A 57,671-nucleotide genomic window follows, 5' to 3' on the forward strand; every position below is an offset into this window, starting at 1 on the left:
GTGATTGCCACGGTGCTCTACGCCTTGCTCGGCGCGTTGCCGGCCATGCTCGAGAGCCTGCCTTCGATTGTGGGCGCGCGGCTGTTGTTCGGCTGCACGGAGGCGGCGGTGATGACCTGCTGCGCGACGCTGATCGCCGACTATTGGCAGGGTGAGGAGCGGCTGCGCTACGTCAATCGCCAGGTGGTGACCATCGGCCTGGTGGGCGCGCTGTTTTTCGTGGTGGGCGGTGTGCTCGGCGAGCATTCGTGGCGCGCGCCGTTCCTGCTGTATCTGCTGCCGTTGCTGCTGGTGCCGGCGATGCTGAAAGTGCTCTGGGAACCGCCGGTGGCGAAGCCGCAACTGACCGAGCCGCGCGTCGACGCGTCGGGGCCGGCCAAGGTTGCCGTGCTGCCACTGCTGGCCGGCTACCTGATGATCCTGGGCGGCATGGTCCTGACGTTCGTCATGCCGATCCAGGCGCCGACGCTGTTGGTCAGCCTGGGCATCACCTCCAGCACCATGATCGGCCTGGCCGCGGGACTGAGCCTGCTGGCGACCTTGGGCGGTTCACTGATGTGGCCGTTGCTGCGCCGGCGTTTCGGCATTGCCGGTTGCAACGCGCTGCTGCTCGGCCTGATGGGGTTGGGGCTGTGGCTGCTGATGCGCGGGCAAAGCTACAACGACGTGCTGGTGGCGGTGTTCGTCCAGGGCCTGGGGGCGGGGTTGCTGGTGCCCAACGTGATGGCGCCGGTGATGAATGCCTTGACCGCCAGCACCCGCGGCCGGGGCATGGGCGGGTTTACCTCGTGCCTGTACATCGGCCAATTCGTCAGTCCGCTGGTGGTGGCCTTGGTAATTGTCTTCGCCGGCGACCTGCGTCATGCCATCCAGTGGCTGGCCCTGAGCAGTTTTGCCTTGGCGCTGCTCTGGGTCGTTGTCGGCCTGCGGAGAAGGGCTCAGGGACAAGCAAGCACCGTCGGCTCACATCAATCGTCGTGACATAAGGAACCTGAAACATGGGTATGCAAGACATTCACCAAATGATGGACAGTGAAGATGCCACGGCGCTGGCCGAGTGGGTCAGGCGTGGCGAAGTCCAGCCCGGCGAACTGCTGGAAACCGCCATCGAGCGCCTGGAACGGGTCGAGCCACAGCTTAATGCGGTGGCCGAGCGCTTGTACGATTCGGCCCGGCAGGCGGCGCGCACGCCACAGGTTGGCCAAGGCCTGCTGGCCGGTGTGCCGACCTTGATCAAGGATCTGTTCTCGCCGGTGCTTGGCGCGGCGATGACCAACGGTTCGCGCGCGCTGGGCGACTGTCGGGCGGATTTCGAATCGGAAGTCGTGACGCGTCTGCGCCGTGCCGGATGCCAGGTGATGGGCACCAGCACCTCGCCTGAGTTCGGCACGTCGTATTCCACCGAGTCCGCGCGCTTCGGTGCCACCCGCAACCCCTGGAGCCACGCACACAGTGCCGGTGGCTCCAGCGGCGGCGCTGCCGCGTTGGTGGCGGCCCGCGTGGTGCCGTTCGCCCATGGCAACGACGGCGGCGGTTCATTGCGCGTGCCGGCGTCCTGTTGTGGTGTGTTCGGGTTCAAGCCCAGCCGTGGCCTGATGCCGTCGGGGCCGGTAATGGGCGAGGGCTGGGCGGGGATGGGCACGCCGCATGCGATCACGCTGTCAGTACGCGACAGTGCGGCACTGCTGGATGCCACCGCCGGGATGGACCTGGGCGCGCCCTATGCCGCGCCGGTCCAGGCGTTGCCCTATGTGATGGCGGTGCAGGCGGATCCCAAGCCGCTGCGCATCGCCCTGGTCGAGCAGCTCGGGCCTTGGCCTACGTCACCACAGAGCCTTCAGGCAGTGGGCGAGGCGGCCCGGTTGTGCGAGGTGCTGGGGCATCGTGTCGAACCGGTGAGCCTGCCGGTGGGGTTGCTGGAGTTTTTCGACCATGTGTTCACCATCATTGGCGCGAGCTCTCGTCACTATGTCGATCTGCTGGGCCAGATGCGCGGGTTTGCCGTGCAGGCGGAAGAGCTGGAGGTGCGTACCCGGATCATCTTGCGGGACAAGGGCAACGTCAGCGGCGCCCAATATGCCGCGGCGGTGGGATGGATTCATGCCCTCGGCCGGCAGTTGGCGGTATTCATGCAGGATTACGACGTGATCCTGAGCCCGGTGCTGACCCGCGAGCCGGTGCGGATTGGCGAGCTGGACCTGCAGGATGTGTGCATGAGCCTGGACCAACTGATCGAGCGCTACCACAGTTATTCGCCATTCACTGCACTGTTCAATGCCAGCGGCCAACCGGCGATGTCGGTGCCCTTGTCCTGGAACGCCAATGGCTTGCCGATGGGCGCGCATTTTGCCGGGCGCTTTGGTGAAGAAAACACCTTGCTGGCCCTGGCCGCCCAACTGGAACGCGCCCAACCCTGGCGCGGCCGAGTGCCGCCGGTCAACGCCTGCCGGCGGTGAAACGGTGGGAGTGGGCTTGCTTGCTATGGCGTTGGGGCAGTGGGCTCATCATTGACTGACCCTCCGCTATCGCGAGCAAGCTCAGCTCCCACAGTGGTTCCGAGGCGTTCAAGAAATCGGAATCCACCGCCGACCCTTGTGGGAGCGAGCCTGCTCGCGATAGCGTTGGGTCAGTTGGTGGAGAAGTTGGATGTAACGCCATCTTCGCGAGCAAGCTCCCACAGTGGTTCCGAGGCGTTCAAGAAATCGGAATTCACCGCCGACCCTTGTGGGAGCGAGCCTGCTCGCGATAGCGTTGGGTCAGTTTGCACTGGGATGGATTATGCCGCTTCTGCCGCCATCGCCGCCCGGACGCTGGGACGTGCCGCGATTCGGGCCATGAACGACGCCAGTACCGGCCAGTCGCCGATCGCGATGTTGAACAACGGCAACCAAGTCAAAACGGTGAATAGATACGCGTCGGCCAGGCCGAAGCGGCCCATCAGGTAATCCTGTTGCTCAAGGGCCTGGCTGAGGTAGTCCAGGCGCTTGAACAGTCTTGCCTTGAAGATTGCCTTGGTTGACTCGGCGATATCGGCATTGAACAGCGGGGCACAGCCGCTGTGGATCTCGGTGCTGATGAAGTTCAACCATTCCTGCAGACGAACTCTCTCCCAAGTGCCATTGGCCGGCGCAAGTGTATTTCCGGGGACCCGATCGGCCAGATACTGGACGATGGCGGGCCCCTCGGTCAGGACCTCACCGTTATCCAGCACCAAGGCGGCCACGTAACCCTTGGGGTTGATGCCAAGGAAGTCGCGGCCGTCGGCGGTGCGCTTGGTCTTGTTGTCGACCCGGATCAATTCAAAGGGCAAGCCCAATTCCCGCAACACGATGTGCGGGGACAACGAGCAGGTCAGGGGCGCGAAGTACAGTTCCATGGTTTCCTCAAGAATGGGGGATATGCCGGCAGAATCCGTGAAGACCGGAACATTTTCAAAGGACATCTTCAGTGCTAGCGTATGACAAAATCTCATGAGTACGTCCCCTCGCCATGGCCGACAGAATCCCATCCTTGAACGGCCTGAAAGCCTTCGAATCGGCAGCTCGACACATGAGCTTTACCAAGGCTGCCGAAGAGCTGAACGTCACCCAGACAGCGATCAGTCATCAAATTCGTCGGCTCGAAGAGGAGCTGGGTGTGCGCTTGTTCTTGCGGCTCAAGGACGGTTTGGCCCTGACAAACGAAGGCCAGGCCTATTTCCCCGGCGTTCGTTCGGCCTTCCATGAGTTGCGCTATTGCACGGAGATGTTGCTGGAGAGCCGCAACAACAGTGTCTTGACGATCAGTACGCTGGTTTCATTTGCCTCCAAATGGCTGCTGCCGCGGCTGGCGTCGTTCCAGCAGGCGTGTCCCACTATCGATGTGCGCGTCACGGCGTCCACTGAACGGGTGGATTTGCGCAAGGGCGGCATCGATGCGGCCATCCGTTACGGTGTCGGCGACTGGAAGGGCGTGCGTGCCGACTGGCTGATGGCCGATGACATCTTCCCGGTGTGCAGCCCCAGGTTGCTGCACGGTCCGACCGCGTTGCGGACCCCGGACGACCTGGCCCAGCACACGTTGTTGCAAATCAGCGGGGTGACCAGCGGCGATTGGAGCGCGTGGCTGAGCGCCGCCGGCCAACCCACAAAACTGGCCGAAGGCAGCCGGCTGACATTCGACCTGGCCATGATGGCCGTACAGGCAGCGGTGGACGGCCTGGGTGTGTGCATCGGTCGCTCAACCTATGTCGAGGATGACCTGAGGGCTGGACGACTGGTAGCCCCCTTTGATCTGCGATTGAGGTCCGACCTGGGCTTCTATTTCGTCACCCCTCATGAACTGGCCGATTCGCCAAAAGTGCAGGCCTTTAGAAGCTGGTTGATGGATTCGGTGGGTTTTGGCGCCGAAACATAATTACGCCGTACCGTTCAGCCCCCAGCCAACCCGCCGATATGAATAGAAGGTCCGGTCACTTTCAGGGTTCACCGAGGGTACGTCATGTTTAATAAAACACTAAAAAACGAACTGACGGCTAGGACGGCCGAATTGACAACCTACAAAGGACTGGTCGGCGCCCTTGAACGGTCGATGGCGGTTATCGAATTCAGTCCAGACGGCAAGGTGCTGCGGGCGAACGAGAACTTTCTGAAAACCATGGGCTACCGTGCGGAGCAAGTGACCAGCCTGTCCCATCGGGATTTCTGCACCCCGGCGCTGGCGGGCAGCGCCGAATACCGTGAATTCTGGAACCAGTTGCGCGCCGGTCAATTCGTGTCCGGCACGTTTCAGCGCCGCAGTGCTTCAGGCCAGAACGTGTGGCTGGAAGCCAGCTATAACCCGGTACTCGATGAACAAGGCCGCGTCGCGAAAGTGGTCAAGTACGCACTCGATGTGACTGTCAAAGTGGCCACTGAGGCCGAAACCCGTGGCCGGCTGGCGGCCCTCGACCGGGCCATGGCGGTGATCGAATTCGACCTGGGCGGCAACATCCTGACCGCCAACGACAACTTCATGAATGTGATGAATTACTCACTGGCTGAGCTCAAGGGCAAGCACCACCGGATGTTTTGTGAACCGAGCCTGGTGGGCAGCTCGGAGTACAGCGATTTCTGGCGTCGTCTTAACGCCGGTGAGTTTTTCAGCGGTCAATTCAAGCGCCTCGGCAAGAACGGCAGAGTCGTCTGGCTGGAAGCCAGCTACAACCCGGTCTACGACGCCGAAGGCAAGCTGTGCAAGATCGTGAAGTTCGCCAGTGACATCACCGAGCGGGTGGAGAAATTCGAAGAGGATTCGCGCGGCGCGTCCCGGGCTTACCACATCTCCGCCGAGACCGAGCGCGTGGCTGAACAGGGCGCTCTGGTGATCCATCAAACCGCCAAGGAAATGCGCGAAATCGCCGACAACATCGGCGCCTCCGCGCGCCTGGTTGGGCAACTGGGGGCGCGTTCGGAAGAGATCACCGCCATCGTCAACACCATTCGCGGCATTGCCGACCAGACCAACCTGCTGGCCCTCAACGCGGCCATCGAGGCGGCCCGAGCCGGCGACCAGGGGAGGGGCTTCGCGGTGGTGGCCGACGAGGTCCGGCAACTGGCCGGGCGCACCAGTCGCTCCACGTCGGAGATTGCCGAAATGATCGGCATGATCCTCTCCGAAACCCGCGATGCCGTCGCGAGCATGAACGTCACCCATGAGGGCGCCTTGCGTGGCGTCACCCTGGCGGACCAGGCCGGATCGGTCATCGTGCAGATCCGGAACGGGACCACCGATGCCCTCGATGCGGTGAGTATGTTTGCGTCCAAGCTCGACGAGTCCGAGGTGATTCCCAAGACGGCTATCGGCTGGGTGGGTTGAGGTGAGCTGAGTCCACGCCCTTGCGATCCATGCGCTTGACGAGCTCGAGCAATACCGCTCGCAGCTCCGGCGGCCGCACGGGCTTGGCCAGCACCGAGATGTTCAGGCTGTGCAGCGATTGACGTATCCGCTCGATCTCATGCCCGGTGATGACCAACGCCGGGACTTGCCAGCCGCGCTGCTCGCGTATCGCGGCAATGCACTCGGCGCCCGAGACTTTCGTGCCCAGGTCGAAATCGGCGATGACAATGTCGCCATCGCTGGTCAGTCCCTCGCCGTCGCTGTGGGTTTCAACCTCGCAACCCCATTTTTCCAGAAGTGCCGACGTCGCCATCAGAACGTTGGCGTCGTCCTCTACCAAGCACACCCGTAATCCGTCCAGACGATGCTGGACGGGCGTCACCTTGGGCTCCATGGCCCTTGGCGCCGCCAGCTCCAGGCCGCTGATCGCCACTTGGGTGCCTTGGCCGACCTTGGAGCGGATGTGTATATCGACGTCGAGTATCTGGCTGATGCGCTTGACGATGGACAGGCCCAGGCCAAGGCCCTCGACATCCTTGTCTCGGACATGGCGCACGCGGTAGAACTCCTTGAACACTTCGGGCAAATGTTCGGCGGCGATGCCACGGCCCTTGTCGTAGATCACCACGGCCAGGCGCTTGCCCCGGCGCCGTACGCCAATCAACACCGGCTGGCCAGGCGCGTATTTGAGGGCGTTGGACAGCAGGTTCCGGACCATTGTGGTCAGCATGCCTGGATTGACGTTGACCCAATGAGGGCAGGTGCGCAGGCGCAGTTCGACCCCGGCCCAGCGAGCCGCCTCGGTGTTCTGCTTGACCACTTCTTGCAATAGAGTCCCTAAGTGAATGGTGTCGGCCTGCGGTACGAGCTTGCCGTGGTCCAGGGTGTAGATATCGAGGATCGAACGGAACAACTGCGAGACGGTGTGCAGCGAGCGGTCGATATTGTCCACTAGCCGCAGTTCTTCCATGCCCAGCCTGGCGTCACGCAGGCAGGCGGTGAACAGGCCGATGGAGTGGATCGGTTGGCGCAGGTCGTGGCTGGCCTGGGCGAGGAAGCGCGACTTCTCCTGGTTCGCGGCAATCGCCTCTTCCGAAGCGATACGGGTACGGGTCAGTAGGATATGCGCATAGGCTGGCACCACGATGGTGGTGACGATCAGCATGAGGAACATGTAGGGCTGGGTACGCCAGAAGGGCTGAAGGCAGAAAATCACCACCAGGGTCGCCAGCGCGATAGCGGTTGCCAGCGCCAGGTAGCGCGAGCCGAAACGCATGCCATTACCCAAGGTTACCCAGAGCAGTGCTGCGTAGATCGGCAGTGCAGTTTCACCTCCCAGCACCATGGCGAACGCGATGCCCGTGTAGTCATGCAGCATCGTGAACAGGCGTCGCCAGAAGAAGTGTCCTGCCCAGCGCTTGATGATCATGCGCAGGAACACCGAGACGAAAATGAACGTGCCGATGTAAATAATGATGGGCACGTAGCTGGCGGCGTCTTCTGGATACAGGCCGGCCAGGATGCCGATATACACGAGCGCACAGGCGCTGACGGTCAGGCGTAACGTGGCCTGGTCGAGTTCACTGTTCTTTTCCACCGGCTTTGGCATCTCATGACTTTTGATGCCTCCAAGCGTAGCTGCTAGCCTCGGTGAAAGTTGGGGGCAGGCTGGCGCTGTCCCCAACGGATGGCGCCATTGCGTCAGTAGACCCTGTAGTACTTCACGACATCGTCGATGAAATAGATGGTCAATACCGAACCCTGGGTCTGGCTTTGGCCTGTTTTCGTGCCGGTCACGCTGCTGACGTCGTTGGCCACGGTTTGTGCCTTGGCCAGTTGTGCCGAGGTTTCATACATCTTCAGGCTCGTTTCGGTCGACACGTACTTATGGGCCAGCTTCATGTACTTATCGAGGCCCTCATCATTCTTTTCATAGGTCCAGTTCGACTCGTTGCTGGTGCTGGTCGAATTGAGTTCCTCGTTGGTCGGCGCACCGAACATCTGCGTGATCTGGCCTTTTGTCGTCTTGCCCGGAATGATCGTTTGCTTGAGGTAGGTGACGTCGTACTTCTGGGTTCCCTGGTTCAGGGTGTTCATCAACTTACCCAAGTCCCCGGTGTTTGCACAGCCGTTGAGTACGCCCGCCAGCACGCACAGTGCCAATCCATTTCCAAGTGTTTTTCCATAGTTGAAGGACATAATGACTTTCCTTGAGTTGATGTCAGGACCCTTCCACTTCAACCGGGCAGACGGTGAAGTTGATCCAGCATTGCGCCGCCGAGCGATTTATTTAATCCACGGGCTTGGCACGCCGTAACTTTTCAATAGGCACAGTGATACGGCACGGCGTCTGTATGGCGCGTTGGTTTTGTTTTATGTTTGGCTGTTCGAGCCGCTTTTTTCAGAGCGTCTTCAGCTTAGGGGAGAGTACGGAGCGAAGCTATAGTACAAGTGTGCTATGGCCTTGGCGGCGGGCAGGGGGGATAACGCTCAATGATTATTCACGACGTCATACCTTCACGTCTGCGGTTTGCCCAACCATCGGCCATCGCCTGGAACGTTGGGAAATTGCGCCGCAGCCGCTGAACGTGTGGGAACACCCAGGGATTTGAGCAGGCTTGAGACATGGATGCGTACCGTGAAGGGGGAAATGCCCAGCGCCCGGGCTATTTCCTTGTTGGTCTTGCCGGCGGCGATCAAACCAAGCACTTGTCGCTGACGAGCGGTCAGTTGCGAAAGTGCATCATCGAGGATGGCGTTTTCCGCCTGATACTTGACCACTACTTCGCCTTCGCGAATCGCCATGATGGCGTCGGCGATATCGGCGGGGTCGATATTCTTACCGATGAAACCGTCGGCACCCAGCGCCATGACCTGGGAAATAACATCCCTGTCATCCACCATCGAAACCACAATGATCGAGGTGCGTTTGAATTCATGACGCAACTGGCTTATGACCTGCAGCGATTTAATACCGGGGAAGCGCAAATCCAGCACCAGGGAGTCCACTTCGATGCCGGACCGCGCCAGAGCCAGCACTTCGTCCAGGTTGCCAGCTTGTTCTATGGTGGCCGTCGGCAGAAGCCGTTCGATGGTTCTCAACATACCTTCACGAAACAAAGGATGGTCATCGGCCACAATAACTCGGCAGGTCATGCTTCAGATCCTTCTGAGTTCAAGTTCGCGCATCGTAACCTAAACTGCTCCCTCGGGTTTCAAGTTTGAAACAACCTTTCGTGTGGAATAATCCTGTGGTTATGACGGAAAAGAATAGCGAGCTTGATCAGGCGACGTTGAGGTTGACGGTCGGTGCCTGCACCGCGCTCTACATCATTGTGGTGGCCTGTCTGGCCAGTGATTTCGAAACTTATGTACCGATCCTGTGGTACATGGCCTTTTTCTTTGGTGCCGCGGTCCCGCTGCGGATGGCGATCAAGCGTTGGCCCGGGCACTTTTTCCTGCGTCGTCTTTTTGCGATGACCCTGGATTATGCAAGCCTCGCCTTCGCCTTGATCGTGGGTGGGGAGGGACTGCTACCGGTGTACGCTGCATTGCTCTGGGTCACGTTGGGCAATGGCATGCGTTTCGGCTCGCGCTACCTGGCGCTGGCAACCGCTATCGCCCTGGCGACCCTGGTGGTGATTTTCCTGCTCACGCCGTTCTGGCGTGGCCAGCCCTACCTGTTCCTGATGCTGATCGTCACCACCATTGTGGTGCCTGCCTACGCGCATATCCTGCTGACCCGTACCCGCATCGCTTCGGAAGAGGCGATTGCCGCGAACCAGGAAAAATCCCGCTTCCTGGCCCAGGCCAGCCATGACTTGCGCCAGCCGATTCACTCGATCGGTTTGTTTACCGCTTGCCTGCGCGATGCCCGGCTGGGGCAGGAAGAGTTGCGACTGGTAGACAATATCGACCGCTCGTTGCACATCGTGTCGCAGCTGTTTCGTTCGATCCTGGATACCTACACCCTCGATAACGGCCAACTTGAACCGCAGGCCGAACCCGTGCACCTGGGCACGTTGCTCCAGGACGTGGTCAAGCAGAACACCGAAGCCGCCCGCTGGGCCGGTGTCGAGTTGCGCCTGCGGCCTTGTCGACACTGGGTCAATGTCAACGCCGGGCTGTTGGCGACCATGGTGCAGAACCTGATCTCCAATACCCTCAAATACGCCCCCGGCCAACCGGTGTTGATCGGCGTGCGTCCCAGAGGCCGTGGCGTCGCCATTGTCATTTACGACAAGGGCCGGGGCATTGCCGCCGAGCATCTGCCCGAGGTATTCAAGGAGTTCTATCGGGTACGCCACGTCCGGGACAAGGACGTCGAAGGGCTGGGCCTGGGGTTGTCCATCGTCAAGCGCATCAGCCAGTTGATCAACCTGGACATCCGGCTGGACTCCCGGCTGGGCAAGGGTACACGCGCGATGATCCAGGGGCTGGAAACGGTCGCGCCAAGGGTCGCGGCACACAGGCCGGTGCCCACGCAAGGCCGTTTGCAAGGTTTGCGGGTGTGCCTGGTGGAGGACGACGCCAACGTGCTGATGGCAACGTCAGCGCTACTGGAAAAATGGGGCTGTGAAGTGGAAACCCACAGCGACGGGGTCGGGGTGACCAGTGACTGCGACATCATCATTGCCGACTTCGACCTGGGTACGAAGGTCTCCGGTTCCGAATGCATCGCCGCGATTCGGGAACAACGGGGCTGGGGAGTCCCCGCCATGATCATGACCGGCCATGAAATCGAAAGAATTCGTCATTCGTTGCACCATATGAACATTTCAATCCTGGCCAAGCCCGTGCGACCTCCGGAGTTGCGGGTGACCCTGCTCGAATTGACCAAGCATTTCGCCCGTGTCAGGACCTGAGCCCACCGTTCCATTTTATGAAACGGTGGATTGCAGTTTGTGCGTATTCCTGCGCAGCCGCTTTGGGCAGAAGATGACGCCAGCCACTTGCACGCCCGTGCAGAAGCTGGCGGAGAGTCCTTAACCATAGCGCACTGGCGCAGGCATTCATGCTGCGGGTGCGAGGAGTCGCTGATGGACGAAGTCGTGAAAGCCCAAACCTCGCCCTGGCACGAAGGCGAGCTGACCCTGCAGCGCGCCGTCGGGGCCGTCGACATGATGGCCAGTGTCGGCCAACGGCAACTGGCCCGCACGTGGATGCCGGACCAGCACCGGGCGTTCTACGCCCAGTTGCCTTTCGTGGTGCTGGGTGCGGTGGATCGCCAAGGCGATGTCTGGGCGACCCTGCGCGCAGGACAACCGGGCTTCATGAACTCGCCCGATCCGCAGACCCTGCACATCAACCTCGAGCCCGAGCCGAACGACCCGGCCCAGGAAGGCATGGGCGAGGGCGATGCCATCGGCATGCTGGGGATCGAATTGCACACCCGGCGACGTAATCGCATGAACGGCGTCGTGTGCCGTCAGCTTGCCCCAGGGCTGGAGATTGCCGTGAGCCAGGCCTACGGCAACTGCCCTCGCTACATCAATCTGCGTCAGTACCAATTTGTCGATGCGCAGGCTGTTGCGCCGCGTCAATTGACCGTCTCGGACCCGTTGGTGCGGCGCCTGGTGACGGCGGCCGATTCGTTTTATATCGCCACCTATGTGGTGCGTGACGGCGAGCGGCAGGTCGATGCCTCTCATCGCGGCGGCAAGCCGGGCTTCGTACGCATGGACGAAGACGGATCGCTGACCATCCCGGACTTTTCCGGCAATCTGTTCTTCAACACCCTGGGCAATATCCTGCTCAACCCACGGGCTGGGCTGGTGTTCGTCGATTTCCAGAGCGGCGATTTGCTGCAAATGAGCGGTTCGGCGCAAGTGCTGCTGGACGATCCCGAGATCAGTGCCTTCCAGGGCGCCGAGCGGCTGCTGCGCTTCACGCCGCAGCGCATCGTCCATCGCCCGGCCGCCATCGCGCTGCGTTGGAAGGACCAGGACGAGGGCGACTCGCCCAATTCATTGATGACCGGCAGTTGGGAGCAGGCCGCCGAGCGCTTGCAGGCCGAGGCGCTGCGCAGCCGTTGGCGTTCGTTGCAAGTTGAGCGGGTGGTGGACGAGAGCCCCGACATTCGCTCGTTCTATCTACAGGCGAGCGATGGCTTGGGTTTGCCCCGGTTTGAAGCCGGGCAACATGTGCCCGTGCGGATTTTGTTGGAGGGGCACAAAACCCCGTCGATCCGGACCTATAGCGTCTCCAGCGCACCGTCGGATGATTTCTTGCGCATCAGCGTCAAGCGCGATGGATCGGTGTCGTCCCATCTGCATGAACAGGTGCGGGCGCTGCATGAGATCGAAGCGCGGGCGCCCCAGGGCCACTTCACGGTCCAGCCCACCGAGCGCCGTCCGTTGGTGTTGCTGGCTGCGGGGGTGGGCATCACGCCGCTGTTGTCGATGTTGCGCGAGGTGGTTTACCAGGGGCAGCGCATCAGCCGCATGCGCCCGGTCTGGCTGGTGCAAAGCGCCCGCTCGGTGGCCGACCTGGCGTTCCGTGAAGAGATCGACGAGCTGGCCGCCCGTGCCGGCGACAAGCTGCAGGTGCTGCGCATGGTCAGCCAACCGCCCACCGAGGCGGGGGCAGGTGAAGGCTACGATCTGGCAGGCCGGATCGATGTGGAACTGCTCAAGCGGCTGCTGCCGCTCAACGACTACGATTTCTATCTGTGCGGGCCGGGCAGCTTTACCCAGGCGCTGTATGACGGGCTGCGTAAATTGCGCATTCCTGACGACCGCATCCATGCGGAAACCTTCGGGCCCTCCACCCTTGTGCGGGATATCGAAGTCAGTGTCCCGGCGCCCCAGCAAGTACCGGCCGCGAGCGAGGCGGTGAAGGTCTTGTTCGCCAGTTCCGGCAAGGAAGCTCGTTGGGAGCCTGGCAGTGGAACGCTGTTGGAGCTGGCCGAAGCGCGCGGCCTGACCCCGGAATTCAGTTGCCGCGGCGGTTCCTGCGGCACCTGCAAAACCCGCTTGAGCCGTGGCCAGGTGCATTACCTGAGCCAGCCGGCCGAACCGGTGGGCGAAGGTGAAGTGCTGATCTGCTGCGCCGTGCCGGCCCAAGGGAGCGAGCCGTTGGTGCTTGAGGTTTAGATCCCTCGGCGCAACGAAGGCGGCGTGTCAGTTTGCGGTGATGTTGGATGGGCCGGCCTCATCGCGAGCAAGCTCGCTCCCACATTGGATACTCAGTGAACACAAATCTTGTGCCCGATCCCAAATCCCTGTGGGAGCGAGCCTGCTCGCGAAGGCGGTGGTTCAGTCACCTGGATTTCACGCAGCAAGCTCCCCTCCTAAGCGGCTGGCCGACGCATTGCCAGGATGGCCGCGCCGAAGCCGATGAAGGTCGAGCCGACGGGCCGGCTGATCCACACGGAAAATTCGGGCCGTCTCAACACGCCTTTGGCCTGGGCGGCAATGGCTGCATACAGGCTCAAGGACACCAGCGACAAGCCGGCGAATATCGATGTCAGAATCAGGAACTGCGGCAGCAGCGCGGCGCTCTGGTCGATGAATTGCGGGAACAGGGCGGTGAAGAACATCGTCGCCTTTGGGTTGGTGATGGCCGTCAGGAACGCCGACTTGTACAGTTTTGAACGCGATGGCTTGCGGGTCGTGCCATCCACTTGCACATCCGGGGTGAGTATCGGGCTTCTTGAACAACTGCTTGGCACCCAGGTAGAACAGATAACCGGCCCCCAGGACTTTCACCGCATTGAACAGCCATTCGGAGCTGGCGAGCAACGCGCCGAGGCCCAGCATGGCGGCGGCCGACAGGCAGAACAGCCCGCTGGCGTTGCCCACCGATGACCACACCGCGTAGCGCGGGCCGTAGGCCAGGCTGTTATTGATCGCCATCAAGGTGGCAGGTCCAGGGCTGGCGATGGCGATGGCCGCGACCAGGGTAAAGGCGAGAATCGAGTGCAGTTCCATTGTTCACATTCGCGACTGATTGACAGGGTGAGCATCCTACAGGAGAACCTGGCGTCGCCGCTCCAGTCTTCCAACATGCCCTATAGGTCGTCCGCCATCGGTGCTACAGTCCAGCCTTTCAGGGAGAGCGAGCGTCATGCGGATCGTAATAATGACTTTGATCATGGCGCTGCTGGCAGGCTGTGCGACGGCCAACGAAACCTTTGGCATGGGGCAACTCTGCGGCCGCCAGCCATACTGCGGTGCGGCCACCGATATCGAGATCATCAAGGGCGCGACGAACGACAACGACGTTTACTCACGCGCGCTGGCGCCGTTTGCAATCATTGACCTGCCTTTCAGTATCATCGCCGATACGTTGATCCTGCCTTATACGATTTTTCATATGAGGCCTGCCGAGGAGTAGGTCTCTCCAAATGATTCGGACCCACTCCCTCGCGCCAGGGGATCAAACCCCGGCGACGGCCTCGCGAACGAAGTCTTCGTAGGTCCGCAACGGGCGTCCGAGGATCGCCTGCAATCGTTCCACGGTTCCTTCGGCCGCCTGCATGCCAAACGTCTGGATGCCAGCCATCATCAGGCGCATGTCATAAGCCAGCCACGCGGGACCGTACGCGGCCAATTGCGCTTCGAAGGCGGCCACATCGTCACCGCCATAGGCGACTTCGCTACCCAGGGCGGCACTCCAGATCTTCGCCACGGCGGCACCGGTCAGTACTTGCGGGCCGACCAGGTCCAGGGTGATCCGATCCAGGGCCGAAGGCGCCCTGTCGCGGCGCAGCAGCTCGGCGACGGCGATGTCGGCGATGTCGCGGGCATCGATCATCGACACGCCCACCGAGCCGATCGGCATCGGGTACACCGAATAGTCCCGGATCGTCTGCTGGACCATCGATTCGTTCTGCATGAAGTAAGCCGGCCGCAGGATGGTCGCCGGGATGTCGAGGCTTTCGATCATGCGCTCGACCGTGTGCTTGCCGGTGAAGTGCGGCACATAGGTGAACTTGTCGGCATGGATCACCGACAGGTAGACGATGCGCTCGATGCCGGCTTCGCGAGCGAGGTTCAAGGTGATGAGGGCTTGCGTCACCTCGTCGGGGGTCACGGCGTTGAGCAGGAACAGCGTCCGTGCCGACGCCAGTGCATTGCGCAACGAAGGGACGTCGGTGAGGTCGGCAACGACTTCAGCGACGCCCGCCGGGAACGTGCCTTTGCCGGGCTGGCGCACGAGGGCGTTGACCTCGGCGCCTGCGCCGGCGAGGCGTTGAACGATGAGTGATCCGAGGGTGCCCGTGGCGCCGGTAACGAGAATGCTCATTTTGAATCTCCTGCAAAAGGGTAGGTGAGTCAGAGTCCGCTACGGCCTTGTCGGTCCGTGGCGATGGACAAACGATATTGTGTTGCAGGAGTAAAACGAAGACGCCAGGATGTAGACACTCCGTTGCATAAGTGGAACAGCATGAACCTGAACGCGTTGACCGATTTCACCCTCGTGGCCACCAACGAAGGGTTGGGCAAGGCCAGCCGTGCCAGCGGCATATCCAAGGCCACCTTGTCGCGTCGTATCGCCGACCTTGAGGAGCAATTGGGTGTCCGGCTGATCGAGCGCAGCGCCCGCGGCTTGAAGCTCACCGAGGCCGGCGCGCTGCTGCTGGCCCGGGCCGAGGGGCCATTGGCCGAAGTGGCGGAAGCCATGGCGGCGGCGAAGGAGGGCGTATCGACGCCGCGCGGACGCTTGCGTGTCGCTGCCCCGGTCCTGTTCTCGCAGCTCGCGATGGGACGCATCGGCGCCGAGTTTTGCGCGGCCTATCCTGACGTCACGATCGAGGCCATTGCCGAGGACCGTGTGGTTGATCTCGTCGAGGAACAATTTGACGTGGCGATCCGGATCAACCCGAGCCCGGACAGCGATCTGGTCGGCCGCTGCTTCGCCAAGGACCGGCTGGTCGTCGTGGCTGCGCCTGAAGTACCCAAGCCTGCGCCCGGCGCTCTCCGTTCGGTTCCCGGCATTGTGGTGTCGAGTTTCGAGCCGGCCCATTGGACACTCGATGGCGGTCACCTGGTCCTGGAGCCGATCCCCAGGCTGCGTTTCTCTTCGTTCCTGATGATCCGCGACGCGGCCATCGCCGGTGGTGGGGCGGCTCTTCTCCCACAGTCGATCGCTTGGAACCCGTTGGCCAGTGGCGAGTTGGTCCAGTGGGGCACGGTAACGGGCAAGGAAGCCGAACTCTGGGTCCTGCACACGTCCCGGCGGCTGGCTGCGCCGAAGGTGCGGGCCTTTGTCGAATTCATGTGCGCCAGGTATCCGGACCTGTCGCTGGTGTTGCAGGGATAAAAGCGCTCACGTTGGGTTGTCGGCCATGAGCCTCACCCTGTGACAGTCGGTCGGGCTGAGTTTCTGGCCACTTGAGGAACGAACCTCCATCGGCATGAGCGCCTGGCCGGAGGCGTTGTCCAGCAGCACGGAGCGCGTTTCTCCCGGCTCGAACAGGAAGCGTTCACCCCATTGCCGCAGGCTGACCACCACCGGAAAAATCTCCCGTCCTTTCTCTGTCAGGACGTATTCCTTGTAGGCGCTTCCATCCGAGGCGGGGCGAACGTCGAACACGCCGACCTCGACCAAGGCTTTGAGCCTCGATGCCAGGATGTTCTTGGCCACGCCCAGGCTTTTTTGGAATTCACTGAAGCGGCGGATGTCGTCGAAGGCGTCGCGGATGATCATCAGCGACCAACGATCGCCAATCACGCCGAGTGTCCTGGCGACCGGGCATTCGTTGTTTTGCGTTGAAGCGGTTTCCATTTTTTGACCCTTTGGAAAGCAATGCCAAGTTGGTCGGCATTTGTGGTTGCAAATAAAAACCTGATCGGGCAACAATTCAATCAGGTTTTTAATTGAAACTAGTTTAGCGCCAAGGAGACATGCATGACAGCAGAGGCCGATGGTTTCACCTCGCAGTCTTCGGAAGCCCAGCGTGGCGAGGGAGCTTGCTCCCGCTTGAGTGCGAAGCGCTCACAAAAGGGGCCGCTTCGCAGCCCAGCGGGAGCAAGCTCCCTCGCCACGGGTTCCTTGAGTGCGCAGCAGTGCCCGGGCCTTTCGCCGTCGCTCACGTTACTGTTCTCCGTGACCTGCGCACTGGCCGTCGCCAACGTCTACTTTGCCCAGCCCTTGCTCGCGTCGATGGCCGAGAGTCTGGGCGTCGCTTCAGGGTTGATCGGGGTCGTGGTGACGGCCACCCAGGTGGGTTACGCGCTGGGGTTGCTGTTCATCGTCCCGCTGGGGGACAAGGTCGACCGTAAACGGTTGGTGTTCGCCCAATTGGTGTTGTCTGCGATTGTGCTGGCGGCCGTCGGCGCAGCCCAGCATTGGTTGGCGTTGCTGGGCGCCCTGATTGTGATGGGGCTGCTGGCGGTGGTCGTCCAGGTGCTGGTGGCCTATGCCGCCGCGCTGTCCTCGCCCTCCCAACGGGGACAGGCCGTGGGAACCGTCACCAGTGGCGTCGTCCTGGGGATTCTCCTGGCGCGGTTCATCTCTGGAGTGATCGCCGATCTGGCGGGCTGGCGTGGGGTTTATTTCGTTTCCTCGGGCTTGATGCTGATCATCGCAGCGGTGTTCTGGGCCGTGGTGCCTGCCGCCGTGTCGCCCCGCAACCGGGAGCCCTATCTGGCGCTCATCCGTTCGCTGTTCATGCTGTTCGTGACCGAGCCGATGCTACGGACCAGGGGGCTGCTGGCCTTGCTGGTCTTTGCCGCTTTTTCGGTGTTATGGACGGCCATGGTGCTGCCGTTGAGCGCCGCGCCGCTGGCGCTTTCCCACACCACCATCGGCCTGTTCGGCCTGGCTGGCGTCGCAGGAGCCCTGGCGGCCAGAAGCGCCGGACGTTGGGCTGACCAAGGTTTTGGACAACGGGTGACCGGCTGGTCCCTGGGGCTCCTGACGCTTTCCTGGCTGCCCATCGGGTTGACCGAGACCTCCCTGATTGCGCTGGTCTGCGGTGTGGTGTTGCTCGACTTCGCGGTGCAAGCCGTGCACGTCACCAACCAGAGCCTGATTTTCGCTGCACGGCCTGACGCCCAAAGCCGCATGGTCGGCGCCTACATGTTTTTCTACTCGGTGGGCAGTGCACTGGGCGCGATGGCCGCGACCCAGGTCTATGCGCTGTGGGGCTGGATGGCGGTCAGCCTGCTGGGCGGCTCAATCAGCCTCGCCGCGCTGGTGGTGTGGCGGCTCTCGCTTCATTGCGGCCACTGTTCAAGCAGGATCGAGACGAATTTCTCCGCGGCCGGGGAGAGCGATGCGCCCCGGCGGTAGACCAGGCCCAGTGAGCGGTTTACCACTGGCTCGATCAGCGGCACGCTGACCAGCGTTGGATGGTCCCCGGCCGGCATCGCCAGGCTGGGCATCGCCGACACGCCCAGGCCAGCCTCCACCAGTCCCAATGACGTGGACAAGTGCTGTACTTCGTAAAACCACTGGGGGCGCCAGCTCAGGCCCGACAGCGCGTGGTCCAGCAGCATGCGGTTGCCGCTCAGGCGGCCAACGCCGATCAACCGGTAATCGCTGAGTTCCGACCAGGTGACCGCGCTGCGTTCAGCCAACTCATGGTCGCGCCGGCAGGCCAGCACAAAGGGTTCGTTGACCAGGGGCACGAACTCGATGTCCGGGTGCTGGCCGCTCATCATGTTGATGCCGAAATCGGCTTCGCCGCGCAACACCGCTTCGAGCCCTTCATTGGCGCTGAGGTCGAGCAGGCGGATGCGGATTTTCGGGTAGCGCTCGTTGTAGAGGCGGATCACCGAAGGCAGGAAATAGAACGCCGCCGTGGGGATGCAGGCCAAGGTCACCCGGCCGATCTGTCGCTCCGCCAGCTCGCGGATATTGAGGATCGAGTCGTCGAAATCATCCAGCAGGCGTCGCGCCTTGGGCAGGAAGTCACGACCGACGCTCGTCAGACTGACCTTGCGGGTGGTGCGATCGAGCAAAGCGGTCCCCAAGCCTTCCTCGAGTTTCTTCATCCGCCGGCTCAAGGCGGGTTGGGACAGGTGCAATGCATCGGCGGCCTCGTGGAAACTGCCCAGTTCAGCGATTTTCACGAAAGATCGTATGTCCTGCAGTTCATATTCCATGTTTTCTCTCGCTGGGGAAGGGCGGTGAGCCCTGGGCGAATCCTAGAATAATTCTTTTGTGAAACGCAATAATGGCGACGATATTTGCATTGGAAACACTTTTTAAACCCTGCCACTCTTGTGTCCAGAACATCAATTATCCAGATTGATCAACAAGAGTTAATGTTCATGAAGCGAATTCCTTGTGTGCTGATGCGCGGCGGTACGTCAAAAGGCCCGGTGTTTCTCGCCTGGGATCTGCCGGTCGCCATCGCCGAACGTGACGAGCTGCTAATCAACCTGATGGGCTCCGGCCACGAACTGGAAATCGACGGCATCGGCGGCGGCAGCCCACAGACCAGCAAGGTGGCGATCGTCAGCCCATCGCTGCACCCGGAAGCCGACGTCGATTATCTGTTCGTTCAAGTCATGGTTTCCCAGCGTCGGGTCGACACCGCGCCCAACTGCGGCAACATGCTCTGCGCCGTCGGCCCGTTCGCCATCGAGCAGGGGCTGGTCAAGGCTACCGGCGAGCTGACCCGGGTGCGCATTCGCAACCTCAATACCGGGACTTTCGTGAATTCCGACGTGCAAACCCCGAAAGGCAAGGTCAGCTACGAAGGCGACACCGCCATCGATGGCGTGCCCGGCACGGCCGCCCCGGTGCAACTGACCTTCCTCGATGCCGCGGGCAGCAAGACGGGGAAGCTCTTCCCAACCGGGCAACCCCTGGACATGATCGACGGCATTGCGGTGACCTGCATCGACATGGCGATGCCGATGCTGATCGTCGAGGCCAGCCAACTGGGCAAGCGCGGTGACGAAGGCCCCGCTGAACTGGACGCCGACAAGGCCTTCATGCAGCGCCTGGAATCCTTGCGGCTCAAAGCCGGCCGGGCGATGGGCCTGGGTGACGTCAGCGACATGGTGATCCCCAAGCCAGTCCTGGTGTCGCCGGCCAAGTCTGGCGGGACCCTCCAGGTGCGCTACTTCATGCCCCACAGCTGTCACCGCGCCTTGGCAATCACCGGCTCCATCGGCCTGGCGACGGCTTGCGTGACCCACGGCAGTGTCGCGGCCAACCTGATCGGTGGCGGCAGCGAGCCTCGTTTGCAGCAGGTTCGCATCGAGCACCCTAGCGGCGGTATCGATGTCGTGTTGTCCTACACCGGCGAAACGGGTGAGACCATTCGAGCCTCGGTAGTACGCACCGCCCGCCGCCTTTTTTCAGGTTTTGTATACGCCACGGTTTCCCGGCGCCTGGCCGGTTAGCCAGGCAGACCTCGTCATTGCATCAGCGACTCAATAACAACAAGAGATCTGACATATGCTCGCTTTACTTGGCTTGGCCATGGTGGTGGTCTTCACCTTCCTGATAATGACCAAACGGCTGTCGCCCATCGTCGCCCTGACGGTGGTGCCGATCGTCTTTGCCGTGCTTGGCGGCTTTGGCGGGACCACCGGCAAGATGATGCTGGATGGCCTGAAGATGGTCGCGCCGTCAGCGGCACTGCTGTTGTTCGCGATCCTGTTTTTCGGCCTGATGATCGACGCCGGCCTGTTCGACCCGCTGATCCGCAAGATCCTCAAGCGGGTCAATGGCGACCCGATGAAAATCGCCGTTGGCACTGCGCTGCTGTCGCTATTGGTGGCGCTGGACGGTGACGGCACGACGACGTACATGATCACCTGTGCCGCGATGCTGCCGCTGTATAAGCGCATCGGCATGAACCCGATGATCCTGGCGACCGTTTCCATGCTCTCCTTGAGCATCATGAGCGGCATGACCCCTTGGGGCGGCCCGGCGACCCGTGCCATCGCAGCCCTGGGCCTGGATGCCGGTGAGTACTTCGTGCCGTTGCTGCCGACCATGATCGGTGGGGCCGCATGGGTGGTGTTCACGGCGTTCCTGTTGGGCCGTGCCGAGCGCAAGCGCATCGGCAATGTCCAGCTGCAAAGCGGCGGTGGTAATTGCTACATCAACGCGATCATGGAAGACACGCCACACAAACGTCCGAAACTGGCCTACGTCAACCTGCTGTTGGTGGTCGCGGTGATGGTCGCGCTGGTGATGGGGCTCATGCACTCGGCGATCCTGTTCCTGATCGGTTTTGTCCTGGCGCTGATGATCAACTATCCGCAGCTGGATATTCAGAAGGAACGCATTCTCGCCCATTCGGGCAACGCCATGACCGTGGTCCTGCTGGTGTTTGCCGCGGGCATTTTCGCCGGGATTTTCTCCGGGACGAAGATGGTCGATGCGTTGGCACAAACCCTGGTGGACTGGATTCCGCCGTCCTGGGGCCATCTGTTCCCGTTGGTGGTGGCGATTACCAGCATGCCGCTGACGTTCGTGTTGTCCAACGATGCCTACTACTTCGGTGTCGTGCCGATCCTGGCTAACGCCGCGGCGGCCTACGGGATCGATCCGGTGGAAATTGCCCGGGCGTCCATTCTTGGCCAGCCGGTGCACCTGATGAGTCCGCTGGTGGCCTCGACCCTGTTGCTGGTGGGCATGGTCGACCGCGACCTGGGCGACTTTCAGAAAGCCACCATCAAATGGGCGGTGCTCACCTCCCTGGTCATTACTGCATTGGCCCTGCTGACCGGGGCGCTGACGCTGTTCTCCTGATTCATCCGCCGCACTTTTAGCTGCCTGCCTGACACGCCCCGCAAGGGGGTGTGCGCCGGCCTGCACGCCCAATAACAACAACGAGTAGCTCGACATGACCACTTTGCTTACCCGCGGGGCTTTGTTTCCACTCCTTGGCCTGTTGCCCCTGGCCTCGGCCAGCGCCGAAGGTTTCATCGACGACAGCAAGCTCAAGCTGCAATTGCGCAACGTCTATTTCAACGAAAATTTCCGCGATGAGCACGGCATGAGCGCACGGGCGGCGAGGACGGCCAAGAGTGAGCGCACCGAATGGGCCCAGGGTTTCCTGCTGGATTACCAGTCAGGCTTTACGCCGGGCACGATCGGTTTCGGCGTCGATGCCCTGGGCCTGCTCGGGGTCAAGCTCGACTCCGGGCGTGGCCGCAGCGGCACCGGCCTGCTACCGGTGCATGACGACGGTCGCGCCGCCGACGAGTTCGCCAGCGCGGGCATGACCGCCAAGGCCCGGTTCGCGAAGACCACGCTCAAGCACGGCACCTTGCTGCCCAAGACCCCAGTGCTGATCTACAACGATGCGCGGCTGTTGCCCCAGACCTACCAAGGCACCCAGATCAGCAGCAGTGACATCGATAACCTCACCCTCACCGGCGGGCATCTGGAGCGTTTCAAACTGCGGGATTCGAGCGACAGCATGCCCATCGTGCCCGACGGCTACGGCGGCGATGAGTCCGGTGACTTCAGCTATGCCGGCGCCGACTACAAGCTGGGTAAAAATATCCGCCTGAGCTACTTCTATGGCGAGCTGGAGAATTTCTATCGACAGAATTTTGCTGGTATCCAGCATGATCTGCCCTTGGGTGCCGGGGTACTGACCAGCGACCTGCGCTATTTCAACAGCGTCGATTCGGGTTCGGCCTACGGCAGCAAGATCGACAACGACATGCTCAGCGGGTCGCTGTCCTACGCCGTTGTCGGCCATACGTTGAGTGCCGGTTACCAGACCCTCAGCGGCGAGGCGGGCCTGCCTTACATCAGTGGCGCCACGGTGTATTCCTTCAGTAACGTCGGGATCGGCAAGTTCATCGAGGAAGACGAGAAGACCTGGATGCTCGGTTACGGCTACGACTTCGCGCGCCTCGGTGTGCCGGGCCTGACGTTCTCCACCCGCTATCTGAGCGGTAACGACGGCAAGTCCGACACCACGGTCAAAGAGTGGGAACGTGACGCGGAGATCGCGTACGTGGTGCAGCAGGGTACGTTCAAGGGGCTGGGGGTGAAGGTGCGGAACTACGTCTATCGCTCGGACTTTTCACGGGGGCGTGACAGTAATCGGATCTACTTCACCTACGACATCGCGCTTTGGTAGGGCGTGCAGTTCATTTAAGAAACAACGACGGACCTGTGGCGAGGGAGCTTGCTCCCGCTCGGCTGCGAAGCGGTCGTGAGCCGGCGGGTGAGGTGTGTCTGTGTTACGCGTTCGGCAGGTTTTGGGGCCGCTTCGCGACCCAGCGGGAGCAAGCTCCCTCGCCACGGATTTATCAGCGCTCTTAAGTGAACAGTACACCCTTTTGGTAGGATGCTTTGCGCGCCCCGTCACGCAGCGTTGGTGACGCAGGGCGCAAACCGTCGTCTCGTGTGACCGTACACCTTGGCGCCAATCATCTTTGGGCAAAGCCCTCGTCGAGGCCGTTGTGGATTGCAACCGAGACCGACGTAACAACCTTTCCCTGGATGGCCTGAATTTTTTCCTCGCGGATGTCCGCGATGGTTTGGGCCCGTACCTGGCGATCTATCTGTTGGCGGTGCATCGCTGGGACCCGGCCAGCATTGGCGTGGTGATGACGGTGGCGGCGATGGCCGGGCTCGTTGCACAGGCGCCCGCCGGAGCGCTGATCGACCGGGTGCGCAGCAAACGTGCCGTGGTGGCTGTGGCCGCCTTGATGGTGACGCTGGGTTGCCTGGTGCTACCGTTCACGTCTTCGTTCGGCCTGGTGGCGCTGACCCAGGCGCTTGGCGCTGTGGCGGCCTCGGTCTTTGCGCCGGCTATTGCCGCCATCTCCCTGGGCATTACTGGCGCCAAGGCCTTTACGCGGCGCACTGGGCGCAACGAGACATTCAACCACGCGGGCAATGCCTGCGCAGCGCTGCTGGCGGGTGGGTTCGCCTGGCTGTTCGGTCCCATTGCGGTGTTCTACCTGATGGCCGCGATGGCCTTGGCTAGCATCGTGGCGGCCAGTTGCGTGTCCGCCGAGGCCATCGACCATGACGTGGCCCGAGGGCTGGAGGCGGGGCAGGTGGTCCACGGCCCGGTACCTTCGGCGTTGCGGGTGTTGCTGGATAACCGCACGCTGCTGTTGTTCGCCATGTGCTGCGGGCTGTTCCACCTGGCGAACGCGGCGATGCTCCCGCTGGTCAGCCAGAAGCTCGCCCAGGCCAACGTGCACCTGGCCACGCCGCTGACGTCGGCCTGTATCGTTGCGGCGCAGCTGGTCATGGTGCCCATGGCGTGGCTGGTGGGGGTCAAGGCCGATGCCTGGGGCCGCAAGCCGTTGTTGCTGGCCGGCTTCCTGATCCTGCCCATCCGCGGTGTGCTGTATGTGCTCTCGGACGACCCTTACTGGTTGGTGGCGGTGCAACTGCTGGACGGTATCGGCGCCGGACTGTTTGGCGCGCTGTTTCCCCTGGTGGTCAAGGACCTGACCCATGGCACCGGGCGTTTCAACGTCAGCCTCGGGGTGTTGTCGACAGTGTTCGGGCTGGGCGCCGCGTTGAGCAACAGCCTGGCCGGCTTCGTGGTGCAGGGGGCTGGCTACAGCGCCGCATTCCTGACCCTGGCAGCGATTGCCGCCTTGGCGTTCGGCCTGTTGCTGGCGATGCCCGAGACTTTCCGGCCAAGCCGCGCTCCACAGCCCGGCACGCTTGCGGTGCCTGACGGCGGGATTGCCTGAGGCGGCGTATCACCCCTGTGGGAGCGAGCTTGGCCCAGTCAAAGTGGATGCAAGCTGACCCACCGCTTTCGCGAGCAAGTCCGCTCCCACAGGAGGACTTGCTTACCACAGAGGAAATCGAAACGCCCGGCAATCAGAGCCTGGGTACCGGCCGTTCCACCACGCTCCAATAGGACGACGTGTCGATGAGGCTCAAGACGCGCCCTTGTTCCATGTCCTGGTTCAGCACGCCCCGGGTCAGATCGCCGGCCAACCAACTCGCCGTATTGGCGGCCAACACTCGGCCCTCGGCATTGAGCAACAGTGCTTCATTGCTGACTCTCATCAGGCTGCGAACGAGCAAAGGCTCCAACGAGTGCAGGGAGATGTCGGCGGCGGCGACGCCAATGAAGCGATCATCGAAAAAAATCGGCACGGAAAAGGCGACGATGTACTGCTCGGTGCCGTACAAGTCGACGAAAGGACCGTCTATGGAAGGCTGGCGAGTCTGCTGCGGACGGGTGTACCACGGCATGTGCAAGTAATCGTAGAAACGATCGCTACGGCTATCGAGATTCAGCTGCAAAGGCTGGATGTGTTCGTTCTGGGTCCGACACCACCACTGCAGGTGCATCTCGCAATCTTCCAGTTCACCGGGGGCGAAGACCACGCCGGCGCCATGAAACTTGAGGCTTTCGGAATCGAGAATCTGCCGGACGCCAGCCAGCAATGGCTTGAGGTCGCGTTGGTTGGGTCGCTTGGTCTTGCTCCGTTGCCGTTCCCAAATGCTCGATACCTGGGCGCCCAGGTCGTTGAGACCCTTGAAGACGTTACCAATGGAAGCGTTGATCAACGTTGCGCATTGGGATAACCCATTTGCTGACATTTCGTTATCCATGGCTCTAACTCATGCCTCGGAAGGGACAGTGCGGTGTTTGCTGGCGACACGAACGGGCTGTCGGGCGGTGTTTGGAGTCAGTTGTTCAGCAAGTTCTGTTCCAGTCATCAGGCATCCTGCGCCATCTGCTGCAAGCGTATGGCGGTCAAGCGCCGGACGCCGCGAGCGACATGGGCTTCGGCCAGGGCCCCGGCCAGATTGGCATCGTTCGCAATAATGGCCTCCAGAATCGCCCGGTGTTCCCGCTCGATCACTTGGGGATCCGGTTGCTCATCAAATGGCAACCATAACAACTCCCCCAGTTCCGCCTGCAAGCGGGCCTCGCTGTGGGTCAGCCGCACCGACTGCGACGCCACGGCAATTTCGATGTGGAACCTGGCGTCGGCACGTCGGCGCTCCAGCCGTTCTTGTGCCTTGGCCAGCGCATCGATGTAGCCACCCAGCCGCGCATGTTGCTCAGGGCCGGCACGTTGGGCTGCCAAGCGAGCGGCAGCGCCGGAAATGGCTGCGTGCTCGTCGGCCAGGTCACGCAATTCAAGCGTGCTCATTTCACGCAATTGATCGAACAAGGCTTGATCGGTGGTTTGTGGGGCGGCGCAGATAAAGCTGCCGCCGTTGCGCCCACGGCGGGTTTCGATGACCCCGCGTTCTCGCAAGGCAGCCAACGCATCGCGCAGGGTGACCGTGGCGACGCCGAGTTGGGTGGCCAGGATACTTTCGCTGGGGAGCTGTTCACCTTCGACCAGCAACCCCAGGTCAATCATTTCAACCAGGCGGCGGGTGACCGATTCCGTTTTCCCTTCCTGATTGAGGCGTATGAGGCTCGATGTAGGACTCATGGTCGTTTCATTCATTGGCGGCGTCGTCGACGCCTGGACTCAAAAAATTCTATTTCATAGTTCAAAGGCATTTTCAGGGGCCATTGGCGCGGAATTCTAGGGATGAAAAGGCGTTGAAGTCAAAACAACCTGGCTGAATTTGGTTTTCCTGGGGTTCTCATGGATTAAAAGATATGGTTCCATATGTTTAAGCGAGCCGAGATCGCATTCATCCGAACCCAGGAGCACTTCAATCATGAGTCACTTGACCCGAGCAGAGTGGGACGCCAGAGCCAAGGCGCTGGACATCGAGGGCCGTGCCTTTATCGACGGGCAGTACAGGCCTGCCAGTTCAGGCGCTACCTTCGAATGCGTGAGTCCTGTGGATGGGCGATTGTTGGGCCTGGTTGCAAGTTGCGATGCCGCGGACGCCGAGTTGGCCGTGACCAGCGCCCGGGCGGCATTCGAGTCTGGCGTTTGGTCGCGTCAGGCACCGGCTGCGCGCAAGGCGGTCATGTTGCGTTTTTCCGACCTCTTGCAGTCCCATGTCGAAGAGCTGGCACTGCTGGAAACGCTGGACATGGGCAAACCGATCGCCGACTCGCTGGCGGTCGACCTGCCCGGCGCCATCGACAGCATTCGCTGGTGCGGTGAAGCCATCGACAAGATCTACGATGAAGTGGCGGCGACGGCTGTGGATCAGCTTGGGCTGGTGACGCGGGAGCCGGTCGGGGTGGTCGCTGCCATCGTGCCGTGGAATTTCCCGTTGATGATGGCGTCCTGGAAATTGGGGCCGGCATTGGCGAGCGGTAATTCGGTGATTCTCAAACCTTCGGAGCGTTCGCCGCTGACGGCCATTCGTATCGCACAGCTTGCCCTGGAAGCAGGGTTGCCGGCCGGTGTGCTCAATGTGCTGCCAGGCTATGGGCACACGGTGGGCAAGGCCCTGGCCTTGCACGGTGACGTTGATGTGCTGGCGTTTACCGGTTCCACCCGAGTGGCCAAGCAACTTCTCGTGTATGCAGGCGAGTCGAACATGAAGCGGGTCTGGCTGGAGGCGGGGGGGAAGAGTCCGAACATTGTCTTCGCCGATGCCCCTGATCTTCAGGTAGCCGCCGAAGCGGCAGCGGCCGCCATAGCTTTCAATCAGGGCGAGGTGTGCACCGCCGGTTCACGTTTGCTCGTCCAGGCTTCCATCAAGGCGCGTTTCGTGCCGATGGTGGTCGAGGCCATGAAAAGCTGGAAGCCAGGCCATCCATTGGACCCCGACACCAATGTCGGTGCACTGGTGGATGCGCGTCACCTGGAAGGCGTGTTGCACCACATTCGGCAAGGACAGGATCAAGGCGCCCAGTTGTTGCTGGGAGGACACGTGGCGCTGGCGGACAGCGGTGGCAGCTACGTGGAGCCGACGCTATTCGATAACGTCAGCAATTCGATGAACATTGCCCGGGAAGAGATTTTTGGCCCGGTGCTGTCGGTGATCGAGTTCGACGAAGCCGAGGATGCGGTGCGCATCGCCAACGACACGCCTTATGGGCTGGCGGCAGCCGTCTGGACGGCCAACCTGTCGCGCGCCCACACCATGGCCCGGGCTCTTCGCGCCGGAAGTGTCTGGGTCAACCTGTATGACGGCGGCGACATGATGGCGCCGTTCGGTGGCTACAAACAGTCCGGCAATGGCCGCGACAAATCCCTGCATGCTTTTGATAAATACACCGAGATCAAGGCCACCTGGATTCAGCTCTGAGGCATTTCCGGTGAACCACGTTACGGGCGGGATGGCTCTGCCTGCTTGACGCTTACTCAAACGAATTCCTTTTTGAAGGATGGCGCAATGAACAGCTCGATAAGCTCCACGGCAGCCGTGGACCAGGACGCGGAGCAACTCCGTGCCCTGGGGTACACCTCGAATTTCGAACGTAGCATGAGCCTCTGGCAGAACTTTGCCCTCGGTTTTACTTACTTATCGCCAGTGGTCGGCGTCTATACGTTGTTCGGCCTGTGCCTGGCAGCGGGCGGGCCGCCGATGTTCTGGTCCTACCTGCTGGTGGGGTTCGGGCAAATGCTGGTGTGCCTGATTTTTTGCGAAGTGGTGTCCCAGTACCCCATTTCCGGCGGTGTCTATCCGTGGGCTCGCCGCCTGGTGGGGAAAAAATGGGCCTGGATGGTCGGCTGGATCTACGCCATCTCTTTGTGCGTGACCATTGCTGCCGTAGCCCTGGGCGCTGGTCCCTACATTGCCAACCTGCTGGGTTTCGAGTCGTCGCCGGTCACTAATACCTTGGTTGCGCTGGTCCTGACCGCCGCCGCGACGGTCCTGAACCTGAGCGGCACCAAGCTGCTGGCGCGGGTGGCGATGTTCGGTTTTCTGTGTGAGCTGGTCGGGGCTTTGTTGATCGGCGGCTATTTGCTGATTTTCGAGCGGCACCAGCCCTTGAGCGTGTTGTTCGACACGTTCGATATTTCCATCGATGGGGAGTACTGGCCGGCCTTCCTGGCCGCGTCACTGGCGGGGATGTTCCTCTACTATGGTTTTGAAGCCTGCGGCGATGTCGCCGAGGAAACGCCCAATCCTAGCCGCCAGGTCCCCAAGGCCATGCGAATGACGATCTGGATCGGCGGTGCTGCTTCGATCTTCGCCGCCCTGGCCTTGATCCTGGCCGTGCCTGATATTGCCGCCGTTGTTTCCGGGCAGGACAAGGATCCCATGGCCACGATATTTGGCGCGGCGTTCGGTCCGGTCATGTCCCGTGTGGTCATGGCGGTGATCACAGTCTCGTTCGTTTCCTGTGTGCTGAGCTTGCAGGCATCCGCCAGCCGCTTGTTGTATGCCTACGCTCGAGACGAAATGCTCATGGGCAGTGGTGTGCTGAAGAAACTCTCCCCGACGACCCATGTGCCGACTGCCGCCCTGATGGTCTGCGGGGTGCTGCCGGCAATCATCGTGTGTGTCGGCTTTTATCTTCAGAACGCCATCGCGCTGGTGGTGAGTTTTGCCGCCATCGGTATCTACCTGGCGTTCCAGATGATTGTCGGGGGAGTGATGTATGCCCGTCTCCGGGGCTGGACACCCAAGGGCCAGTTCACCTTGGGACGTTGGGGCTGGCCGGTGAACATCGCTGCGCTCTGCTATGGCTTGTTCGCCATCGTCAATATGTCCTGGCCGCGTACGCCAGATGCGCCTTGGTACGTGAACTACGGCATCGTGTTGGTCGGCGCCATCGTGATTCTCGTCGGCCTCGTCTACATGGTCGTGTTTCGTCCCTACGAGAAGGGTACCGCTCCGGCGTCCGATGCCTGGAAAAAAGCCTAGGAACATGACGGCCTGCCGCCGGGCGCGGCAGGCAAATTCCTCTGATGAGAAAAGGTGAACATTTTATGACGTCTCGAATCCATTCGATGCTGTTTGGGTTGCTCCTGATTCTGGCCAGCCATGGGGTTTTGGCGGCCAGTCAAAACGATACCCTGGGCGTGATCCATGACTACATGAAGGCTTGGAACGCTCGTGATGCGGAGGCTGCGGCGAAGTACTTCGCCGAGAACGGTGAGTTTCTCGACGCCTCGGTGGGAACACCGCAGGTCGGCCGGGAAAATGCCAAGACCCAGGTGATCGAAGTGTTCATGCGCGCAGTGCCGGATCTGCAATGGACGATGCTGGGCGAGCCGATCATCAACGGTGACAGCATTGCCTTCGAATGGGAGTTCAAGGGGCACAATACCGGGCCTTGGAGCACCGAGACGCCGGCCACCCAGCGCCCCCTCAGCTTCAAGGGGGTGAGTTTCATCCGGCTCAAGGAGGGCAAGATTCTCACGCAGCACGACTACTATGACGCCCTGGATTTCAACAAGCAGCTCGGCTGGTAGTTCCATGTTTGGATGCTTACCGTTATCTGTCGAAAACTTGACCCTGATCAAGGCAAATAAACATTCCCGCTTCATGACCGTTATAAGTGCCAAGCGGAGCAATAACAGGGGTGATGGCTATTTGGTATTGCGTTAAGATCGCCCCACGTCAGCGTGTATAACAACCCTCATACAACAAGTTCACGCGTCATTAATTCAGTATGAAATGAGGCTTGAACGGAAATGCTCAGGAATGCACCGCTGCGTCTGAAACTTTTATTGATCCTGCTACTTCCCCTGTTGGGATTCTTGTCCTTGGCCGGCGTCTTTATCGTGGACAACTACAAGACCTTGCGCGATATGGACGCCACGGTCGCCGCCAGCGCCACGGCACAGAAGTTGAGTCAACTGATCACGGTATTGCAGCGCGAGCGCGGCGCCAGCGGGGTTTTCCTGGGCAGCGGCGGCAAGTCCATGGGCGAACGGATGGCCCTGGCGCGCCAGGATTCCAATGCCTCGGCCAAGGTGGTGCGCGGGTTGTCTGCGTCGGACAGTGCGCAATTGGACAATGTTCTCCAGGCACTGGACCAGTTGCCCGTCATTCGTGGGCAAGTGGATAAGTTGGGTATCAGCAGCACCGAATCCGGTGTTCGTTATACCGAGATCATTCAAGCGCTCATGGGCTATACCCACTCTTTGGAAGCGACGATCAACAACGCCACCATTGTTCATGCGCTCAATGCCCTCAATCAGTTTATCGAGATGAAAGAGCGGGCCGGACGCGAACGGGTCGTGCTGGGCCTGGTATTCAGCCAGGATCGTTTCGATGAGACCTTATTGTCGCGCTTTAGCCGCAATCTTGGTGAGTTCTCTGCGTACTCCGACGCGTTCCGTCGCCAGGCCCAACCCGTCTTGCTTCAACAGTTCACCGAGCAGATGCTCAAGCCCGCTGCGGTCGAAGTCGGTAAGTTGCAGCGCCTGGCTTTCGAAGTGCCATTGGGCCAGTCGCTGGGCATCAAGCCAGAGGCCTGGTTTGAACTCTCCACTCAGCGCATCGATATGATGAGCCAGGTGGAAGACGCCCTCGGCCAAAGCATCAGCCGCCTGGCGATTCACGGCCGCGATGAAGCACACCGTGCGTTGTGGCTGACCGTCGCTGCGGTCGTCGTGGCGCTGCTGGCGGTGTCGGTGTTGTCGTATGTGATCATCCGCCTGATCGATCTGGCGGTGCGCGATGTGAATCAGGCCCTGAACGGCCTGGCACAGCGTGACCTCACCGCCAGGGCCACCTACGAAGGCCGCGATGAGTTCGGCCAGATCTCGCGCAACCTCAATCGCATGGCGCAGGAGATCAGCGAGATCGTGCAGGAAATCGGCAACGCCACGGCGCAAGTGGCGACCGCCGCGCAAGAGTCTTCCACGGTGACGGTCCAGACCAGCATGAGTGTCGAGCAACAGCGCCAAGGCACCGAGCTGGTGGCCACGGCGATCAATCAGATGAGTGCTACGGTGCGCGAGGTGGCGCAAAGCACCAACGATGCGGCGCACATGTCGCAACAGGTCAACCTCAGCACGGCCCAAGGGCGCGTGGAAATCGAAAGTACCATCGGGCTGATCCGCCAATTGTCCGGGCAGGCCGAGGAGACCGCGCAAATCATTGGTGACCTCAAGCTGGAAAGCGATGCCATTTCCTCGGTGCTCGATGTGATTCGCGGCATTGCCGAACAGACCAATCTGTTGGCGCTCAATGCGGCGATTGAAGCGGCGCGGGCCGGTGACCATGGCCGCGGTTTTGCGGTGGTCGCCTCCGAAGTGCGCACCCTGGCGCAAAAGACCCAGGAGTCCACGGGCAACATTCAACAGATGATCAGCAACCTGCAGGCCGGTTCGGATCGTGCGGCGCTGTCCATGCAGCAGACCCTGGACAAGGCCCAGGACGGGGCGAGCAAAGTCGAGCGCGCGGGGGAGTTGCTGGTGGAGATCGCCGAGGGGGTGGCGACGATCAGCGACCGTAACATCCAGATCGCCTCCGCGGCAGAAGAGCAGAGCGCGGTGTCCGAAGACATCAATCGCAACGTGAACGAGATCAACGACCTGGTGATCCAGGTGAGTGCCGGCGCCGAGCAGACGGCCATCACCAGCCAGGAACTGGCGCGCCTGGCCGAGCACCAGCAACAGTTGGTCAATCGCTTCAAGGTCGCCTAGGTCCTGCAACCTCGGGCCTTCGACGCAAGGCCCGGGTGTGCGCTCAGACGATATCGTCGATCAGGATATGGCGCTCGCCGCGGCTGCATTGCTCGATCCGCGCCTCGACCTTGTAGACCTTGCGCAGCATCGATTCGCTGATCACCTCGGCGCTTGGGCCGCTGCCCTGGGCGGTGCCGTCGGCGATGACCAGCACCTGGTCGGCAAAGCGCAGGGCCTGGTTCAGGTCATGGATGGCGATGAACACAATGACCTGGCGTTTGCGTGCCAGGGCCCGCATGAAGTTCAGCACCTGGACTTGCCGGTGCATGTCCAGGGCGCTGGTCGGTTCATCCATCAGCAGGATTTCCGGTTCGCGCACCAGGGTCTGGGCGATCGACACCAGTTGCTGCTGTCCGCCGCTGAGCTCGCCTAGATTACGGAACGACAGTTCGGTGATGCCCAGCGCGGCGAGAATGTCATCCACCAACTTCAGTTCATCGTCGTGGACGACCCAGCCCGGCGTGAGCTGCTTGCGCGCCAGCAACACCGACTCGTACACCGTCAACCGGGCGCTGGCGTTCAAGCCCTGGGGCATGTAGCTGATGCCCTGGGGTCCCTTTTTCGAGTCCTCCAATACCACTTGCCCGGGGCCATCGATCAAGCCGGCCATGCGCTTGAACAAAGTGGATTTTCCCGCCGCGTTGGGGCCGACCACCGCCACCACCTGGCCGCCGATAAAGGCTGCCGTGGTCACGCCGTGAATGACCGTGCGCTGGCCGTAGCGTGCGCCGAGATTCTCCAGCCGGATCGTTACCATGAGTTTTTTTTCCCACCGAGAATCAAGGATATGAAGAAGGGCACGCCGATCAGCGACGTCACCACGCCGATGGGGAAAATGGCCCCGGGGATCAGGGTTTTGCTGATCACCGAACTGGCGGACAGAATCAGTGCGCCGGTCAGCAGGGACGCCGGCAGGAAGAACCGCTGGTCTTCACCGATCAGCATTCGTGCGATGTGCGGTCCGACCAGGCCGATGAAGCCGATGGTGCCGACAAAGGCCACCGGGAACGAGGCGAGCAGGCTGACCATGATCAGCGTCTGAAAACGCAGGCTGCGCACGTTGATGCCGAAACTCGCGGCCTTGTCGTCCCCTAGGCGCAGGGCGGTCAAGGCCCAGGCACGCCGGGCGAAAATCGGCAGGGTGACCAGGATCACCAGGCAGATCACCCCGAGCTTGGGCCAGGTGGCTTTGGTCAGGCTGCCCATCGTCCAGAACACCACGGCGGCCACGGCTTGCTCGGTGGCAAAGAATTGCACCAGCGCCAGCAGCGCGTTGAAGGTGAACACCAGGGCGATGCCGAGCAGCACGATGGTCTCGGCAGTGACACCGCGGCGCAGGCTCAGGAAGTGGATCAGCAAGGCCGACAGCATGGCCATGATGAACGCGTTCAGCGGCACCATGTACTGCGCCGCCAACGGGAACAAGGCCACGCCAAACGCCAGGCCCATGGCCGCACCGAAACTGGCGGCGGCGGAAATGCCCAGGGTGAACGGACTGGCCAGCGGGTTGTTGAGGATCGTCTGCATCTGCGCGCCGGCCAGGGACAACGCCGCACCGACCGCAACGGCCATCAGCGCCACGGGCAGGCGGATATCCCACATCACCACGCGGACCTGGGGCGATGCGCTGTCCGGTGAAAACAGCGCGCCGAGCACTTCGTCGAGGCTGTAGCGCGCCGGCCCGAGGGCCAGGTCGAGCAGCACGCTGCAGATCAGCAACAGCGCGAGTCCGCCAAGGATAAAGCGCTTGCGCAGCACCAGGCGCCGGTAGGTGTCACGTTGCATCACCAGGGTTTCGTTCAGCGTGGTCATGGCTTGTCCTCGGCCCGGCGCAGGCTGACGGCGTAGCCCGGTTCATAAGGGACCGGCAGGAACTGCTCGTGCAATTGGCGGAACGAGGCGTCCGGGTCCAGGTCGGCAAACAACGTCGGGTGAAACCATTTGGCCAATTGCTGGATGGCGACGAACTGATAGGGGCTGTTGTAGAACTGGTGCCAGATGGCGTGGAACGCCTGGTCGTCCTGAGCCTTGATGCCGGCATAGGCCGGCCGCTGGGTGTACCACGCCAGTTTTTGCCTGGCTTGGGCCATGTCCGCCCCCGGGCCGACGCCGACCCAATGGCCGCCAGGGGCAAAGGCTTCCCAGTTGGCACTGGTGACCACCACCTGCGCCGGGTTGGCAACCACCACTTGCTCGGCGTTCAACTGGCCGAACGTGGTGGGGATGATGCCTTTGGCAATGTTGTCGCCACCGGCCATTTCGACGAACAGGCCGAAGTTCTCGTTGCCGAAGCTCAGGCAGCAATCATCGGTGTAGCCGCCGATGCGTTCGATGAAGACCTTTGGCCGGGCCGGGTGGCGCGCCTCGATGACGTCGGTGACGCGTCGAATCTGCTGGTTGCGAAAGTCGATGAACGCCTCGGCCCGGGCTTGCTTGCCGAACAATTGGCCGAACAGGCGCATGGTCGGCTCGGTGTTCTGCATCGGGTTGTTGCGAAAGTCGACATAGACCACCGGGATGCCCAAGGCGTCGAGCTTTTCGATGTAGCGCGCATCCTCGGTGGCGTGCTGGGCTTCGATATTGAGGATGATCACATCCGGACGCTGGGAAATCGCCTGCTCGATGTCAAAGGTGCCGTCCTCGAATCCACCGAAGGTCGGGATCTTGGCGATGTCGGGATATTTGCGCAGGTAGGCGCCGTAGGTGTCCGGATCGGACTGGATCAGGTCCTTGCGCCAACCAACGATGCGTTCGATGGGGTTTTGCGTGTCCAGCGCCGCCACCAGGTACAACTGGCGACCTTCGCCGAGGATCACCCGCCGGACCGGGAGGTGCACCTTGACCTGGCGCCCGAGCAGATCGGTCACGCTGCCCAGGGCCGGATCCGTCTCGGCGGCGACAGCGTTGCGTGGCGCCAGGGAAAACAACGACAAACCGAGCCACCCGGCGAGCAGCAGGGTGGCGAGCGTGTGATGACGCAAAACGGTAACCATGGTTCAGGCCTTTACAGAAGCCGACCGGGACAACGGCGCAAACCGCCAGCCCGGCCCGCGGGTTTCAGAAATCAACGGTGGCAGACAACAGCAGCGTGCGCGGTGCGCCTTGGGAAAACGCACCATAGGAGGCGACCCCCGACCAGTAGGCGCGGTCAAACACGTTCTGCACCGTGGCGCGAAAAGTCGTGGGCCGCTCGGCGATGCGCGTGGCATAGCGGGCGCCGACATCGAAGCGGGTCCAGGCATCCAGTGCCTGGGTGTTGGCCTGGTCGACGTACTGGCTGGCGGTGTAGATCGCGCCGCTGGTCAACGTCAGCCCGTCGATGCCCGGGGTGTCCCACTCGGCCCAGAGGTTGGCCTGGACCTTGGGGACGCCCACCGGTGTGTTGCCGCGATTGGCGGCCACGGCAGTGCGGGTCAACTCCCCATCGAGCAGCGTCACGCCACCGAGCAGGCGGGTGCCTCGGGCCACCTCGCCGGACAGGTTCAGTTCCATGCCACGGTTGCGTTGCTGGGCCTGGACCGAAAACACCCCGTTCGACAATTCACCGCTGGGTTTCTGGATCTGGAACAGCGCCAGCGTGGCCATGAAACGGTCGTAGTCGAGCTTGATGCCGATCTCCTGCTGGCGGGAGATGTAGGGTGAGAAAACCTCATCCGCGTTGGTTGCAGCGGACGGCGCAATGTCGCCCTTGCTCAGGCCTTCGATGTAGTTGTAGTACAGCGCGACATGGTCCCAGGGCTTGGCAACGATACCGAGCAGCGGCGTGGTTTTGCTTTTGTCGTAGGGCGCAACGGTGGTGCTGAAGTTTTCCGATTGGACGTTCTGCCTGCGCAGCCCGAGGGTGACTTGCAGGCGTTCATCGAGCACCGACAGGGTGTCGGCCAGGGCGACGCCGGACAATTGGCTCTCGGAGACTTTCGGGGTGTTGGGTTCGGCGAGGTTGGGCCGGGGCCGGTCGATCGGGTGATAGATGTTCGAGAGGATGGCGGGGCCGGAAATAATGCCCCGGGACAACTCGTCGCGATAACGGCTGACTTGCAGCACCGCACGGTGGCTGACCGGCCCGGTGTCGAAGCCCTGGCGCGCGCCGGCGTCGACGGTGTAGCGCCGGACCTTGAATTGGTAATAGCCGGGATCTGATGACGTGTCGCCGGCCGCGTTGATGATGGTCGGGGTCTGGTCGGACATGCGCTCGACCTCGGATTTTCCGCCGCCGGCGTGGGCAAACAGCGTCAGTTGATCGCTGAGGTCATATTCGCCACTCAGCAACGCCGACTTGTCCCGGGTTTGGGAGCGGCCCCAATCCTGGCTGACACTGGTCCGGCCGTTGGCGGCCGAGGGAATCTGCATGCCGGGGGCGATCCTGAAGGGCCGCGATGCGGCGTCGAACGCTTCCTTTTGATTGATCAGGTCCAGGCTCGTGCGCAGGCGATCTCCTTGGTAATCCAGGGAGATGGCGCCGGTACCGACCTCTCGGGACTGCTTGTCGATGGCCGTGTCGCCCTGCTGCAGGCTGCCGTTGAACCTGATCCCGAACCGGCGCTCTTCACCAAAACGCCGGCTGACGTCGAGGTGGCCGCCCAGTTGCGAATCCGTGGCGTAGCGGCTGGTGAATCGGGTCAGGTCCTCGTCGAGGGCGCGCTTGGGGACCACGTTGATCACGCCGCCCACTGCGCTGTTGGGTGACATGCCATACAGCAGGGCGGCAGGCCCCTTGACCAGTTCGATACGCTCGGCGTAATCGGTGAACACCCGGTAGTTGGACGCCACGCCATACACACCGTCGAACGCCAACTCCCCGAGATTGCCTTCCCCCAGCGGAAAACCGCGGATGAAGAATGAGTCGACGATGCCGCCCGCCTGGCCAGTGGCGCGCACCGAAGCATCGCGCTCCAGCAAATCGCCCACGGTGACCGCCTGTTGATCGTTGATCATCGTCGAGGTGTAGCTGCTGACGCTGAACGGCGCATCCATCACATCGGCGTTGCCCAGCAGACCGAGGCGTGCGCCGCGGGCGACCTGGCCGCTGGCGTCGGTGAGTGGCAAGTCGGTGCTGGGTCTGCCGGCGGCACCGACGTTGATCTCCGGCAGGGACACTTGGCGCAGCACCAGGGTATAGCTGCCATCGTCGCGGGCAATCATCTCCACACCGCTGTCACCCAGCAGGCGTGTGAGCGCTTGCGCTGCCGGATAAGTCCCGGACAGTCCCGGGCTGAGCAGCCCCTCGGTGATCGACGGCTGGAACGACAAGGCAATGCCAGCGGTGATCGCAAAGCTCGACAGGGCGGCGCCGAGCGGCCCGGGGGCGATGTCATAGGCCCGGGGGGCAATGGCTTCCAGTTGCGCGGGCACGGCGGCCAAGGCGAACGACCCGGTGACCGTGCCCAAGGCAAGGCTCAACAGCACACTGCGCATGACGAGCTTGGACGGACGATCCGAATGCAGGGGCCGTGCAACGAGCATGGATGGATGACCCTATGGACGAGATGAAATGGTTATTCCTTTCTTTGCCAGTTGAGATCAAAAAAAGTATCACCAAGGGCAGCAAATTTTTTTGTGGGGTCAGGCAGGGGAGAGCGTCACCCAATAACCGCTCAAATGGCCGCTGACCAGGATCGGGTAGGTTTGCGCCAGCATATTGAGCGTGCGCTGGGTATCGCTGATGGGAAAGGCGCCGGAAACCCGCAGTTCGGCAATGGCCGGGTCGCAACGCACGAAGCCCCGGCGATAGCGGGTCAGCTCGGCGACGAAGTCCGCCAGGCGCATCTTGTCGGCCATCAGCATGCCTTGGGTCCAGGCGCCGACGTTGCGGTCTGCCGGGCTCAACGGGCCGAAGGCCTGTGCCGAGAAGTCAGTGCGCTGCCCGGCGTTGACAACGAGCGGCGCGGCCTGGCGAGCATCGGCCAATTCAATCCGCACAGCGCCTTCGAGTACCGCCAGATGGGTGGTCGATGGCAGTTGGCGCACGGTGAACCGCGTGCCCAGGGCCTGCATCCGCCCCTCACGGGTACTGACCAGGAACGGTCGCGCCTGGGGTGAAGCATCCGGTGCGGTCTGCACCAGGATTTCCCCTTCACGCACCTGGATGAGCCGCTGCTGGGTGTCGAACCGCACGTCGATGGCCGTGTCGGTATTGAGGGTGATGTGGGAACCGTCGGCCAGGGTCAGCTCGCGACGCTCGCCCACGGCGGTGCGATAGTCGGCGGACCATTGCTGCGATTGCGCCAGTTTCCAACTGCCCCAACCGGCAGGCACCACGGCCAGCAGCAACGCCAGTTTGCCAAGGGCCGTGCGCCGTTCGGGGCTGCTCGGGCGATCCAGCGCCGACATCGCCAGCGAGCGTGGCAAACCGCCGAGCTTGCCTTGCAGCACTTGCGCACGGGACCAGGCCCGGCCGCGCTCGGGGCTGCTGGCCCTCCAGCATTCCCACTCGGCACGCTCGCTGTCGCTGAGGTCGCGCTCACTCAAGCGCATCAGCCACTCAGCGGCTTCTTCGAGGACCTTGGGATCGAGCGGCGGCTCATGACGTCGGGTGAGCATTCATTCCACCAGCATCAGGCACTGCACGAACGCCTGCTTCATGTAGCGCTTGACTGTGATCAGCGAGACGTCCAGCTGTTGGGCGATGTCGTCGTATTTCAGGCCGCCGATCTGCGACAGCAGGAAGGCCCGTTTGACCGGCGCCGGCAGCGTGTCGAGCATGGCGTCGATTTCGTGCAGGGTTTCCAGCACCAGGAAGCGCAATTCAGGAGACGGTACTTCCTGGGCCGGCAAATGCGCGAGCGCTTCCAGGTAGGCGCGTTCCAGGGCCTTGCGCTGATACCAGTTGATGAGAATGCCCTTGGCGACGCAGCTCAGGTAGGCCCGGGGCTGGTCAATGACGGTGACTTGGGAGGCGAGAATGCGCGTGAAGGTGTCTTGGGCCAGGTCTGCTGCATCCATGGCGTTGCCCAATTTCTTCTTCAACGTGGCGTACAGCCAGCCATGATGGCCGGCGTACAGCGCTTCGATCACGCGCAGATGATGGTCGTTGTTCGCGGGCAGGGTTTCGCTCATGGCTGCGTTTTTTTGCAATTGAGAAGTATTCACAATGCTAAAGGACAACTTGTCCGGGACGCAAGCGGCATTCGACAACCCTGCTTCAGGTAGGCGACGGGTTTATCGGCCAGTATCGCAACGCGACGACGGGAATCAGTGCCAACCCATAAGCCAGGCAAACGAACAGGTAGGTGTACTGCAAACCGTAGACCTGGCTGAGCAACCCCCCGGCGGAAATGCCCGCGATCGACGCAAATTGGGCGGTGCCCTGGGCAATGCCCAGCACGTGGCCTTGTCGCGAGCTGTCGGCGGATTTCGAGATCAGCGCCATCAGCACCGGCGTGGTGGCGCCCAGCAGCACCCCCCAGATGAAGTAGGCGACGACAAAAACGATGGCGTTGCGCGTAGTCCCTGCCAGGGCGGTCAGGGCGATGCACCCGAGCACGACGTAGAGGAGGCGATGCAAGGTGTCCTGCTGGGTACGGTGCTCGAAATAGCGCGACCAGGCCGTGGCCGAGAGAATGAAACCCAGCGCCAGCAAGCCGTAGCAGAGGCCGACCACCGAGTTGCTGACGTCGAACACCGAGCTTACGTACAAGGAGAATGACGTCTGCGGCAGCATCCGCGCCAACAGCAGGATGCCCATGACGCACAGCAACGACAGCAACGGTGTGCCTTGCCAGACGCTGTCGGTGCGACGGGTCGCTGCCGGGGCTTGGCCAGTCGCGGATTTCGTCACCGGTGGCACGTCCGGCAAGGTCATCGCGGCGACCACCGTGCACACCGCGCACAAGGCCGAGGCGATGATGTTGATCCAGAAGAACGTGGCGTAGTCGAGGATCAGGCCGCCGACCACCGCGCCGAGCAATGAGCCGACGTTGGTGGATATCTGCAGGATCGCAAACAGCCGCGCTCGACGTGACGGGGCTTCGATGCTGACGCCGTAGGCCTGCGCCGGGGCGATGTAACCGGCAAAGGCGCCTTGCAGGAAACGCAGGATCAGGATGACCCAGATATCACTGCTCAGCGCCAGACCGAGCTGGGTCAGCGACAAGCCCGCCAGGGCGCGGATCATCATCAGCTTATGACCGTAGCGATCGCCGATACGGCCCCAGAATGCACTGGTCAAAATGATGCCCAGCATTGGCCCGACATACACGGCGATGCTGGCGAAGCTGAAAACCGACTCCGACGACGTCAGCCCGCGCAGGTGCACCGGCCAGAACGGCCCGCTCATTTCCATCGCGCCCATGGAGATGAGCTGGATCGCGAACAGAAGGGAAACCAGGACTCTGACGTTCGAACCCTGGAGGGCACCTGCGTGGGACATGACTCGACCTCGGTGGTTGATCGCTGGCAAGGGGGTGGGTGTGCTGCGGGCGATGACTCGGTCGGCAAGATGCCCGGCTGCACGAAAGGTTGCAAGGCGTCGATAGCACTGCGGCGGTTGTGTGCCCGAGCGTTCGGGGGCTGCCTGAAAAAATAACCGCCGGGGGGTGATACTTTTCCGCAGGTCGACTGGCAATAGGAGTGATTACCATTTTCTCTCGTCGGAAAGGATCCTTAAGCCATGTCTGTTGCACGTCGACCTTGTGGTGAGTCTGCGTTATCCCTCGCGATTCGTACCGCCACCCTGAGTTTCATGCTGGTCGCAGGAAGCGCCACCGCCTGGGCGGCAACCCCCGGGCAAAAGCCCGCCGCCGAGCAAACCTCGGACGTCCCTGCGGTCGACAACGGCCCAGGCTTGACCCTTGATGCCACCAACATCACCGGCACCCACGACAACCCGAGCGCACTGCCGGCCGAGCTGGCCGGTGGTCAAGTGGCCCGTGGCGCGCGCCTGGGGATGATGGGCAACAAGGACGTGATGGACACGCCATTCAGCGTGACCAGCTACACCGCCAAGACCCTGGCCGACCTGCAAACCGTGACCGCGGCCGATGCCTTGCAACGCGACCCTTCGGTGCGCTCGACGGGCCAGGTGGGCGGTATCGTCGATTCGTTTTTCATCCGTGGTTTTCCCATCGGCGAGGGCAACCTTGGCGAACTGGCCTACGACGGCGTCTACGGTGTGGCGCCCAACTACCGGGTGTTCACCGACTATGCCGAACGGATCGAAGTGCTCAAGGGACCGGGTGCGCTGATGTACGGCATGTCGCCCAACAGTGGCGTGGGCGGGGTGATCAATATCGTCCCCAAGCGGCCGCTGGAAGAAGACCTGACGCGCTTTACCGGCAGCTATGCGTCTGATTCCTACGTGGGCGGGCACCTGGACGTCAGCCGCCGATTCGGCTCGGAAAACCAGTTCGGCGTGCGCTTCAACGGCAGCCTCCAGGGTGGCGACACGGCCGTCGATGATCAGGAGCGCGAGCTCAACATCGGCGCCATCGCCTTCGATTATCGCGGTGAGCGTCTGCGCTTGAACCTCGACTTCATCAGCCAGAAAGAAAGCTTCGAAGGTGCTTCGCGGCCCTTCACCGTCGCGCCTGGCGTGGAGATTCCATCGGCCCCCAACGGCCGCACCAACGCGTCGCAGAAATGGGGCTGGTCGGACACCAAGGAGCAGTCGGCATTGCTGGGTGGCGAATATGACCTGACGGACTCGGTCACGGTGTTCGCCCATGCCGGTGGCGGTCGGTCGGACGTCAAGCGGATGTCGGACCAGGTGCCGAGGATTCTCAACAGTGCCGGTGATATCAGCAACACACCGGGCTATTACAAGTTCAACGTGGATCGCTCGACGGCTGATGTGGGCGTGCGGGGCGTGTTCGACACCGGTCCTGTCACCCACACCACCACGCTGATGGCGAGCACTTATCAGGATGAATTGTCTCGGGGGATCACCAACGGGCCAACGGTCCTTTCGAACATTTATCACCCGGTGGACAGGCCCAAGCCCGCCATCAACGCGCCCAAGGTGTTGCGTGTTTCCGAGTCGCAGCTGTCCGGCTTCGCCTTGACCGACACCTTGTCGGCATTGGATGACCGTGTCCAACTGACCCTGGGTTTGCGCCGGCAAAACGTCAAGTCGGAAAACTACAACACCACCGTGATCACTCCGTCCTACGACAAAAGCAAAACCACGCCAATGTTCGGTGTCGTCGTCAAGCCCTGGGAAGACGTGTCGCTCTACTACAACTATGTCGAGGGCCTGAGTAAAGGTGACACCGCGCCCGCCAACGCGATCAATTCCAACCAAATGTTCGCACCTTATGAATCCAGGCAACACGAGATGGGCGTCAAGTATGAGCACGGCACGTTCATGACCACCCTGGCACTGTTCCAGATCGAGAAACCCAGTGGCGAGCTCGATGCGAACGATGTCTTCTCGGTGCAAGCCGAACAACGCAACCGCGGCGTGGAGTTGAGCGTATTCGGCGAAGTGGCCCCCGGAACCCGCTTGATGGGTGGCGTGACACTGCTCGACGGCGAACTGACGGATTCCGCCACCGCGGCCAACCGTGGCAATAAACCGGTGGGCGTGCCAGACGTCCAAGCCAACCTGTGGGCGGAATGGGACACCCCGTGGGTGGAAGGCTTTACCCTCACCAGCGGTGCGATCTACACCAGCAGCCAATACGTGAACCAGGCCAACACCCAGGAGCTGGTTGCCTGGACCCGCTTTGACGCGGGTGCTCGCTACGCCACCAAGATCGAGGGTCGACCGACGACGTTCAGGGCGACGGTCCAGAACGTCTTTGACCGTGAATACTGGTCGGGCGTCGCTTCGTATGGTGCTTTCTCGCCAGGCTCTCCGCGTACCTTGCAGTTGTCGGCCACGGTGGATTTCTGAGGCGGGGCGAGGGGCTCAAGCACAGGACCAGTCCTTTATATAGGAGGGTGCTATTCACTCAAGAAAAACGATGAACCTGTGGCGAGGGAGCTTGCTCCCGCTCGAGTGCGAAGCGCTCGCAAAAAGGGGCTGCTACGCAGCCCAGCGGGAGCAAGCTCCCTCGCCACAGGGGTTCAGGCAAGCCTTAAGTGAACAGCATCATTGTCTTTTGGCCGGCAGCCCCATCTTTTCCAGCGTCAGCGTTTCATCGGCGCGCCCCCAGCCACCGTCTGCCACCTCTTCCACCAAGACCATGGTGAACGGACGAACCCCTTCGCCGAAGTATTCGACGAACATCTCCGTGGTGCGGTGGATGATCTCTTCCTTGCGCGCGTGGTCCAGGATTCCTTCGGGAAATTTGTAGTTGGCAAATGGCATGGATCGACTCCGTGGGTGTGAAAAATTCGGCAGGGGCGAGGGCCCCTGGCGCGCATCTTTCTCCTTTCGGTCCGTGGAATAAATCCCTCTGGGTTGGCATCTGCATTCAACGTAACTGAACAATCGGCCACTCAGTGCGAATGACGCGGCTCACCACTACGAGCAATCACCCGCAGGTGCAACGTCGCCGGCTCCAGGCAACCCCCCGTGGAAAGCTGTCCCACCAATTGCCGATACAGTTCCTGCCAAGGGGTTTGCGAGGGCGGGATGTTCGGCGTCCACGCGAGTCGGCGTCGGGCCATTTCTTCGTCGTCGATCAGCAGGTTTACCGTGCGGGTGTTCAGGTCCACTTTCAGCCGGTCGTTGGTTTGCAGCAACGCCAGGCCGCCACCCACAGCCGCTTCAGGCGACATGTTGAGGATCGATGGGCTCGCCGAGGTGCCGCTCTGGCGACCGTCGCCCAGGCAGGGCAGGGAGTCGATGCCTTGTTTGATCAGTGCGGCTGGCGGGGCCATGTTCACCACCTCGGCGCTGCCGGGATAGCCCACCGTGCCAACGCCGCGAATGACCAGGATGCAGCGCTCATCGATGTCCAGCGCCGGGTCGTCGATGCGGGCGTGGTAATCCTCCGGTCCTTCGAAGACGATGGCCCGGGCTTCGAAACTGTTCTCGGCGCCGGGCTCGGACAGGTAGGTCTTGCGAAACGCCTCGCCCACCACCGACATCTTCATGATCGCGCTGTCGAAGAAATTGCCGCTGAGCACGATGAAACCGGCACGGTGCTTGAGCGGCGTCTCGAATGGATGGATCACATCGGCGTTGCTGGTCAGGCTGTCGCTGACGATTTCGCCGATGGTCCCGCCGCTGACCGTGGCGCAGTCTTCGTGCAGGCGTCCGGCTTTTTGCAATTCATGCATGACCGAGGGCACGCCGCCGGCCCGATGGAACCCTTCGCCCAGGTACTTGCCCGCCGGCATGCAGTTGACCAGCAGCGGCACGTCTTCGCCAATCCGTTGCCAATCGTCCAGGCTCAGTTCGACGCCCATGTGCCGGGCGATGGCGATCAAGTGCGGTGGGCAATTGCTCGAAGCGCCGAGGGCGGAGGCGACGGCGATGGCGTTCTCGAAGGCCTGGCGGGTCATGATCTGGGAAGGGCGCACGTCCTGGAGCACCAATTCGCAGATACGCTTGCCGGTGGCGTAGGCCATTTGCCCGCGCTCGCGATAGGGCGCCGGGATGCTCGCGCAACCGGGCAGCGACATGCCCAGGGCTTCGGCCAGGGCGTTCATCGACAAGGCGGTGCCCATGGTGTTGCAGTGACCCACCGAGGGCGAGGCCGCGGTGGTCATTTCCATGAAGCCTTCGTAGTCGATCTCGCCGGCGGCCATCAGGTTGCGCGCATGCCAGAGCACGGTGCCGGAGCCGATCAGTTCTCCCTTGTGATGGCCGTCGAGCATCGGCCCGCCTGACAGGACAATGGCGGGCAGGTCGGTGGTCGCCGCCGCCATCAGGCAGGCGGGCGTGGTCTTGTCGCAACCGGTGGTGAGCACCACGCCATCCAACGGGTAGCCGTGAAGGATTTCCACCAGCCCCAGGTAGGCCAGGTTGCGGTCCAGCGCCGCCGTGGGCCGGCGCGACTGTTCGGCGATCGGGTGCACCGGGAATTCCATGGGGATGCCGCCGGCATCGCGGATGCCGGCCTTGACCCGTTGGGCCAGTTCCAGGTGATGACGGTTGCAGGGCGTCAGGTCGCTGCCGGTCTGGGCGATGCCGATGATCGGGCGTCCCGATTGCAGCTCTTCACGGGTCATGCCGTAGTTCATGTAGCGTTCGACATACAGCGCGGTCATGTCCGCGTGGGCCGGGTCATTGAACCATTGCTCGCTGCGCAGGCGGCGTTTAGGCGTGTCACTCATGATTCATGTCTCTCTTGTAATTGGATGAATCGGTCACGGTGGTGGCGTCAGCGGCCCAGCAGTCCTCGGGCGGCGAGGTTACGGATCAGGGCACTGACACCAAAGGTCCAGGGGGCGGCGTCGCAGCTATGGGTGACCTGGTTATGCAGGCTGCCAAGCAACGGGCTGCTGATGCTGACCACGTCCCCGCGCTTGTGGGTGAAACCGCTGCCGGGATGGTCGCGGTCTTCGGTGGGGGCGAACAGGGTACCGAGAAACAGCACAAACCCGTCCGGATATTGGTGGTTGGCGTTGAGCGTCTGGCCCGCCAGGTCCTGCGGGTCACGGCTGATCTGGCTCATGGAACTCGAACCGTGCAGGCGGTAGCCATCTTCGCCTTGTACCTTGAGATCGACCACGCAGGCGCGGACGTCATCGAGGCTGAAGTGTGCGTCGAACAGGCGAATGAACGGGCCGATGGCGCAAGACGCGTTGTTGTCCTTGGCCTTGCTCAGCAACAACGCGCTGCGGCCTTCGATGTCCCGCAAGTTGACATCGTTGCCCAGGGTGGCGCCGTGAATCTGGCCACGGCTGTTCACCGCCAGCACCACTTCCGGTTCCGGGTTGTTCCATTGCGAGATCGGATGAATGCCGATGCGGCTGCCGCTGCCCACGGCGGCCAGGACCGGTGCCTTGGTGAAGATTTCCGCATCCGGACCGATGCCGACTTCCAGGTACTGCGACCACATGCCCTGTTCAATGAGCAAGGCTTTCAGGCGCATGGCTTGCTCGGACCCCGGCACGATGGACCGCAGGTTGTCGCCGATCACGCTGTGCACGGTGGCGCGTACAGCCTCGGCCTTTGCCGCGTCACCGCCGGCCTGTTCCTCGATCACCCGTTCGATCATGCTGGCGGCGAAAGTCACGCCGGCGGCCTTGATCACTTGCAAGTCCAGGGGCGGCAAGAGGAACGGCTTGGTCGGGTCGGCATGAATGCCGGTATTGGCCAGCAACGCTTCGACGCTGGCGATGAAGGTACCGGGCGTCTGCCTGACCGCGGCCAGGGGGGATTCTGTTTCCAGCAAGTCGCTCAATGTCGCAAAACGCTCCGACAGGTCGAACACCCCATCACTGCGCAGCACCACGGGTGAAGGGCCAGCGATCCGGCCTGGCACCCAGGCACGACCAATCAGGGTGCCGGCGACGCCATCGACGGGCAGGGTGTTCTCGGGAGTCAGCATCAGCGACATGGGCAGTCTTCCTGGTGAGTAAAGCGTTCAAGCTAGGGCGCGCTGTTGATGAACTCCAATGAGATATATTCAGTATCTGATAACGTCCGGTTATTGCATCGTCGAGGATTGCCCATGTCCGACCTGTCTTTCTCCAGCTTCTGCGGCTGGCTCAAATTTCGCCATCTGCTGCTGATCGATACCTTGGGGCGCACCTGCAACATGCATCTGGCGGCCGAGCAGATGAACCTCAGCCAGCCGGCCGTGAGCAAGATGCTCAAGGAAATCGAAAGCCTGCTCGGCTTTGCCCTGTTCGAACGCCGCCCCCGGAGCATGCCGCCCACCGCACTGGGCGAACATGTGCTGCGTTACGCGCAGATCGCCTTGAACGACGCCCGTTCGTTCGTCGAGCAAATCAGCAGCCTGCGCGAAGGCGGCCATGGCTACCTCAAGGTCGGCGGTATCTTTGCCGCGACGGCGGTGGCCTTGCCCGAGGCGATCCTGCAGATCAAGCAACGCTGGCCCTTGCTGTCCATCGAGGTGGTGGAGCAGACCAGCAACCATCTGATGAAGATGCTTGAAGAAAAGAAACTTGACCTGGCCGTGGCGCGGTTTACCGAGCAAAGCCAGCAACAGCGCTACGATTTCCAGCCCCTGGCCCCAGAGCCGTTCTGCATCGTGGTCAACGACCGCCACCCCCTGGCGAACGCGGGGCCGACCTCCTTGCAGCAACTGGTGGACCAGCCGTGGATTCTCTACCCGGTCGGCACGCCGATCCGCGCCCGCATGGAACTGGCCTTCGCCGAAGCCGGGGTGGGAATGCCGCGCAACACCATCGACACCATTTCCATGCAGACCTTCCTCCAGGTCCTGCAACGCGGCCCCATGATCGGCATGCTGCCCAATGCCATGGTCGATCCGCTGCTCGAAAGCGGCCAGCTCAAGACCCTCGATACGCCGCTGCACCTGGTGCCGCAGGATTACGGGATCCTGACGCGAAAGGATGAGCCGTTGGTGGGCGCGGCGCTGGAGTTCGCCGAGATCCTCAAGGACAACGCCCGCCTGGCCGCAATACTGGACACTTAGGGGGCTCGCTGACTCCATCCTGCGGAGGGCTTAGGTTGGCAAGGTCGCTTTTGTGGCGAGGGAGCTTGCTCCCGCTGGGCTGCGTAGCAGACCCAAAGCTGTGAACTCAACTTGCCTGGTACACCGAGTTGCCTGGTTTCAGGGCCGCTGCGCGCCCCAGCGGGAGCAAGCTCCCTCGCCACAAAACTCATACAAACTTAAAGCATGCTGCCACGACCGGGGGGGGCGGCGGCATTGGAGAGAGCCGACGGCTATCTCGATAACGTCTCGTTATCAACTAATCCAAAAATGCCATTGGGAAAGAATCGATCCCCGACAGTAGAGTCCTCGTTCAATCGCCGGATGACTCGCTCATTCGACGTGACCCAATAAAAACAATCAGGGGTTACTTATGCAAACCATCTCCGAGCAGTTGCCCGCCCAGGCACAAGCTGGCGAGCTCGACTTCGAAGAACGGACCTACCGCAAGGTCATCTGGCGCATCCTTCCCGTCCTGCTCCTGTGCTACATGGCGGCGTACCTCGATCGGGTGAACATCGGGTTCGCCAAGCTCGACATGCTCAACGAGCTGCAATTCAGCAACACCGTGTATGCCTTGGGCGCCAGTATGTTTTTCTGGGGCTATTTCCTCTTTGAAGTCCCCAGCAACCTGTTGCTGCATCGCTTTGGCGCGCGGTTCTGGATCGCCCGGATCATGCTCAGCTGGGCGGTGATCTCCATGGCCGTGGCCTACACCGTGCCGCTGGCGGCGTTTTTCCATCTCGAATCGAGCACGATGTTCTACGTGCTGCGTTTCCTGCTGGGGATCTGCGAAGCGGGCTTTTTCCCTGGCGTGATCCTCTACCTCAACTACTGGTTCCCGACCCACCGGCAGAGCCGGGTGATGTCCGGGTTCCTGCTGGCGCTGCCGGTCAGCCTGACCCTGGGTGGCATCCTCTCCGGCTGGCTGATGAACAGCATGCAGGGCGTCCACGGAATGTCCGGTTGGCAATGGATGCTGATCATCGAAGGCATTCCGTCGATCATCATGGCGTTCGTGGTGATCGTTTGCCTGGCCGACAACATCGACAAGGCCAAATGGCTCTCCGTCGCGGAAAAAGCCCTGCTCAAGGCCAATCTGCAAACCGACAACCAGGGCAAGGCCACGCGCTTGAGCGAGGTATTTTTCAACCCTCGGGTATGGTTGCTGGTGTTGATCCTGCTGACCTTCAACACCGGTTTCTATGGCCTAGCGTTCTGGATGCCGTCGATCATCAAGAGCACCGGCATCACCAATAGCCTGCATATCGGTTTGCTCACTGCCATTCCTTACTCGGTGGCGGTGGTGGCGATGCTGCTCAACGCCCGTCATTCCAACCGTACCGGCGAGCGGCGCCTGCATGCGGCGATCCCGGCCTTCATTGGCGGTGTCGGGCTGATCCTCAGCGCGTTTTTCGCCGATAACCTGGTGCTATCGGTCCTGTTCCTCAGTGTCTCCGCCTCGGGGATCCTCAGCCTGATGCCGATTTTCTGGACCCTGCCGGGCACCGTGCTGTCGGGCGTTGCCGCCGCGGCCGGGATCGGCATGATCAACGCCTTCGGCAACCTGTCGGGCTTCACCGGTTCGATGATCACCGCCGTGGCGGAAACGCTGACGGGTAATATCAATAACGGTACTTACGTGTTGGCCTTGTGTCTGTTGGTCAGCGGTGGATTGATCCTCGCGATCCCTGCCTCGATGCTCGGCAGGACGCCCAAGACCGCGCCCACGGCAGCGCAACTGGAGACCGCATGAGTCTGCAAAACAAGCGAGTCCTGGTGACGGCGGCCGGGCAAGGCATCGGCTTGGCTAGCGCGGTGGCCTTCGCCCAGGCCGGCGCCGAGGTGTTTGCCAGCGACATCGACATTCGCGCACTGGCGGGCATCGATGGGGTCACGCCGATGATCCTGGATGTCACCTCGGCCGATGCCATCGACGCTGCTCGCGACCACATCGGCGGGCTGGACGTGCTGTTCAACTGCGCCGGCTTTGTGCACAGCGGCAACATCCTGGAATGCGATGAAGCGTCCTGGGCACGTTCGATGGACCTCAATGTCACGGCCATGTACCGCATGATCCGCGCGTTCCTGCCGGGCATGCTGGCCCGTGGCGGCGGCTCGATCATCAACATGTCGTCGGTCGCGTCCAGTATCAAGGGCGTGCCCAATCGTTTCGCCTATGCTGCCAGCAAGGCGGCGGTGGTGGGGCTGACCAAATCCGTCGCCATCGACTTTGTCGGCCAGGGCATTCGTTGCAACGCCATCTGCCCCGGCACGGTGGACTCGCCTTCGCTACGCCAGCGCATCGCCGACCAGGCTGCGCGACAAGGTGTCGAAGAAGCAGAGGTCTATCGGCAGTTTCTCGACCGCCAGCCCATGGGACGTATTGGCCACACCGAGGAAATTGCGCAATTGGCGTTGTACCTGGGCAGCGACGCGTCCGCCTACACCACCGGGACGGTACATGTGATCGATGGCGGCATGAGCCTCTGAATTTTCACTTGAGCAGGAGCACTTCATGAAACTGTTGCGTTACGGCGAAAAAGGTTCGGAAAAACCCGGGCTGTTGGATGAAGACAAACAGATCCGCGACCTGTCGGGCCACGTCGCGGACATCGCCGGGCAGGCCTTGGGCCCGGAAAGCCTGGCGCGACTTGCCGCCCTCGACCCCCGCAGCCTGCCGCTTGTTACCGGCCAGCCGCGCATCGGCGCCTGTGTCGGCCAGGTCGGCAAATTCATCTGCATCGGCCTGAACTACGCCGACCATGCCGCCGAGTCGAACATGGACGTGCCGAAAGAGCCGATCATCTTCAACAAATGGACCAGTGCCATTTGCGGGCCGAACGACGATGTCCAGATTCCCCGTGGCTCGCTCAAGACCGATTGGGAAGTCGAGCTGGGCGTGGTCATCGGCAAGGGCGGGCGCTACATCGACGAAGCCAATGCCATGGAGCATGTCGCCGGTTATTGCGTCATCAACGATGTGTCGGAGCGTGAGTGGCAGCTGGAGCGCGGCGGCACCTGGGACAAGGGCAAGGGCTTCGACACCTTCGGCCCCCTTGGACCCTGGCTGGTGACCCGGGACGAAATCGCCGACCCCCATACGCTGGATCTGTGGCTGGAAGTCGACGGGCATCGCTATCAAAACGGCAATACCCGGACGCTGATCTTCAGCGTGCCGCAACTGATCGCCTACCTGAGCCGCTGCATGAGTCTGCAACCGGGGGATGTGATTTCCACCGGGACGCCCCCGGGTGTTGGGCTGGGCATCAAGCCCAACCCGGTGTTCCTGCGCCCGGGCCAGACCATGCGCTTGGGTATCGAAGGCTTGGGCGAACAGTGTCAGGTCACGGTGCAGGCGGACTGATCGTTGGGCTTGCGGCCGTCTTCGCGAGCAGGCTCGCTCCCACAGAAGGACTTCCGATACACGCGGATATTGTGCCTGCTGAAGATCCCCTGTGGGAGCGGGCTTGCTCGCGAAGGCGGCATCACAGTCAATAAAGATGTTGAATGTGCCGACCTCTTCGCGAGCAAGCCCGCTCCCACAGTTTGTCCCGGGTGATCGCCGGATAGGCGTTCAACTCAAATCCCTGTGGGAGCGAGCCTGCTCGCGAAGGCGGCGACACAGTCAATAAAGATGTTGAATGTGCTCGCCTCTTCGCGAGCAAGCCCGCTCCCACAGTTTGTCCCGGGTGACCGCCGGATAGGCGTTCAACTCAAATCCCTGTGGGAGCGAGCCTGCTCGCGAAGGCGGCGACACAGTCAATAAAGATGTTGAATGTGCCGGCCTCTTCGCGAGCAAGCCCGCTCCCACAATTGTCCCGGGGTGATCGCCGGATAGGCGTTCAACTCAAATCCCTGTGGGAGCGAGCCTGCTCGCGAAGGCGGCGTCATCGTCAATAAAGATGGTGAATGTGCCGGCCTCTTCGCGAGCAAGCCCGCTCCCACAATTGTCCCGGGGTGATCGCCGGATAGGCGTTCAACTCAAATCCCTGTGGGAGCAAAGCTTGCTCGCGATAGCAGTGGCCCGGCCTGGCCTTATTTTGAATCAATACGCCTGACACGCTTCATCACCACCACGAAAAACACCGGCACGAACACCACCGCCAGGGTGGCGGTGATCATGCCGCCGATCACCCCGGTGCCGATGGCCTGCTGGCTCGCCGAGCTGGCACCGGTGGCGATTGCCAGCGGCACCACGCCGAGGATGAACGCCAGGGACGTCATGATGATCGGTCGCAGGCGCAGGCGCGCGGCCTGGAGCGTGGCGTCGATCAGGTCATGGCCGTCGTCGTACAGGCTCTTGGCGAACTCGATGATCAGGATCGCGTTCTTTGCCGACAGGCCGATGATGGTAATCAGCCCGATCTTGAAGAACACATCGTTGGGCATCCCGCGCAACGACACGGCCAGCACCGCGCCGAGCACACCCAGCGGCACCACCAGCAGCACCGAGGTCGGGATCGACCAACTCTCGTACAGCGCCGCCAGGCACAGGAACACCACCAGCAGCGACAGGCCCAGCAGGATCGGCGCCTGACTGCCGGACAGACGTTCCTGCAAGGACAACCCGGTCCATTCCTGGCCCAGGCCCGTCGGCCCTTGGGCCACCAACCGTTCGATTTCAGCCATGGCTTGCCCGGTGCTGTAGCCCGGGGCCGGTTCGCCGGAAATGCTCACCGCCGGATAGCCGTTGTAGCGGGTCAATTGCGCTGGCCCCTGGGTCCAGCGGGCCTGGACGAAGGCCGACAACGGCACCATTTTTCCGCTGCTGTTGCGCACGTGAATCTTCAACAAATCCTCGACCTGGCTGCGCTGGTCGCCCTCGGCCTGCACCACCACGCGCTGCATCCGCCCCTGGTTGGGGAAGTCATTGATGTAGGCCGAACCCACCGCCGTGGACAACACACCGCCGACATCGGCGAAGGAAATCCCCAGGGCATTGGCCTGCTTGCGGTCGACTTCAAGTTGCACTTGCGGCGCCTCCGCCAGGGCGCTTTCGCGGACATTGATCAGCATCGGGCTTTTTTCGGCGGCGGCGAGCAATTCGCTGCGGGCCTGCATCAGCGTGGCGTGGCCGAGGCCGCCACGGTCCTGCAAGCGGAACTCGAAACCGCTGGAGGTGCCCAGGCCGTCCACGGGCGGCGGCAACACCGAGAACGCCATGGCGTCCTTGATCTGACTCAGTGCCAGGTTCGCGCGGTCGGCGATGGATGCCGCCGAGTCCTCGGCGCCGCGTTGCGACCAGTCCTTGAGGGTGGTGAACGCAAGGGCCGCGTTCTGCCCGCTGCCGGAGAAACTGAAACCGAGGATGACCGTGCTGTCGCCGACCCCCGGCTCACCGGCGTTGTGCGCCTCGATCTGCTCCACCACCTGCACCGTCCGGTTTTTGCTCGCGCCCGGTGGCAGCTGGATGTCGGTGATGGTGTAGCCCTGGTCTTCCACCGGCAGGAACGAGGAGGGCAGGCGACTGAACAGCAGGCCCATGCCCACCAGCAGCACGCCGTAGATCAGCAGGTATCGGCCGCTGCGTTTCAGCGCGTAGGCCACCCATCCTTGATAGCGGTCGCCGAATCGGTCGAAACCACGGTTGAACCAGCCGAAGAAACCGTTTTTGCCGTGGTGATCACCTTGGGCGACCGGTTTGAGCAAGGTCGCGCAAAGTGCCGGGGTCAAGGTCAGGGCGAGAAAGGCCGAGAACAAAATCGACGTCGCCATCGACAGCGAGAACTGTTGGTAAATCACCCCCACCGAGCCCTGCATGAACGCCATGGGAATGAACACCGCCACCAACACCAGGGTAATGCCGATGATCGCACCGGTGATTTGCCCCATGGCCTTGCGCGTGGCTTCCTTGGGCGACAAGCCTTCCTGGGCCATGATTCGCTCGACGTTCTCCACCACCACGATGGCGTCGTCCACCAGGATGCCGATGGCCAGCACCATGCCGAACATGGTCAGCACGTTGATCGAGAACCCCAGCGCCAGCATCGTCGCGAAGGTGCCCATCAACGCCACCGGCACCACCAATGTCGGGATCAGCGTGTAGCGAATGTTCTGCAGGAACAGGAACATCACCGCGAACACCAGCAGCATCGCTTCGCCGAGGGTATAGATCACCTTGGTGATCGAGACTTTGACGAACGGCGAGGTGTCGTAGGGGATCTTGTATTCCACGCCGGCCGGGAAGTAGCGCGACAGCTCATCCATCTTGTTGCGCACCAGGGTCGCGGTGTTCAACGCGTTGGCGCCCGGTGAGAGTTGCACCGCCACGGCAGTGGATGGCTTGCCGTTCAGGCGCGTGGAAAACTGGTATTCCTGGCTGCCGATTTCCACCCGTGCCACGTCGGCGATGCGCACCGTCGAGCCATCGGGGTTGGCTTTGAGTACGATGTCGGCGAACTCTTGCGGCGTATTGAGCTGGCCTTTGACGACGATGGTCGCGGTGATTTCCTGGGTGCTGCGGCTCGGCAGATCCCCCAGGCTGCCGGCCGACACCTGGGCATTCTGCGCCACGATGGCGGCGTTGACGTCGGCGGGGGTCAGGTTGAAACCCACCAGTTTCCGGGGGTCGATCCAGATCCGCATGGCCCGCTCGGCGCCGTACAGCTGGGCCTTGCCGACACCGTCCAGGCGCTTGATCTCGTTCATCACGTTGCGCGCCAGGTAGTCGCTGAGGGCCACGTCGTCGAGCTTGCCGTCGTTGGAGGTGAGGGTGATCAGCAGCAGGAAGCCGGCGGAGACTTTGTCCACCTGCAAGCCTTGCTGCGTGACCGCTTGCGGCAGGCGCGACTCCACCGCCTTGAGGCGGTTCTGCACATCGACCTGGGCCAGTTCCGGGTTGGTCCCAGGCTGGAAGGTCGCGGTGATGGTCGCGCTGCCCAGGCTGCTTTGGGATTCGAAATACAGCAGGTTGTCGGCGCCGTTGAGTTCTTCCTCGATCAGGCTGACCACGCTTTCGTCCACGGTTTGCGCCGAAGCGCCCGGGTACACGGTGTAGATCTCGATTTGTGGCGGGGCCACGACCGGGTATTGGGCCACCGGCAGTTGTGGAATGGCCAGGACACCGGACAACAGAATGAACAAGGCGACGACCCAGGCGAACACCGGACGGTCGATGAAGAATTGCGGCATGGCTTAGTGTCCTGCCTGTGGCCCGGGAACCTGGGCGAGGGGAAGTGGGGAGTCGTCGACCCGGACTTGCTCGCCGGGACGGGCGTGTTGCAGGCCTTCGATGACGATGCGGTCGCCGGGTTTCAAGCCGTGGGTAACGACCCAGCGATCGTTTTGCGCGGCGCCCAGTTGCACCGGTTGCTGGCTGACCTTTTGCTCGGCGTCCAACAGCAACACCTGGGCGACCCCGGCGCTGTCACGCAGGATGGCCCGTTGCGGCACGGTGATGCCTTGGCTGTTGACCGCTTGTTCGAGACGCACGCGGATGAAACTGCCCGGCAGCAGGTCCAGGTCGGGGTTGGGAAATTCGCTGCGCAAGGTGATCTGGCCGGTGCTCGGGTCGACACTGAGGTCGGTGAACAGCAACTTGCCGGGCAACGGGTAAGGGCTGCCGTCGTCCTGGATCAAGGTGGCCTTGGCCTGGCCCTGGCCGACTGCTTGCAACTGACCTGCGCGAAAGGCGCGGCGCAGGTCGTTGAGTTCGCGGGTCGATTGCGTGAGGTCGGCGTGGATCGGGTCCAGTTGCTGGATCAGCGCCAACGGCGTGCTTTCGTTCTGCCCCACCAAGGCACCTTCCGTCACCAGGGCGCGGCCGATGCGCCCGGAAATCGGTGCGGTCACCGTGGCATACCCCAGGTTCAGTTTCGCCCGTTCCACCGCGGCCTTGCTGGCGGCGACGTCAGCGGCCGTCTGGCGCACGTTGGCCCGGGCGTTGTCGTAGTCCTGGCCACTGATCGCCTTGTCATCGATCAACTGGGCATAACGCTGGGCTTGCAAGCGGGCCTGGAACGCATTGGCCTCGGCCTTGCGCAACGCCGCCTCGGCACTGTCCAGGTCGGCCTTGAACGGCGCCGGATCGATGCGAAACAGCACCTCGCCCTGCTTGACGTCGCGGCCCTCATGGAACACTCGCTGCAAGACCACGCCGGCCACCCGCGCCCGGACTTCGGCGACCCGTGGCGCGGCGATCCGCCCGCTCAGTTCGTTGCTGATCGACAATGGCCGGGCCTGGACGGTTTCCACACGCACACTGGGCAGCGGGGCGGAGGCTTGCGGGTTCGAGGCGCTATCACAACCACTGAGCAGCAGCGCGCCGACCAACAGGCCCAGTGTGACGAAAGGAGTCTTGGACATGGTGCTTCCCCACGATTGAGCCGCCCATGGTAGGGACCGAGGCCTGCGGCAGGGGTGAAGCTTTGTAGGCGCTCTGTGAAATTGTGTAATCAGATCCGAAAATGCCCCACCAACTGCTGCTGGTGGTTGGCCATGGCATGCAACGAGTGGCTCGCCTGCGAGGCTTCCTCCATGCGGCTGGTCAAGGTTTCACTGATGCCGCGAATGTCACTGACGCGATGGCTGATGTCTTCCACGACAGCGCTTTGCTCCAGGGCCGCGCTGGCGATCTGCTGGTTCATGTGTTCGATCACTTCCACGGCATCGGTGATGCGCTGCAGCGCCGCCTGGGTCTTATCGACTTGAACGACGCTGTCCCTGGCCAGCTCGCGGCTCGACTGGGTGCTGTGCACGACGTCCTGGCTCAGTTGCTGCAACGCTTCGATCACCGAGCGTATTTGTTCGACCGAATTCTGCGTATTGCTCGCCAGATGCCGGACTTCGTCGGCCACCACCGCGAAGCCACGGCCCTGTTCGCCAGCGCGGGCGGCCTCGATGGCGGCATTCAATGCCAGCAGGTTGGTCTGCTGGGCAATCGCACAAATCACATCCAACACCTGGCCGATGTGCTGACTGTTGCCGGCCAGTGCCTGCACTTGCTCGAGGGTGGTTTCCAGGCAGCGGTGGAGGCTGTCGATGCTGTTGACCGCGTTGGCGAATAGTTCCCGCCCTGATCGGCTAGCGTTTTCGGCGACGGTGGCGGCATCGGCCGCCTGGTGGGAATGGCGCGCCACTTCCTGGGCGCTGGTGCTCATTTCATGCAAGGCGGTTGCCGCCAGTTCGACTTCCCGGTACTGCGTGTGCATGCCCGCGCTGACTTCCCGGGCCACCTGCGCCGAGGTGTCGGCGGTGTTGCGGGTGTCCAGGGAGGCTTGCTGGATATCGCGGATGATGGGCTGCAGTTTATCGAGAAAACGATTGAAGCCCTGGGCCAGATGGCCCAATTCATCGTGACGGTCGTCGGGCAGGCGCTGGGTGAGATCGCCGTCGCCGTCGACAATCGCATCGAGCATCTGCGCCACCCTCAGCAGTGGCCGGGTCACGCCGTAGGCGGTGAGCCAGATGAGTAACAGGCCCAAGCCGGCAGCCAGCAAGCCCAGGCTGAGATTGAACCAATTGGCCTGGCGATGCTTGTCGTCCAACTGGGCCTGCATGTGCAGGGCCGGCGCTTGTACCAGCGTTTCCGGCACGCGTATCTGCAATTGCCAGGGGGCGTTTGCCGGAGCGGTTTGCACGGTTTGCTGCACATCGACAGACGTACCCGCCACGGTGCCGCTGTGGCCGGCAATTTGCCCGGATGGGGAAAGGATATTGATTTCGCTGTGGCCGGGATACAGGTCGTTGGCCAGGCTGGCGGCGAGCTGCTGGAGGGTATCGAGGCTGATGTCCATGCCCACCACGCCAATGACTTTGCCCTGGTCCAGCAGCGGTATGGAGATGCTGCTCATCAGCGTCTTCTGACCTTCGACCTCGATCGCGTAGGGCTCGGTCACGCAGGTGCGCCCTTGGGTCTGGGGGCAGACGTACCAGGCGTTGGCCGGCTCGCTGCCCGGTGGCGCGGTGTTGGCACTGATCTGGGCTTCGCTGAGCACTTCTTGCACCAGATGGC

At 62.1% G+C, this 57,671-nt stretch carries 43 protein-coding genes and 4 pseudogenes (2 of these 47 only partly in view); 23 read left to right on the forward strand and 24 right to left on the reverse strand.

The genetic code is table 11. The annotated features are described in order from the left end of the window. Together J3P88_RS15010 and J3P88_RS15015 are read left to right on the forward strand one after the other, a co-directional pair. A protein-coding gene (locus tag J3P88_RS15010; RefSeq protein ID WP_434576189.1) for an MFS transporter crosses the window boundary here: on the forward strand, positions 1 to 981 show its 3' portion. Its footprint begins 276 nt before the window's first position; the window shows 981 of its 1,257 coding nt (coding positions 277-1,257); the start codon falls outside the window, past its left edge; it ends in the stop codon at positions 979 to 981. 17 nt (positions 982 to 998) lie between these two features. Then, on the forward strand, positions 999 to 2,456 hold the full coding sequence (locus tag J3P88_RS15015; RefSeq protein WP_434576191.1) for an amidase: 1,458 nt from the start codon (positions 999 to 1,001) through the stop codon (positions 2,454 to 2,456). Between the two features lie 320 nt (positions 2,457 to 2,776). On the opposite strand, the gene gstA is transcribed toward J3P88_RS15015, so the two are convergent. Next, the gene (gstA, locus tag J3P88_RS15020; RefSeq protein WP_434576193.1) at positions 2,777 to 3,376 is read right to left on the reverse strand and encodes a glutathione transferase GstA; all 600 of its coding nucleotides are present in this window, start codon (positions 3,374 to 3,376) and stop codon (positions 2,777 to 2,779) included. A gap of 113 nt (positions 3,377 to 3,489) precedes the next feature. Between gstA and J3P88_RS15025 the strand changes: the two genes are divergently transcribed. From J3P88_RS15025 to J3P88_RS15035, 3 genes and pseudogenes are all read left to right on the forward strand, one after another. After that, positions 3,490 to 4,395 carry a transcriptional regulator GcvA gene (locus tag J3P88_RS15025; protein ID WP_434576195.1) on the forward strand — a complete coding sequence of 302 codons (906 nt, stop codon included), beginning with the start codon at positions 3,490 to 3,492 and terminating at the stop codon, positions 4,393 to 4,395. Between the two features lie 174 nt (positions 4,396 to 4,569). After that, a pseudogene (locus J3P88_RS15030) lies at positions 4,570 to 5,199 on the forward strand (PAS domain-containing protein); the annotation flags it as partial. 162 nt (positions 5,200 to 5,361) lie between these two features. After that, a pseudogene (locus J3P88_RS15035) lies at positions 5,362 to 5,835 on the forward strand (methyl-accepting chemotaxis protein); the annotation flags it as partial. Here J3P88_RS15035 and J3P88_RS15040 read toward each other — a convergent pair. The 3 genes from J3P88_RS15040 to J3P88_RS15050 form a co-directional block, all read right to left on the reverse strand. Continuing rightward, positions 5,816 to 7,465 (reverse strand): ATP-binding response regulator, encoded by a 1,650-nt coding sequence (locus tag J3P88_RS15040; RefSeq protein WP_434576197.1) that lies wholly within the window; start codon positions 7,463 to 7,465, stop codon positions 5,816 to 5,818. The pseudogene J3P88_RS15035 and the gene J3P88_RS15040 overlap by 20 nt on opposite strands. A 92-nt stretch (positions 7,466 to 7,557) precedes the next feature. Then, a complete protein-coding gene (locus tag J3P88_RS15045; protein ID WP_250963690.1) occupies positions 7,558 to 8,055 on the reverse strand; it encodes a hypothetical protein in 498 nt (165 codons plus the stop codon). 318 nt (positions 8,056 to 8,373) lie between these two features. Further along, on the reverse strand, positions 8,374 to 9,012 hold the full coding sequence (locus J3P88_RS15050) for a response regulator (RefSeq protein WP_434576198.1): 639 nt from the start codon (positions 9,010 to 9,012) through the stop codon (positions 8,374 to 8,376). Between the two features lie 101 nt (positions 9,013 to 9,113). On the opposite strand from J3P88_RS15050, the gene J3P88_RS15055 reads away from it, so the two are divergent. Continuing rightward, positions 9,114 to 10,721 (forward strand): ATP-binding response regulator, encoded by a 1,608-nt coding sequence (locus J3P88_RS15055; protein ID WP_434576200.1) that lies wholly within the window; start codon positions 9,114 to 9,116, stop codon positions 10,719 to 10,721. A 174-nt stretch (positions 10,722 to 10,895) separates the two neighbouring features. Beyond that, positions 10,896 to 12,950: a 2Fe-2S iron-sulfur cluster-binding protein gene (locus J3P88_RS15060; protein ID WP_434576202.1), complete on the forward strand. Its 2,055-nt coding sequence runs from the start codon at positions 10,896 to 10,898 to the stop codon at positions 12,948 to 12,950. A gap of 197 nt (positions 12,951 to 13,147) precedes the next feature. Here the strand turns inward: J3P88_RS15060 and J3P88_RS15065 are convergent. After that, a pseudogene (locus tag J3P88_RS15065) lies at positions 13,148 to 13,787 on the reverse strand (LysE family translocator). Positions 13,788 to 13,938: 151 nt separating this feature from the next. On the opposite strand from J3P88_RS15065, the gene J3P88_RS15070 reads away from it, so the two are divergent. Further along, entirely contained in the window at positions 13,939 to 14,193 is a 255-nt protein-coding gene (locus tag J3P88_RS15070; protein ID WP_434576204.1) for a YceK/YidQ family lipoprotein, read from the forward strand. A 42-nt stretch (positions 14,194 to 14,235) separates the two neighbouring features. On the opposite strand, the gene J3P88_RS15075 is transcribed toward J3P88_RS15070, so the two are convergent. Beyond that, positions 14,236 to 15,105: an SDR family oxidoreductase gene (locus tag J3P88_RS15075; protein WP_434576206.1), complete on the reverse strand. Its 870-nt coding sequence runs from the start codon at positions 15,103 to 15,105 to the stop codon at positions 14,236 to 14,238. A gap of 141 nt (positions 15,106 to 15,246) precedes the next feature. On the opposite strand from J3P88_RS15075, the gene J3P88_RS15080 reads away from it, so the two are divergent. After that, positions 15,247 to 16,122 (forward strand): LysR family transcriptional regulator, encoded by an 876-nt coding sequence (locus tag J3P88_RS15080; protein ID WP_434576475.1) that lies wholly within the window; start codon positions 15,247 to 15,249, stop codon positions 16,120 to 16,122. A gap of 6 nt (positions 16,123 to 16,128) precedes the next feature. On the opposite strand, the gene J3P88_RS15085 is transcribed toward J3P88_RS15080, so the two are convergent. After that, positions 16,129 to 16,587: a winged helix-turn-helix transcriptional regulator gene (locus J3P88_RS15085; protein ID WP_434576208.1), complete on the reverse strand. Its 459-nt coding sequence runs from the start codon at positions 16,585 to 16,587 to the stop codon at positions 16,129 to 16,131. Positions 16,588 to 16,854: 267 nt separating this feature from the next. Between J3P88_RS15085 and J3P88_RS15090 the strand changes: the two genes are divergently transcribed. Then, positions 16,855 to 18,096, forward strand: a complete 1,242-nt coding sequence (locus J3P88_RS15090) for an MFS transporter (protein ID WP_434576210.1) — start codon at positions 16,855 to 16,857, stop codon at positions 18,094 to 18,096. Here the strand turns inward: J3P88_RS15090 and J3P88_RS15095 are convergent. Then, a complete protein-coding gene (locus J3P88_RS15095) occupies positions 18,021 to 18,911 on the reverse strand; it encodes a LysR family transcriptional regulator (protein WP_003200706.1) in 891 nt (296 codons plus the stop codon). The genes J3P88_RS15090 and J3P88_RS15095 overlap by 76 nt on opposite strands. A 168-nt stretch (positions 18,912 to 19,079) precedes the next feature. On the opposite strand from J3P88_RS15095, the gene J3P88_RS15100 reads away from it, so the two are divergent. From J3P88_RS15100 to J3P88_RS15115, 4 genes are all read left to right on the forward strand, one after another. Continuing rightward, entirely contained in the window at positions 19,080 to 20,162 is a 1,083-nt protein-coding gene (locus tag J3P88_RS15100; protein ID WP_434576212.1) for a 4-oxalomesaconate tautomerase, read from the forward strand. Between the two features lie 55 nt (positions 20,163 to 20,217). Then, positions 20,218 to 21,522 (forward strand): CitMHS family transporter, encoded by a 1,305-nt coding sequence (locus J3P88_RS15105; RefSeq protein ID WP_186705833.1) that lies wholly within the window; start codon positions 20,218 to 20,220, stop codon positions 21,520 to 21,522. 94 nt (positions 21,523 to 21,616) lie between these two features. Then, positions 21,617 to 22,870: an OprD family porin gene (locus J3P88_RS15110; protein ID WP_434576215.1), complete on the forward strand. Its 1,254-nt coding sequence runs from the start codon at positions 21,617 to 21,619 to the stop codon at positions 22,868 to 22,870. 325 nt (positions 22,871 to 23,195) lie between these two features. Then, positions 23,196 to 24,452 carry an MFS transporter gene (locus J3P88_RS15115; protein ID WP_434576217.1) on the forward strand — a complete coding sequence of 419 codons (1,257 nt, stop codon included), beginning with the start codon at positions 23,196 to 23,198 and terminating at the stop codon, positions 24,450 to 24,452. A gap of 133 nt (positions 24,453 to 24,585) precedes the next feature. Here J3P88_RS15115 and J3P88_RS15120 read toward each other — a convergent pair whose 3' ends face one another. Both J3P88_RS15120 and J3P88_RS15125 read right to left on the reverse strand, forming a co-directional pair. After that, the gene (locus J3P88_RS15120; RefSeq protein WP_434576219.1) at positions 24,586 to 25,329 is read right to left on the reverse strand and encodes a PDC sensor domain-containing protein; all 744 of its coding nucleotides are present in this window, start codon (positions 25,327 to 25,329) and stop codon (positions 24,586 to 24,588) included. A 107-nt stretch (positions 25,330 to 25,436) separates the two neighbouring features. Further along, positions 25,437 to 26,168: a FadR/GntR family transcriptional regulator gene (locus tag J3P88_RS15125; protein ID WP_434576221.1), complete on the reverse strand. Its 732-nt coding sequence runs from the start codon at positions 26,166 to 26,168 to the stop codon at positions 25,437 to 25,439. Between the two features lie 235 nt (positions 26,169 to 26,403). Here J3P88_RS15125 and J3P88_RS15130 point away from each other — a divergent pair, with 235 nt between their 5' ends. From J3P88_RS15130 to J3P88_RS15145, 4 genes are all read left to right on the forward strand, one after another. Beyond that, complete coding sequence (locus tag J3P88_RS15130; RefSeq protein WP_434576223.1) at positions 26,404 to 27,897, forward strand: aldehyde dehydrogenase; 1,494 nt, start codon at positions 26,404 to 26,406, stop codon at positions 27,895 to 27,897. A gap of 87 nt (positions 27,898 to 27,984) precedes the next feature. Next, positions 27,985 to 29,463, forward strand: a complete 1,479-nt coding sequence (locus tag J3P88_RS15135) for an APC family permease (protein WP_434576224.1) — start codon at positions 27,985 to 27,987, stop codon at positions 29,461 to 29,463. A 65-nt stretch (positions 29,464 to 29,528) separates the two neighbouring features. Beyond that, the gene (locus J3P88_RS15140; protein ID WP_434576225.1) at positions 29,529 to 30,014 is read left to right on the forward strand and encodes an ester cyclase; all 486 of its coding nucleotides are present in this window, start codon (positions 29,529 to 29,531) and stop codon (positions 30,012 to 30,014) included. Between the two features lie 222 nt (positions 30,015 to 30,236). Next, a complete protein-coding gene (locus tag J3P88_RS15145) occupies positions 30,237 to 32,198 on the forward strand; it encodes a methyl-accepting chemotaxis protein (protein WP_434576226.1) in 1,962 nt (653 codons plus the stop codon). A 43-nt stretch (positions 32,199 to 32,241) separates the two neighbouring features. Here J3P88_RS15145 and J3P88_RS15150 read toward each other — a convergent pair whose 3' ends face one another. The 7 genes from J3P88_RS15150 to J3P88_RS15180 all read right to left on the reverse strand — a co-directional run bounded on the left by J3P88_RS15150 (position 32,242) and on the right by J3P88_RS15180 (position 40,608). Beyond that, positions 32,242 to 32,997: an ABC transporter ATP-binding protein gene (locus J3P88_RS15150; protein WP_186705844.1), complete on the reverse strand. Its 756-nt coding sequence runs from the start codon at positions 32,995 to 32,997 to the stop codon at positions 32,242 to 32,244. Then, on the reverse strand, positions 32,991 to 34,052 hold the full coding sequence (locus tag J3P88_RS15155; protein ID WP_434576228.1) for a FecCD family ABC transporter permease: 1,062 nt from the start codon (positions 34,050 to 34,052) through the stop codon (positions 32,991 to 32,993). Before J3P88_RS15155 ends, J3P88_RS15150 begins: the two co-directional genes overlap by 7 nt. Beyond that, positions 34,049 to 35,233: an ABC transporter substrate-binding protein gene (locus J3P88_RS15160; protein ID WP_434576230.1), complete on the reverse strand. Its 1,185-nt coding sequence runs from the start codon at positions 35,231 to 35,233 to the stop codon at positions 34,049 to 34,051. Before J3P88_RS15160 ends, J3P88_RS15155 begins: the two co-directional genes overlap by 4 nt. Positions 35,234 to 35,297: 64 nt before the next feature. Then, positions 35,298 to 37,703: a TonB-dependent siderophore receptor gene (locus tag J3P88_RS15165; protein WP_434576232.1), complete on the reverse strand. Its 2,406-nt coding sequence runs from the start codon at positions 37,701 to 37,703 to the stop codon at positions 35,298 to 35,300. Between the two features lie 99 nt (positions 37,704 to 37,802). Beyond that, positions 37,803 to 38,780 (reverse strand): FecR domain-containing protein, encoded by a 978-nt coding sequence (locus J3P88_RS15170; RefSeq protein WP_434576234.1) that lies wholly within the window; start codon positions 38,778 to 38,780, stop codon positions 37,803 to 37,805. Beyond that, on the reverse strand, positions 38,781 to 39,296 hold the full coding sequence (locus J3P88_RS15175; protein ID WP_186705849.1) for a sigma-70 family RNA polymerase sigma factor: 516 nt from the start codon (positions 39,294 to 39,296) through the stop codon (positions 38,781 to 38,783). 85 nt (positions 39,297 to 39,381) lie between these two features. Next, positions 39,382 to 40,608: an MFS transporter gene (locus J3P88_RS15180; protein WP_434576236.1), complete on the reverse strand. Its 1,227-nt coding sequence runs from the start codon at positions 40,606 to 40,608 to the stop codon at positions 39,382 to 39,384. Between the two features lie 240 nt (positions 40,609 to 40,848). Between J3P88_RS15180 and J3P88_RS15185 the strand changes: the two genes are divergently transcribed. Further along, complete coding sequence (locus tag J3P88_RS15185) at positions 40,849 to 43,071, forward strand: TonB-dependent receptor (RefSeq protein WP_434576238.1); 2,223 nt, start codon at positions 40,849 to 40,851, stop codon at positions 43,069 to 43,071. 198 nt (positions 43,072 to 43,269) lie between these two features. On the opposite strand, the gene J3P88_RS15190 is transcribed toward J3P88_RS15185, so the two are convergent. The 3 genes from J3P88_RS15190 to J3P88_RS15200 all read right to left on the reverse strand — a co-directional run bounded on the left by J3P88_RS15190 (position 43,270) and on the right by J3P88_RS15200 (position 46,633). Next, positions 43,270 to 43,488, reverse strand: a complete 219-nt coding sequence (locus J3P88_RS15190) for a tautomerase family protein (protein WP_434576240.1) — start codon at positions 43,486 to 43,488, stop codon at positions 43,270 to 43,272. Between the two features lie 131 nt (positions 43,489 to 43,619). Then, positions 43,620 to 45,404 (reverse strand): IlvD/Edd family dehydratase, encoded by a 1,785-nt coding sequence (locus J3P88_RS15195; RefSeq protein WP_434576242.1) that lies wholly within the window; start codon positions 45,402 to 45,404, stop codon positions 43,620 to 43,622. Positions 45,405 to 45,451: 47 nt separating this feature from the next. After that, positions 45,452 to 46,633 (reverse strand): fumarylacetoacetate hydrolase family protein, encoded by a 1,182-nt coding sequence (locus tag J3P88_RS15200; RefSeq protein WP_434576244.1) that lies wholly within the window; start codon positions 46,631 to 46,633, stop codon positions 45,452 to 45,454. Between the two features lie 114 nt (positions 46,634 to 46,747). On the opposite strand from J3P88_RS15200, the gene J3P88_RS15205 reads away from it, so the two are divergent. From J3P88_RS15205 to J3P88_RS15220, 4 genes are all read left to right on the forward strand, one after another. Next, positions 46,748 to 47,698 carry a LysR family transcriptional regulator gene (locus J3P88_RS15205; protein ID WP_186705855.1) on the forward strand — a complete coding sequence of 317 codons (951 nt, stop codon included), beginning with the start codon at positions 46,748 to 46,750 and terminating at the stop codon, positions 47,696 to 47,698. A 391-nt stretch (positions 47,699 to 48,089) separates the two neighbouring features. Beyond that, a complete protein-coding gene (locus tag J3P88_RS15210; protein ID WP_434576246.1) occupies positions 48,090 to 49,472 on the forward strand; it encodes an MFS transporter in 1,383 nt (460 codons plus the stop codon). Continuing rightward, entirely contained in the window at positions 49,469 to 50,209 is a 741-nt protein-coding gene (locus tag J3P88_RS15215; protein ID WP_186729325.1) for an SDR family oxidoreductase, read from the forward strand. Before J3P88_RS15210 ends, J3P88_RS15215 begins: the two co-directional genes overlap by 4 nt. Positions 50,210 to 50,234: 25 nt before the next feature. Then, positions 50,235 to 51,083: an ureidoglycolate lyase gene (locus J3P88_RS15220; RefSeq protein ID WP_434576248.1), complete on the forward strand. Its 849-nt coding sequence runs from the start codon at positions 50,235 to 50,237 to the stop codon at positions 51,081 to 51,083. Between the two features lie 671 nt (positions 51,084 to 51,754). Here J3P88_RS15220 and J3P88_RS15225 read toward each other — a convergent pair. From J3P88_RS15225 to J3P88_RS15240, 4 genes and pseudogenes are all read right to left on the reverse strand, one after another. After that, entirely contained in the window at positions 51,755 to 54,850 is a 3,096-nt protein-coding gene (locus J3P88_RS15225; RefSeq protein WP_434576250.1) for a multidrug efflux RND transporter permease subunit, read from the reverse strand. Positions 54,851 to 54,853: 3 nt separating this feature from the next. After that, positions 54,854 to 56,023 (reverse strand): efflux RND transporter periplasmic adaptor subunit, encoded by a 1,170-nt coding sequence (locus J3P88_RS15230; protein WP_186705860.1) that lies wholly within the window; start codon positions 56,021 to 56,023, stop codon positions 54,854 to 54,856. Positions 56,024 to 56,112: 89 nt separating this feature from the next. After that, the gene (locus J3P88_RS15235; RefSeq protein WP_434576478.1) at positions 56,113 to 56,868 is read right to left on the reverse strand and encodes a methyl-accepting chemotaxis protein; all 756 of its coding nucleotides are present in this window, start codon (positions 56,866 to 56,868) and stop codon (positions 56,113 to 56,115) included. A gap of 102 nt (positions 56,869 to 56,970) precedes the next feature. Next, positions 56,971 to 57,671 (reverse strand): annotated as a pseudogene (locus J3P88_RS15240) (PDC sensor domain-containing protein); its annotated part runs 493 nt beyond the window's last position; the annotation flags it as partial.

Origin of the sequence: Pseudomonas sp. Z3-6, assembly GCF_051131985.1 — a bacterium.
In the GTDB taxonomy this organism is placed as follows: Bacteria; Pseudomonadota; Gammaproteobacteria; order Pseudomonadales; family Pseudomonadaceae; genus Aquipseudomonas; species Aquipseudomonas zanjanensis.

Excerpts from the sequence above, each read along its gene's own strand:
- J3P88_RS15150 (WP_186705844.1), bottom strand. The coding sequence starts at position 32,997 with ATGGTAACGATCCGGCTGGAGAATCTCGGCGCACGCTACGGCCAGCGC.
- J3P88_RS15145 (WP_434576226.1), top strand. The coding sequence starts at position 30,237 with ATGCTCAGGAATGCACCGCTGCGTCTGAAACTTTTATTGATCCTGCTA.
- J3P88_RS15160 (WP_434576230.1), bottom strand. The coding sequence starts at position 35,233 with ATGGTTACCGTTTTGCGTCATCACACGCTCGCCACCCTGCTGCTCGCC.
- J3P88_RS15175 (WP_186705849.1), bottom strand. The coding sequence starts at position 39,296 with ATGAGCGAAACCCTGCCCGCGAACAACGACCATCATCTGCGCGTGATC.
- J3P88_RS15225 (WP_434576250.1), bottom strand. The coding sequence starts at position 54,850 with ATGCCGCAATTCTTCATCGACCGTCCGGTGTTCGCCTGGGTCGTCGCC.
- J3P88_RS15210 (WP_434576246.1), top strand. The coding sequence starts at position 48,090 with ATGCAAACCATCTCCGAGCAGTTGCCCGCCCAGGCACAAGCTGGCGAG.
- J3P88_RS15140 (WP_434576225.1), top strand. The coding sequence starts at position 29,529 with ATGACGTCTCGAATCCATTCGATGCTGTTTGGGTTGCTCCTGATTCTG.
- J3P88_RS15185 (WP_434576238.1), top strand. The coding sequence starts at position 40,849 with ATGTCTGTTGCACGTCGACCTTGTGGTGAGTCTGCGTTATCCCTCGCG.
- J3P88_RS15080 (WP_434576475.1), top strand. The coding sequence starts at position 15,247 with ATGAACCTGAACGCGTTGACCGATTTCACCCTCGTGGCCACCAACGAA.
- J3P88_RS15165 (WP_434576232.1), bottom strand. The coding sequence starts at position 37,703 with ATGCTCGTTGCACGGCCCCTGCATTCGGATCGTCCGTCCAAGCTCGTC.
- J3P88_RS15195 (WP_434576242.1), bottom strand. The coding sequence starts at position 45,404 with ATGAGTGACACGCCTAAACGCCGCCTGCGCAGCGAGCAATGGTTCAAT.
- J3P88_RS15220 (WP_434576248.1), top strand. The coding sequence starts at position 50,235 with ATGAAACTGTTGCGTTACGGCGAAAAAGGTTCGGAAAAACCCGGGCTG.
- J3P88_RS15125 (WP_434576221.1), bottom strand. The coding sequence starts at position 26,168 with ATGAGTCCTACATCGAGCCTCATACGCCTCAATCAGGAAGGGAAAACG.
- J3P88_RS15045 (WP_250963690.1), bottom strand. The coding sequence starts at position 8,055 with ATGTCCTTCAACTATGGAAAAACACTTGGAAATGGATTGGCACTGTGC.
- J3P88_RS15130 (WP_434576223.1), top strand. The coding sequence starts at position 26,404 with ATGAGTCACTTGACCCGAGCAGAGTGGGACGCCAGAGCCAAGGCGCTG.
- J3P88_RS15075 (WP_434576206.1), bottom strand. The coding sequence starts at position 15,105 with ATGAGCATTCTCGTTACCGGCGCCACGGGCACCCTCGGATCACTCATC.
- J3P88_RS15135 (WP_434576224.1), top strand. The coding sequence starts at position 27,985 with ATGAACAGCTCGATAAGCTCCACGGCAGCCGTGGACCAGGACGCGGAG.
- J3P88_RS15060 (WP_434576202.1), top strand. The coding sequence starts at position 10,896 with ATGGACGAAGTCGTGAAAGCCCAAACCTCGCCCTGGCACGAAGGCGAG.
- J3P88_RS15105 (WP_186705833.1), top strand. The coding sequence starts at position 20,218 with ATGCTCGCTTTACTTGGCTTGGCCATGGTGGTGGTCTTCACCTTCCTG.
- J3P88_RS15230 (WP_186705860.1), bottom strand. The coding sequence starts at position 56,023 with ATGTCCAAGACTCCTTTCGTCACACTGGGCCTGTTGGTCGGCGCGCTG.
- J3P88_RS15070 (WP_434576204.1), top strand. The coding sequence starts at position 13,939 with ATGACTTTGATCATGGCGCTGCTGGCAGGCTGTGCGACGGCCAACGAA.
- J3P88_RS15040 (WP_434576197.1), bottom strand. The coding sequence starts at position 7,465 with ATGCCAAAGCCGGTGGAAAAGAACAGTGAACTCGACCAGGCCACGTTA.
- J3P88_RS15100 (WP_434576212.1), top strand. The coding sequence starts at position 19,080 with ATGAAGCGAATTCCTTGTGTGCTGATGCGCGGCGGTACGTCAAAAGGC.
- J3P88_RS15025 (WP_434576195.1), top strand. The coding sequence starts at position 3,490 with ATGGCCGACAGAATCCCATCCTTGAACGGCCTGAAAGCCTTCGAATCG.
- J3P88_RS15050 (WP_434576198.1), bottom strand. The coding sequence starts at position 9,012 with ATGACCTGCCGAGTTATTGTGGCCGATGACCATCCTTTGTTTCGTGAA.
- J3P88_RS15205 (WP_186705855.1), top strand. The coding sequence starts at position 46,748 with ATGTCCGACCTGTCTTTCTCCAGCTTCTGCGGCTGGCTCAAATTTCGC.
- J3P88_RS15235 (WP_434576478.1), bottom strand. The coding sequence starts at position 56,868 with ATGCACACGCAGTACCGGGAAGTCGAACTGGCGGCAACCGCCTTGCAT.
- J3P88_RS15110 (WP_434576215.1), top strand. The coding sequence starts at position 21,617 with ATGACCACTTTGCTTACCCGCGGGGCTTTGTTTCCACTCCTTGGCCTG.
- J3P88_RS15085 (WP_434576208.1), bottom strand. The coding sequence starts at position 16,587 with ATGGAAACCGCTTCAACGCAAAACAACGAATGCCCGGTCGCCAGGACA.
- J3P88_RS15200 (WP_434576244.1), bottom strand. The coding sequence starts at position 46,633 with ATGTCGCTGATGCTGACTCCCGAGAACACCCTGCCCGTCGATGGCGTC.
- J3P88_RS15120 (WP_434576219.1), bottom strand. The coding sequence starts at position 25,329 with ATGGATAACGAAATGTCAGCAAATGGGTTATCCCAATGCGCAACGTTG.
- J3P88_RS15215 (WP_186729325.1), top strand. The coding sequence starts at position 49,469 with ATGAGTCTGCAAAACAAGCGAGTCCTGGTGACGGCGGCCGGGCAAGGC.
- J3P88_RS15170 (WP_434576234.1), bottom strand. The coding sequence starts at position 38,780 with ATGCTCACCCGACGTCATGAGCCGCCGCTCGATCCCAAGGTCCTCGAA.
- J3P88_RS15055 (WP_434576200.1), top strand. The coding sequence starts at position 9,114 with ATGACGGAAAAGAATAGCGAGCTTGATCAGGCGACGTTGAGGTTGACG.
- J3P88_RS15015 (WP_434576191.1), top strand. The coding sequence starts at position 999 with ATGGGTATGCAAGACATTCACCAAATGATGGACAGTGAAGATGCCACG.
- J3P88_RS15095 (WP_003200706.1), bottom strand. The coding sequence starts at position 18,911 with ATGGAATATGAACTGCAGGACATACGATCTTTCGTGAAAATCGCTGAA.
- J3P88_RS15155 (WP_434576228.1), bottom strand. The coding sequence starts at position 34,052 with ATGACCACGCTGAACGAAACCCTGGTGATGCAACGTGACACCTACCGG.
- J3P88_RS15180 (WP_434576236.1), bottom strand. The coding sequence starts at position 40,608 with ATGTCCCACGCAGGTGCCCTCCAGGGTTCGAACGTCAGAGTCCTGGTT.
- gstA (WP_434576193.1), bottom strand. The coding sequence starts at position 3,376 with ATGGAACTGTACTTCGCGCCCCTGACCTGCTCGTTGTCCCCGCACATC.
- J3P88_RS15190 (WP_434576240.1), bottom strand. The coding sequence starts at position 43,488 with ATGCCATTTGCCAACTACAAATTTCCCGAAGGAATCCTGGACCACGCG.